Annotated in this window: 51 protein-coding genes (1 of these 51 running past the window's edge); 32 read left to right on the forward strand and 19 right to left on the reverse strand. The window is 49.5% G+C overall.

The features are described from left to right. Positions 1–248: hypothetical protein (locus ACPXV9_RS14195; RefSeq protein ID WP_423898357.1), on the reverse strand; the 248-nt coding region annotated here is incomplete at its 3' end. A 3-nt stretch (positions 249–251) separates the two neighbouring features. On the opposite strand from ACPXV9_RS14195, the gene ACPXV9_RS14200 reads away from it, so the two are divergent. The 12 genes from ACPXV9_RS14200 (at position 252) to ACPXV9_RS14255 (ending at position 16,046) form a co-directional block, all read left to right on the forward strand. Continuing rightward, positions 252–737: a cytochrome c-type biogenesis protein gene (locus tag ACPXV9_RS14200; protein WP_423898360.1), complete on the forward strand. Its 486-nt coding sequence runs from the start codon at positions 252–254 to the stop codon at positions 735–737. Between the two features lie 33 nt (positions 738–770). Continuing rightward, positions 771–2,051, forward strand: coding sequence for a c-type cytochrome biogenesis protein CcmI (gene ccmI, locus ACPXV9_RS14205; protein ID WP_423898362.1), 1,281 nt, complete (start codon positions 771–773; stop codon positions 2,049–2,051). 201 nt (positions 2,052–2,252) lie between these two features. Then, positions 2,253–5,762: a chromosome segregation protein SMC gene (gene smc / locus ACPXV9_RS14210; protein WP_423898364.1), complete on the forward strand. Its 3,510-nt coding sequence runs from the start codon at positions 2,253–2,255 to the stop codon at positions 5,760–5,762. A gap of 39 nt (positions 5,763–5,801) precedes the next feature. Continuing rightward, a complete protein-coding gene (zipA, locus tag ACPXV9_RS14215) occupies positions 5,802–6,812 on the forward strand; it encodes a cell division protein ZipA (protein WP_423898366.1) in 1,011 nt (336 codons plus the stop codon). A 21-nt stretch (positions 6,813–6,833) separates the two neighbouring features. Continuing rightward, positions 6,834–8,879: an NAD-dependent DNA ligase LigA gene (ligA, locus tag ACPXV9_RS14220; RefSeq protein WP_423898368.1), complete on the forward strand. Its 2,046-nt coding sequence runs from the start codon at positions 6,834–6,836 to the stop codon at positions 8,877–8,879. Between the two features lie 20 nt (positions 8,880–8,899). Then, positions 8,900–9,475, forward strand: coding sequence for a transglycosylase SLT domain-containing protein (locus ACPXV9_RS14225; protein ID WP_423898650.1), 576 nt, complete (start codon positions 8,900–8,902; stop codon positions 9,473–9,475). Between the two features lie 25 nt (positions 9,476–9,500). Then, positions 9,501–9,926, forward strand: a complete 426-nt coding sequence (locus ACPXV9_RS14230; protein ID WP_423898369.1) for a hypothetical protein — start codon at positions 9,501–9,503, stop codon at positions 9,924–9,926. A 42-nt stretch (positions 9,927–9,968) separates the two neighbouring features. Then, positions 9,969–10,799, forward strand: coding sequence for an HAD family hydrolase (locus ACPXV9_RS14235; protein ID WP_423898371.1), 831 nt, complete (start codon positions 9,969–9,971; stop codon positions 10,797–10,799). 257 nt (positions 10,800–11,056) lie between these two features. Continuing rightward, positions 11,057–12,103 carry an AraC family transcriptional regulator ligand-binding domain-containing protein gene (locus ACPXV9_RS14240; RefSeq protein ID WP_423898373.1) on the forward strand — a complete coding sequence of 349 codons (1,047 nt, stop codon included), beginning with the start codon at positions 11,057–11,059 and terminating at the stop codon, positions 12,101–12,103. A 157-nt stretch (positions 12,104–12,260) separates the two neighbouring features. Next, positions 12,261–14,045 carry an acyl-CoA dehydrogenase C-terminal domain-containing protein gene (locus ACPXV9_RS14245; RefSeq protein ID WP_423898376.1) on the forward strand — a complete coding sequence of 595 codons (1,785 nt, stop codon included), beginning with the start codon at positions 12,261–12,263 and terminating at the stop codon, positions 14,043–14,045. A gap of 15 nt (positions 14,046–14,060) precedes the next feature. Next, positions 14,061–14,384, forward strand: coding sequence for an SCP2 sterol-binding domain-containing protein (locus tag ACPXV9_RS14250; protein WP_423898378.1), 324 nt, complete (start codon positions 14,061–14,063; stop codon positions 14,382–14,384). Between the two features lie 45 nt (positions 14,385–14,429). Further along, complete coding sequence (locus tag ACPXV9_RS14255) at positions 14,430–16,046, forward strand: AMP-binding protein (RefSeq protein WP_423898380.1); 1,617 nt, start codon at positions 14,430–14,432, stop codon at positions 16,044–16,046. A 63-nt stretch (positions 16,047–16,109) separates the two neighbouring features. Here ACPXV9_RS14255 and ACPXV9_RS14260 read toward each other — a convergent pair whose 3' ends face one another. From ACPXV9_RS14260 to ACPXV9_RS14285, 6 genes are all read right to left on the reverse strand, one after another. Next, the gene (locus tag ACPXV9_RS14260; RefSeq protein ID WP_423898382.1) at positions 16,110–16,823 is read right to left on the reverse strand and encodes an NUDIX hydrolase; all 714 of its coding nucleotides are present in this window, start codon (positions 16,821–16,823) and stop codon (positions 16,110–16,112) included. 6 nt (positions 16,824–16,829) lie between these two features. Further along, positions 16,830–17,672: a mechanosensitive ion channel family protein gene (locus ACPXV9_RS14265; RefSeq protein ID WP_423898384.1), complete on the reverse strand. Its 843-nt coding sequence runs from the start codon at positions 17,670–17,672 to the stop codon at positions 16,830–16,832. Positions 17,673–17,696: 24 nt separating this feature from the next. Further along, positions 17,697–19,091, reverse strand: a complete 1,395-nt coding sequence (locus ACPXV9_RS14270; protein WP_423898386.1) for a vWA domain-containing protein — start codon at positions 19,089–19,091, stop codon at positions 17,697–17,699. Positions 19,092–19,102: 11 nt separating this feature from the next. Further along, a complete protein-coding gene (locus tag ACPXV9_RS14275) occupies positions 19,103–20,068 on the reverse strand; it encodes an AAA family ATPase (protein WP_423898388.1) in 966 nt (321 codons plus the stop codon). Positions 20,069–20,181: 113 nt separating this feature from the next. Then, positions 20,182–21,399 carry an NADH:flavin oxidoreductase/NADH oxidase family protein gene (locus ACPXV9_RS14280; protein WP_423898391.1) on the reverse strand — a complete coding sequence of 406 codons (1,218 nt, stop codon included), beginning with the start codon at positions 21,397–21,399 and terminating at the stop codon, positions 20,182–20,184. A 44-nt stretch (positions 21,400–21,443) separates the two neighbouring features. Further along, the gene (locus tag ACPXV9_RS14285; RefSeq protein ID WP_423898394.1) at positions 21,444–22,034 is read right to left on the reverse strand and encodes a TetR/AcrR family transcriptional regulator; all 591 of its coding nucleotides are present in this window, start codon (positions 22,032–22,034) and stop codon (positions 21,444–21,446) included. Between the two features lie 396 nt (positions 22,035–22,430). Here ACPXV9_RS14285 and ACPXV9_RS14290 point away from each other — a divergent pair, with 396 nt between their 5' ends. Next, positions 22,431–22,826 carry a hypothetical protein gene (locus ACPXV9_RS14290; RefSeq protein ID WP_423898397.1) on the forward strand — a complete coding sequence of 132 codons (396 nt, stop codon included), beginning with the start codon at positions 22,431–22,433 and terminating at the stop codon, positions 22,824–22,826. Positions 22,827–22,881: 55 nt separating this feature from the next. Here the strand turns inward: ACPXV9_RS14290 and ACPXV9_RS14295 are convergent, their stop codons facing one another. From ACPXV9_RS14295 to ACPXV9_RS14305, 3 genes are read right to left on the reverse strand one after another with little or no spacing between them, the layout of a single operon-like run. Beyond that, the gene (locus tag ACPXV9_RS14295) at positions 22,882–23,388 is read right to left on the reverse strand and encodes a DUF3806 domain-containing protein (protein ID WP_423898400.1); all 507 of its coding nucleotides are present in this window, start codon (positions 23,386–23,388) and stop codon (positions 22,882–22,884) included. An 18-nt stretch (positions 23,389–23,406) separates the two neighbouring features. Then, a complete protein-coding gene (locus tag ACPXV9_RS14300; RefSeq protein WP_423898402.1) occupies positions 23,407–25,764 on the reverse strand; it encodes an SUMF1/EgtB/PvdO family nonheme iron enzyme in 2,358 nt (785 codons plus the stop codon). A 12-nt stretch (positions 25,765–25,776) separates the two neighbouring features. Continuing rightward, positions 25,777–26,598: a PP2C family protein-serine/threonine phosphatase gene (locus tag ACPXV9_RS14305; protein WP_423898404.1), complete on the reverse strand. Its 822-nt coding sequence runs from the start codon at positions 26,596–26,598 to the stop codon at positions 25,777–25,779. Positions 26,599–26,864: 266 nt separating this feature from the next. On the opposite strand from ACPXV9_RS14305, the gene ACPXV9_RS14310 reads away from it, so the two are divergent. The 4 genes from ACPXV9_RS14310 to ACPXV9_RS14325 all read left to right on the forward strand — a co-directional run bounded on the left by ACPXV9_RS14310 (position 26,865) and on the right by ACPXV9_RS14325 (position 30,517). After that, positions 26,865–27,824 carry an FHA domain-containing protein gene (locus tag ACPXV9_RS14310; RefSeq protein WP_423898407.1) on the forward strand — a complete coding sequence of 320 codons (960 nt, stop codon included), beginning with the start codon at positions 26,865–26,867 and terminating at the stop codon, positions 27,822–27,824. A 93-nt stretch (positions 27,825–27,917) separates the two neighbouring features. Beyond that, entirely contained in the window at positions 27,918–29,189 is a 1,272-nt protein-coding gene (locus ACPXV9_RS14315; protein ID WP_423898409.1) for a DUF5610 domain-containing protein, read from the forward strand. Positions 29,190–29,238: 49 nt separating this feature from the next. Further along, entirely contained in the window at positions 29,239–29,475 is a 237-nt protein-coding gene (locus tag ACPXV9_RS14320; protein ID WP_423898412.1) for a glutaredoxin family protein, read from the forward strand. Positions 29,476–29,569: 94 nt separating this feature from the next. Next, complete coding sequence (locus tag ACPXV9_RS14325) at positions 29,570–30,517, forward strand: chemotaxis protein CheV (protein ID WP_423898415.1); 948 nt, start codon at positions 29,570–29,572, stop codon at positions 30,515–30,517. A 21-nt stretch (positions 30,518–30,538) separates the two neighbouring features. On the opposite strand, the gene ACPXV9_RS14330 is transcribed toward ACPXV9_RS14325, so the two are convergent. Continuing rightward, positions 30,539–31,123: a hypothetical protein gene (locus tag ACPXV9_RS14330; protein ID WP_423898417.1), complete on the reverse strand. Its 585-nt coding sequence runs from the start codon at positions 31,121–31,123 to the stop codon at positions 30,539–30,541. 90 nt (positions 31,124–31,213) lie between these two features. Next, positions 31,214–33,220, reverse strand: coding sequence for a transglycosylase SLT domain-containing protein (locus ACPXV9_RS14335; RefSeq protein WP_423898420.1), 2,007 nt, complete (start codon positions 33,218–33,220; stop codon positions 31,214–31,216). A 180-nt stretch (positions 33,221–33,400) separates the two neighbouring features. Here ACPXV9_RS14335 and ACPXV9_RS14340 point away from each other — a divergent pair, with 180 nt between their 5' ends. Next, the gene (locus ACPXV9_RS14340) at positions 33,401–35,293 is read left to right on the forward strand and encodes an ATP-binding cassette domain-containing protein (RefSeq protein WP_423898423.1); all 1,893 of its coding nucleotides are present in this window, start codon (positions 33,401–33,403) and stop codon (positions 35,291–35,293) included. Between the two features lie 20 nt (positions 35,294–35,313). Here the strand turns inward: ACPXV9_RS14340 and ACPXV9_RS14345 are convergent, their stop codons facing one another. Beyond that, positions 35,314–35,754, reverse strand: a complete 441-nt coding sequence (locus ACPXV9_RS14345) for a universal stress protein (RefSeq protein ID WP_423898426.1) — start codon at positions 35,752–35,754, stop codon at positions 35,314–35,316. Between the two features lie 135 nt (positions 35,755–35,889). On the opposite strand from ACPXV9_RS14345, the gene ACPXV9_RS14350 reads away from it, so the two are divergent. Beyond that, positions 35,890–36,411, forward strand: a complete 522-nt coding sequence (locus ACPXV9_RS14350; RefSeq protein ID WP_423898429.1) for a hypothetical protein — start codon at positions 35,890–35,892, stop codon at positions 36,409–36,411. Here the strand turns inward: ACPXV9_RS14350 and ACPXV9_RS14355 are convergent. After that, on the reverse strand, positions 36,408–37,271 hold the full coding sequence (locus tag ACPXV9_RS14355) for a hypothetical protein (protein WP_423898432.1): 864 nt from the start codon (positions 37,269–37,271) through the stop codon (positions 36,408–36,410). The two genes, ACPXV9_RS14350 and ACPXV9_RS14355, sit on opposite strands and share 4 nt — an antisense overlap. A gap of 372 nt (positions 37,272–37,643) precedes the next feature. Between ACPXV9_RS14355 and topA the strand changes: the two genes are divergently transcribed. From topA to ACPXV9_RS14370, 3 genes are all read left to right on the forward strand, one after another. Further along, positions 37,644–40,340 carry a type I DNA topoisomerase gene (topA, locus tag ACPXV9_RS14360; RefSeq protein WP_423898434.1) on the forward strand — a complete coding sequence of 899 codons (2,697 nt, stop codon included), beginning with the start codon at positions 37,644–37,646 and terminating at the stop codon, positions 40,338–40,340. A 3-nt stretch (positions 40,341–40,343) separates the two neighbouring features. After that, positions 40,344–40,847 (forward strand): DUF6586 family protein, encoded by a 504-nt coding sequence (locus ACPXV9_RS14365; RefSeq protein ID WP_423898435.1) that lies wholly within the window; start codon positions 40,344–40,346, stop codon positions 40,845–40,847. Between the two features lie 166 nt (positions 40,848–41,013). Continuing rightward, the gene (locus ACPXV9_RS14370) at positions 41,014–41,259 is read left to right on the forward strand and encodes a hypothetical protein (RefSeq protein WP_423898437.1); all 246 of its coding nucleotides are present in this window, start codon (positions 41,014–41,016) and stop codon (positions 41,257–41,259) included. Between the two features lie 49 nt (positions 41,260–41,308). Here ACPXV9_RS14370 and ACPXV9_RS14375 read toward each other — a convergent pair whose 3' ends face one another. The 3 genes from ACPXV9_RS14375 to ACPXV9_RS14385 form a co-directional block, all read right to left on the reverse strand. Continuing rightward, the gene (locus ACPXV9_RS14375; protein ID WP_423898440.1) at positions 41,309–41,731 is read right to left on the reverse strand and encodes a cell division inhibitor SulA; all 423 of its coding nucleotides are present in this window, start codon (positions 41,729–41,731) and stop codon (positions 41,309–41,311) included. Between the two features lie 13 nt (positions 41,732–41,744). Beyond that, positions 41,745–42,350, reverse strand: a complete 606-nt coding sequence (gene lexA / locus ACPXV9_RS14380; protein ID WP_423898442.1) for a transcriptional repressor LexA — start codon at positions 42,348–42,350, stop codon at positions 41,745–41,747. A 94-nt stretch (positions 42,351–42,444) separates the two neighbouring features. Beyond that, the gene (locus ACPXV9_RS14385) at positions 42,445–42,762 is read right to left on the reverse strand and encodes a DUF6763 family protein (RefSeq protein ID WP_423898445.1); all 318 of its coding nucleotides are present in this window, start codon (positions 42,760–42,762) and stop codon (positions 42,445–42,447) included. Between the two features lie 339 nt (positions 42,763–43,101). Between ACPXV9_RS14385 and ACPXV9_RS14390 the strand changes: the two genes are divergently transcribed. From ACPXV9_RS14390 to ACPXV9_RS14410, 5 genes are all read left to right on the forward strand, one after another. Continuing rightward, positions 43,102–43,743, forward strand: coding sequence for a TetR/AcrR family transcriptional regulator (locus ACPXV9_RS14390; RefSeq protein ID WP_423898447.1), 642 nt, complete (start codon positions 43,102–43,104; stop codon positions 43,741–43,743). Positions 43,744–43,777: 34 nt separating this feature from the next. Then, positions 43,778–44,806, forward strand: a complete 1,029-nt coding sequence (gene nagZ / locus ACPXV9_RS14395) for a beta-N-acetylhexosaminidase (RefSeq protein ID WP_423898450.1) — start codon at positions 43,778–43,780, stop codon at positions 44,804–44,806. A 58-nt stretch (positions 44,807–44,864) separates the two neighbouring features. Beyond that, complete coding sequence (locus tag ACPXV9_RS14400) at positions 44,865–45,956, forward strand: mechanosensitive ion channel family protein (protein ID WP_423898452.1); 1,092 nt, start codon at positions 44,865–44,867, stop codon at positions 45,954–45,956. A gap of 5 nt (positions 45,957–45,961) precedes the next feature. Then, on the forward strand, positions 45,962–46,711 hold the full coding sequence (locus ACPXV9_RS14405) for an S-methyl-5'-thioinosine phosphorylase (RefSeq protein WP_423898455.1): 750 nt from the start codon (positions 45,962–45,964) through the stop codon (positions 46,709–46,711). Positions 46,712–46,814: 103 nt separating this feature from the next. Next, entirely contained in the window at positions 46,815–47,027 is a 213-nt protein-coding gene (locus ACPXV9_RS14410; protein ID WP_423898458.1) for a cold-shock protein, read from the forward strand. An 83-nt stretch (positions 47,028–47,110) separates the two neighbouring features. On the opposite strand, the gene ACPXV9_RS14415 is transcribed toward ACPXV9_RS14410, so the two are convergent. After that, complete coding sequence (locus ACPXV9_RS14415) at positions 47,111–48,094, reverse strand: CsiV family protein (RefSeq protein ID WP_423898461.1); 984 nt, start codon at positions 48,092–48,094, stop codon at positions 47,111–47,113. 67 nt (positions 48,095–48,161) lie between these two features. Further along, entirely contained in the window at positions 48,162–51,635 is a 3,474-nt protein-coding gene (gene mfd / locus ACPXV9_RS14420; protein ID WP_423898463.1) for a transcription-repair coupling factor, read from the reverse strand. Between the two features lie 62 nt (positions 51,636–51,697). Here mfd and ACPXV9_RS14425 point away from each other — a divergent pair, with 62 nt between their 5' ends. The 5 genes from ACPXV9_RS14425 to ACPXV9_RS14445 form a co-directional block, all read left to right on the forward strand. After that, entirely contained in the window at positions 51,698–52,438 is a 741-nt protein-coding gene (locus tag ACPXV9_RS14425; protein ID WP_423898464.1) for a hypothetical protein, read from the forward strand. 172 nt (positions 52,439–52,610) lie between these two features. Then, positions 52,611–54,056: a glyceraldehyde-3-phosphate dehydrogenase gene (locus ACPXV9_RS14430; protein ID WP_423898466.1), complete on the forward strand. Its 1,446-nt coding sequence runs from the start codon at positions 52,611–52,613 to the stop codon at positions 54,054–54,056. Positions 54,057–54,517: 461 nt separating this feature from the next. Continuing rightward, positions 54,518–55,861 carry a Na(+)-translocating NADH-quinone reductase subunit A gene (locus tag ACPXV9_RS14435; RefSeq protein ID WP_423898468.1) on the forward strand — a complete coding sequence of 448 codons (1,344 nt, stop codon included), beginning with the start codon at positions 54,518–54,520 and terminating at the stop codon, positions 55,859–55,861. 3 nt (positions 55,862–55,864) lie between these two features. After that, on the forward strand, positions 55,865–57,058 hold the full coding sequence (locus ACPXV9_RS14440; protein WP_423898471.1) for an NADH:ubiquinone reductase (Na(+)-transporting) subunit B: 1,194 nt from the start codon (positions 55,865–55,867) through the stop codon (positions 57,056–57,058). Beyond that, a protein-coding gene (locus ACPXV9_RS14445; protein ID WP_423898474.1) for a Na(+)-translocating NADH-quinone reductase subunit C crosses the window boundary here: on the forward strand, positions 57,051–57,671 show its 5' portion. 141 nt of this gene lie beyond the right edge of the window; the window shows 621 of its 762 coding nt (coding positions 1–621); the start codon lies at positions 57,051–57,053; its stop codon lies off the right edge, out of view. Before ACPXV9_RS14440 ends, ACPXV9_RS14445 begins: the two co-directional genes overlap by 8 nt.

A 57,671-nucleotide genomic window follows, 5' to 3' on the forward strand; every position in this document is an offset into this window, starting at 1 on the left:
AATACCGGCCTGTCACGCCGGGGGTCGCGGGTTCGAGTCCCGTCCGGTCCGCCATCTATAAAAAAGTCGCCTAGTGCGGCTTTTTTTGTTTTTGTCTCTTTTGTTTGCCGGCAATCATCTATTTTTCTGATCTTTCTCGTTTTTTCGCAGGTATAAGTGGTGACAGGTTTGTTGGTAATGGCGTCTCTTTTAATAATGGCTCTGTTATACTCAGCCGCCGAAATATTCACCGCTGCACGGATAAACATATTGTGATTCGAATTCTGTCCGCTTTTTTTATGTTGTTTTTGATGGGGGCATCTGCTCAGGCCGTCATCGATGTCTATGAGTTTGAAGACGAGGTGGAGCGGCAGCGTTATTTGTCGTTTATTGATGAAATGCGTTGCCCAAAGTGTCAAAACCAGAATTTGGCGGGATCTGATTCCCCCATTGCACAGGATTTGCGCCGTGAACTTTATCGGATGCTCAAAGATGGCCGGTCTGATAAAGAGATAACCGATTTTATGGTTAATCGCTACGGTGATTACGTTCTCTATCGGCCCCAGTTGAAGAAAAATACCTATATGTTGTGGGGTTTGCCGGTGGTGTTGATGGCCGTTGGCTGGCTGGTGGCTTTTCTGGTTGTGCGTCAGCGCCGATCCAAAATACAGGCGGCTGGTGAAAAGCAGTCCGATAAAGATCAAGGGCGCCTTCAGGACCTTCTGGATGCGGCGGACAAGCGTCGTAATCAACAATAATTTCGTCTATTTAATTTTCTCGGGAAAGAATAAATGTCTCAGTTTTGGCCAATTGCCGCTGTTTTGATGTGTGTTGCTGCTTTTTTTGTTGTCTGGCCGGCTTTGGGGCGAGGCAGGGGGAGTGGCTCTGAGGAGCAGGGTGGGTTTCTGCTGGATCTCTTTAATGAAAATCGCGCTGAGCTTCAGTCACAGCTTGATTCCGGAGAGATCTCCCAAGCTGAATTTGATCAGTTAAATGCCGAGCTGCAACAAGGCTTGCTGCAGGATGCTGATAATCAGCAGGTCAGTGTCAGTTCGGGCAGTCGTTGGCCTTTACTGGTGTTTGCGGCTCTGGTCATGTTGGGTTCTGCAATTTTCTACTTGCAGCGTGGTTCCATGGCGGATGTCGCCATCCAGGGGATGCTGGAGCAGCGCTACGCTCAATCCATGAATGCCTTTCAGGGTGGCGATCCGATGGATCCGACTTTGACTGAGGAATTGATTCAGGCGCTGGCGGACAGGGTCGAGGGTTCGGGGGATCAATCTGAGAATCGCTATCTGCTGGCGCGGCTGGCGGCGGAATCCGGGCGCTACGGTGTGGCGGTTGAGCAATACACGGTGTTGCTGCAGACCACTCAGCAGAATGATCCTCGACTTATAGCCGAGTTGGCGCAGGTGGTGTTTCTGGCTTCCGGTAATCAGGTGACGCCGGAAGTGAGTATGTTGATCGCCAAGGCGCTGGAATTAAATGGCAATGAGACAACCGCTTTGGGGTTGGCGGGAGTAGAGGCCTATGAAAAGGGCCGATTTCAGCAGGCCATAGAGTTCTGGCAAAAGGCCATTGCCGGGATGCCTCACAATTCCCCGGTTATTGCTGGTATGGAGGCTGGAATAGAGCGCGCCAGGGCCAGATTGGCCGATGACGATTCTGTGGCGCAGGGGCAGTCTGCAGCAGATGTTGCTGCGGATACTGTGGAGTCCGATGCTTCTGATCTGTCGCGTGTGACGGTCACTGTTGATCTGGCTGAGGGCGTTGATATCGATCAGGGTGCGGTTGCTCTGGTTTATGCTCGGGAATGGGGTGGTCGCATGCCTTTGGCAATCAGTCGGTTTCCTGCATCCGAGTTGCCCCGTCGGGTAACGCTGGATGAGACCATGTCGATGATGCCCGGCATTAATATTGCCACGGTTGAAAAGCTGGAATTGGTGGCGCGTATTTCCAAAAGTGGCGGTGCCATGCCTCAGTCCGGTGACTGGCAAGTCTCGGTTGGCCCGATTGTGCTTTCCGAGGTGTCTGAACCTGTTTCCATGATCGTTGAAAAGCAGCTTCCATAAGGCGTTTTAAAACCTCCGATTTGCCGGTAGAATTCCCTCCTTGCGAGTTTTTTGCTCCGTCTTTTGCAGCCTCGATTACGAGGCGGAGAGGCGGCTGCAGGCACAGGGATGGAGCCGGCTCTGGTGAGTGATCTTCTGTCTTCTCTGTTTGAAAAAAACATAAAAAATCAAGATGTTATCTATTTTGAGTGAAGCATTTCTATGCGCCTAAAGTGTATTAAGTTGGCTGGTTTTAAATCGTTTGTTGATCCGACAACGGTTCATTTTCCCAGCAATTTGGGGGCAGTGGTTGGCCCCAATGGTTGTGGCAAATCCAATATCATTGACGCCGTGCGTTGGGTGATGGGTGAATCCTCGGCAAAAAACCTCCGTGGTGAGTCCATGACCGACGTCATTTTTAATGGCTCAGGAGGGCGTAAGCCCGTTGGTCAGGCCTCTATTGAGCTGGTTTTTGACAACAGTGATGGCACTTTGGTTGGCGAATATGCGGGCTTTTCCGAAATCTCTGTCAAGCGCAAGGTAACCAGAGACAGCCAGAACAGTTATTACCTCAATGGCACCAAGTGCCGCCGTCGTGACATCACCGATATATTTCTGGGTACCGGCCTTGGGCCGCGCAGTTACGCCATTATCGAACAGGGCATGATTTCGCGCCTGATCGAGGCCAAGCCTGAAGAATTGCGTGTATATATTGAAGAAGCCGCGGGTATTTCCAAGTACAAAGAGCGTCGCCGGGATACGGAAAACCGGATGCGTCGGACCCAGGAGAACCTGGAGCGACTGACAGATATCCGTGAAGAGCTGGAAAGACAGCTTTCACGTTTGCAACGCCAGGCCGCAGCCGCTGAAAAATACACAGAATTCAAGAAAGAAGAGCGCCTGCTCAAGGCTCAACTGCAGGCTTTACGCTTCAAGTTGCTCGATGACAAGGCCAATGGCCGCAAAGATGCCATTACCGAGCTTGAACTGCAGGTGGAGTCCTTCGTCAGTGATCAGCTGCATCACGACGCCAACATTGAAAAGTATCGCACTGAGCATACTGAACGCGGCGATAAAATGAATGATATCCAGGGGCGCTTTTACGCCGTTGGTTCTGACATCGCACGAATTGAGCAAAGCATTCAGCATACTCAGGAGCGCAGTCGCCAGTTACAGATAGATCTGGAACAGACTGAACGCGATTACAAAGAAGCGGAAGAGCATCTGCAACTCGATCGCGACAAGGCGGAAGCCTGGGAATCGGAGTTGCTGGAGATGGAGCCTGAACTGGAAATGATCCAGGAGGCGGAAGAGGATTCCGGCGAGGCGTTACAGTTTGCCGAAGATGCCATGCAAACCTGGCAACAGGCCTGGGATGACTTTAACCACTCTGCAGCCGAGCCTCGACAGAAGGCCGAAGTACAACAATCCAGAATCCAGCATCTGGAACAGGTTCAATCCCGATTACTGGATCGCATCAAAAAGCTGGAAGACGAAAAGTCCAATCTGGTTGCCGGCGAAGAAACCGAAGAAATCGATGAGCTTAATGAGCAGCTGGCCGAAGTGGACTTGGTTCTGGCTGAGAAAACCGAACAGATTGAGACGATTACCGGTGATATAGACACGCTCCGTGAAGGCGTTCAGGCGTCATCGGAGGCATTGGATAGTGCCCGAAGTGAATTGCAGGGGATGAAAGGTCGCAGGGCTTCCCTCGAGGCTCTGCAGCAGGCTGCTCTGGGTGAGCAGAGTGGGGCTGTTTCAGACTGGTTGGCAACCAGTGGCCTTGCGGATAAGCCGCGCCTGGCTCAATCTCTGGAAGTAGAATCCGGATGGGAACAGGCGGTTGAAACGGCTCTGGGTAATGCTTTACAGGCGGTTTGCACCGACGAGTTTGATGTGGCGGCCCAGTTATTGGGCGAACTGGAGCAGGGTGAAATAGCGTTGCTTGACAGTGCGGTGGCATCTGCCCCGTTAACTTCTGAAAAAGCTACTTTATTGCTGAGCAAAGTTCATTCAGATATTGCCTTGGATGCTCAGTTGGCGGGTGTTTATGCCGTCGAAAATCTCAGCGAGGCCTTATCTCTGCGTCCGCAACTGGATGCCGGCGAATCTGTGGTGACAAAAGATGGCATTTGGCTCGGTGCCAACTGGTTGCGCGTCGCCCGGGATACAGACGCCAGCTACGGTGTGATTGCCCGCAAGAGCGAACTGGAATCCCTGTTGGCTGATATTGAGACCGCTGAGTCGCGTATTGATGAGCTCAGTGAGGCACTGGCGTCCGATCAGGAGCGCATCAAGCAACTAGAAGAGCAGCGTGAAAGTCTTCGCCGCGACAATAACGATCAGAACCGCAAACACGCAGAGCTTCTTTCCCAGCTTAGCGCCAAGAAAGTCCGTGTTGAGCAGGTTCTGGTTCGTCGTGAGCGGGTTGAAGGTGAGATCGAGGAAGCCAAAGAACAGGGGCAGCAAGAAGCGGAAAATCTGGCAGAAGCCAGAGCCATTCTGCAGGAATCCATTGAAGCCATGGAAATGGATACCGAAAAGCGCGAAGAATTATTGACTCAGCGCGATGATATTCGTGCCAAACTCGATGATGCCCGCCAGCGCGCTCGCCATGACAAAGACCGTGGTCATCAGCTGGCCATGCGCCACCAGAGCGTGAAGACACAGCTGGAATCCATGCGCGCGGGACTGGTTCGACTCGAAGAGCAGATCGAGCGCTTGAGCAGCCGTCGTGAAACACTCAGAGACAGTCTTGAGGATCAACAGAATCCGGTAGAAGAGCACAAGCTTGAGTTGGAAGCCCTGCTTGAGAAACGCTTGAGTGTTGAGTCTGAGCTGGCCGAGGCCCGTCGTGAGGTTGAGCGAGTTGAGCATGATTTGCGCAAGGCAGAGCAGGAGCGCCATCGAATTGAGCAGGATGTGCAGAATGTTCGCAGTCGACTCGAGCAGGAACGTCTCGCCGCACAAACATTTGAAGTACAGCGCAAAAGTTTGCAGGAGCAGCTGGAAGAGGACAATTTCCATTTGCCGACACTGCTTGAGCAATTGCCCGAGGATGCCACTGAGCAGCCAATGGAAGAAGAGCTTGAGCGAATTGCCAATCGGATTACCCGACTGGGGCCCATCAACCTTGCGGCGATTGATGAATATAAAACAGAGTCTGAGCGCAAGAACTATCTGGATGCGCAAAACGATGATCTGATAGATGCTTTAACAACTCTGGAAAATGCCATCAAGAAAATTGACCGTGAGACCCGGACACGATTCAAAGAAACCTTCGATCAGGTCAATAGCGGTTTGCAGGAGTTGTTTCCGAAAGTATTTGGTGGCGGCCACGCCTATCTGGAGTTGACCGGTGAAGACCTGCTCGATACGGGTATTGCCATTATGGCCCGTCCTCCAGGCAAGCGTAACAGCACCATTCATCTGCTTTCTGGTGGTGAAAAAGCCCTCACGGCAATTGCGCTGGTATTCTCAATTTTCCGATTGAATCCAGCTCCCTTTTGTATGCTTGATGAGGTGGATGCACCGCTGGATGATGCCAATGTGGGTCGATATGCACGCATGGTTGAACAGATGTCGGAGCATGTGCAGTTTATTTACATTACCCACAACAAGATCGCGATGGAAATGGCCCATCAATTACTTGGGGTAACCATGCACGAGCCAGGTGTGTCGAGACTGGTGACCGTGGATGTTGAGGAAGCAGCCGAGCTGGCTGCCAGTTGATTGTAATCTGGAGCTGATAGGTTAGGGGTTCGAAAACCAATGGACTTTGGAATGCGTGAGTGGCTAACAGTAATCATTATTTTGCTGATTGTCGGGGTACTGCTCGACGGCTGGCGACGGGTTCGTCAATCACGGCAGGAATCCATCAAAATGTCCCTGAGCATGCACAAGGAAACAGAGCGCGAAGAACTGATGGAGTATGGCAGTGAGTTGCCAAATGGTGGCGCCAGAGTGGTGGGTGAAGAGCGGGGTGATGAAGAGGCTCGTCAATTGACTCAGTCTGTCAAAGACTCGTTTGCCCAGACACGTGCACCGTCTTTAAAAAATCAGATCCCTGAGCAGGTATCTCTCAACCTAGAAGAAGTACCAATGCTGATGGAAGCCGTTGAAGAGGCTTTTGCTGGTGATGTTTCGCAAGCCCGTGAAGTGGAGCGTAAAGAGCCGGTTTTGGATGCCCTGGAGCGAGAGCTGGGTACTGATGAAACCATTACCGTAGGGACTGGGAGTCACGATTCTGTCTCTGGAGATAACGAGGCGCCATTAGCTGGCGATGTTGCAGAAGCTCAACCTCCTGCAGTGGATGAGGCGCCAAAGCCGGTAGCTTCTCAAGAGGAAGGTGCAGCGCAGGCAGAAGAAGTGCTTATCATCAATGTGATGGCGATACCTGGAACCCGTTTCAATGGCGAAGCGCTTCTGGATTGTCTGCTCGAATGTGGCATGCGTTTTGGCGAAATGAAAATTTTTCATCGCCACGTTCACGAAGATGGCGAAGGTCCGGTAATGTTCAGCATGGTGAACATGGTGGTTCCCGGGACTTTTGACCTCAATGATATGGCCAACTTTGAAACGCCGGGCATCAGCCTGTTTTTGAGCTTGCCTTTGGGTAGCAGTGCCATGGACGCTTTTAATTGTATGGCTGATACAGCACAAATACTGGCTGCCCGCCTGGGTGGTGAGCTCAAGGATGAAAATCGCAGTGTGATGACAGCCCAGACTCTGGAGCACTGTCGAGAGCGTATTCGCGAGTTTGAACGCAAGAAATTAACCTGAGCAGGTGGTGTATAGTTTTTTATGTCCGTCAGTCATTCTACCCACCAGCGTATCGATGAGTTGCGCCAGCAACTCAACTATCACAACTATCGCTACTATGTTTTAGACGATCCCACCATGCCCGACAGTGAGTACGATCGCCTTTTTCAAGAATTAAAGCATCTGGAAGCGGATCACCCTGAGATGGTGACCGATGACTCTCCGACCCGGAGAGTCGGAGAGGCACCCCTGAGCGTCTTTTCCCAGGTGCGCCATGAAATACCGATGTTGTCGCTGGATAATGCGTTCAATGACGATGATCTGCAAAGCTTTAATCAGCGTCTGTTAGAGCGTCTCGGTGGAAACATTAAAACCTTAGACTATGCCTGCGAGCCAAAGCTAGATGGTATTGCTGTCAGTCTGCTTTATGTTGATGGGCTTCTGCAACGTGGTGCAACTCGAGGTGACGGTTCTACCGGTGAGGATATTACGCTTAATGTCCGGACTATTCCTTCCATTCCACTCAAATTGTTGGGTGAGGGTTATCCCCAGACTCTTGAAGTTCGAGGCGAAATCTATATGCCTAAAGCAGGCTTTGATGCTTTGAATAAAAGTGTTAAAGCCAAGGGTGACAAACCTTTTGTGAACCCGAGAAATGCGGCCGCGGGAAGTCTGCGACAACTCGATTCAAAAATCACCGCGTCCAGACCTCTTGAAATGTGCGCCTACAGTGTTGGCTGGGTTGAAGGTGGGGAATTACCGGGTGAGCACAGCAACGTACTGCACGCACTGCATCAGTGGGGTTTTAAGATCAATCCGGAGATGCGCGTTGCTAAAGGCATTGACGAGTGCATTGAGTATTACTCTCAAATCGGTGACAAGCGCGATCAACTGGATTATGAAATTGACGGCATTGTATTCAAAGTCGATGACCTGCAGTTACAGGAACGACTGGGTTTTGTCTCCAGAGCACCTCGTTGGGCGATTGCCTATAAATTTCCAGCACAGGAAGAAATGACCAAACTTGTGGATGTGGAATTTCAGGTGGGACGAACCGGTGCTGTGACTCCGGTAGCGCGCTTAAATCCGGTTTTTGTCGGCGGTGTTACCGTATCCAACGCGACCTTGCATAACCGCGACGAGATGGAGCGGCTGGGTGTTCGCATCAATGATACCGTGATTATTCGCAGAGCCGGGGATGTGATACCCCAGGTGGTTTCAGTCGTAAAATCAAAGCGCCCAGCCGACGCCCGTATCATTGAGTTTCCGGAGCATTGTCCGGTTTGTGAATCACCCGTTGAAGTGATTGCCGGTGAGGCTGTGGCCCGTTGCAGTGGAGGGTTGATTTGCGGTGCTCAAAGAAAAGAGGCCATCAAACATTTTGTTTCTCGTAAAGCCATGGATGTGGATGGTATCGGTGATAAATTGGTGGAGCAGTTGGTGGATGAAGGGCTTATTCACTCAGTGTCAGACCTTTACGATCTTTCCTTAGAGCAATTGTCCGAGCTTGAAAGAATGGGGCAGAAGTCGGCAGATAATTTGCTGCGCGGGCTTGAAGCATCGAAACATACTCAGTTGGATCGCTTCCTTTACTCTCTTGGCATACGCGAGGTGGGTGAGGCCACTGCCAGGAATTTGGCCAAGCACTTTGGCAGTATTGAGTTGCTGATGTCGGCTACAGTTGAAGACTTGCAGGAAGTAGCGGATGTCGGGCCGGTTGTGGCTCATTTTGTTCAGGAATTCTTCCAGCAATCTGAAAATCTGGATGTCATTGAGAACTTGAGGCAGAAAGGCGTTCACTGGGCGGATATTGAAGTCAGTGAAGCCGAAGAACCATTACAGAATCTGACATTTGTAATCACCGGCACCTTGGAAACCATGGGACGCAGTGAGGCCAAAGAAAAATTACAAGAGCTGGGAGCCAAGGTTGCTGGTAGCGTGTCAGCCAAAACTCATTGCCTGATTGCTGGCGAAAAGGCGGGCTCCAAAAGATCCAAAGCCGAAGAGTTGGGTATTCGTATTCTGGATGAACAAGGGTTGCAGCAATTACTGGCGGACCCAGCAAGTTTTGCCGGAGATATTCAGTGAGGGTCCTGCTGCTCGGTTTTATGACGTTGATACTGGCGGGGTGTGTGACCAGCCCTCCCACGCACGTCGACAATATTTGCCACATTTTTGATGAGAAAGATGGTTGGTATGATGACGCTAAAGACGCGCAGAAAAAATGGGGCTCTTCGATACCGGTGATGATGGCTATTATGCATCAGGAATCTCGTTTTCGACCTAAGGCCAAGCCACCCAGAACCAAAATTCTATGGGTTATCCCGGGCCCACGAAAAAGCGATGCATACGGCTTTTCCCAAGCGAAGGACAATACCTGGGACTGGTATATCGACAAGACGGGTAATTGGGGTGCGGACAGAGATAAGTTTGAAGACGCCATTGACTTTATTGGCTGGTACAACTCTTTGAGTGAAAGTAAGAGCCACATCAAACGCAACGATACCTATCATCTATACCTTGCCTACCATGAAGGTCATGGTGGCTTTAACCGTCGTACCTATAAAAATAAAGGCTGGCTTAAACAGGTGGCCAAAAAAGTATCCGCTAAAGCCAATACTTATCAGCGCCAGTTGAATGGTTGCCAAAAAAGGCTGGAAAGTACCGGGTGGTGGTTTTTTTAACTATTTTCTGAGCATTGGGGGAAGTATGGATCAGGAGTCTATTGTTTACGGTTGTATTAAAGATGCCACTTTACAGGGCAGTGATACCCTGCGCAGAAGTGCAAATCGTAATGCCATGATGTCTCTTCCTAAAGCTGATGAATGGCCATTTTTGTGTCAGGAAATGTTTTCTTTGCCCAGCAAGGAGGGGCGGGGTGAAAACTATCAGACTGACGTGATGCACTTTGGTGCGTCCTATAAAGCCGTTGAGTATGAATGGGATCAATGGATCAACAAGTTTGAAGAGCTACTAAGCCAAATGTATTGGGTGTCTGCCACGGTCCACCTTGAAACTGAGTTGTCCGGCACGCATACCTTTACCTGGGAATCCACCGCCAATAGCCATGAGCCCGGTTCAGGTGATATGCAAGTAAGGTGCGAATGGAGCCACGAAGGGGCGTTATCATTCTGAGTTTGATCATTTCGGTAATAGATTATTGTGACTATAGACCCCATGGAGCAGTTGGAAAATCGTGACTTTCGGGTCGCTTTTTTTGATGTCGATGGCACTCTGTTGGGGTTTAACGGCGAGTACACTCAGCGTTTAAAGAATGCCTTGTGGTGCGCCAGGGATAAAGGGTTGAAGACAGCCATTGCGTCGGGGCGGCCTATGTTCGCAACCGAATTTCTGATCGACGATCTAGGGCTTGTTGATGCAGGAGTATTTTACACCGGCGCTTTGGTTTACGATCCCTCTCGGGCGATTACACTGAGCCAGCACGCTCTTGGCAATGAGGAAATAGCCAGTTTGCTGGCGGTTGCCAAGTCTCATGGTATCTATACTGAAATATACACCCGAGATCACTTTTATATAGAGGGTCCTCACCCTATCGCCGCTAAACACAGTCATCATCTCAGATGCAATCCAATTGTAGGCTGTTTTGATGACATGCCTGATGACCCTGTTATCAAGTTATTACTGGCAGTAACTGAGCCTGACCAGCATCAACTATTACAGGCGCTTGAAGAGCAATTTCCACATCTTATTTTCGCCTATGCCCATCTTGCAGAAGAGCCTGACTGGTTGTTTGTTAGTGTGATTTCAGATCAAGCCTGTAAAAAACAGGCTTTTTTGCAGTTACTCAAGTATTATGACGCCCGCCCTGATCAGGTGCTGGCGTTTGGGGATGCGCAATCAGATATGCAATTTTTATCACTGGCCGGTACCGGGGTCGCCATGGGTAATGCTTCGGATCAGGTGAAGCAGGTGGCTGATTTGGTAACCCTGCCGGTGTGGGATGATGGAGTCGCACACGTTTTGGAAATGATCACGCAAGACGGGTAAACGGATAAAACAAATGGTCGTTTTAAAAAGCAGCTCTCGGACAGTTGTTCTAAGCTTGTTGGCGTGTCTGGCTTTTATTGGTGCAGCTATTTTTGCCTGGGGGGTTCCCGTATCAGACATAACCAGTATTTTATGGTTGTCATTGTTCTTGATGGCCTCACTGGTTGTGGCAGCAGCCTTGTTTATGCTGTTGTTGAAACTGGGACGTCGAATGACAAAGCGTTTTAAAGATTAAAGTGGTCGGTTAAACGAGACTTATGACTGTAAACGATAGTTTTATTTCCTCTGAATACGTTCGCTCTTTACTGTCTGCGGCAGAAGAGCAGGGGTGTGATGTCGATACCATGCTTCGAGAGCTGGATATCGATCGCGATGAAATTAACGATTCACGGCAGTTTTCCTCGGTAAAGTACGGCCAACTCTATCAGAAGGTAATGCTGGTCGTTCAGGATGAATGCTTCGGTATGATGAGCGGCGGCCGGGTTCAGCTGGGCTCGTTTCGGCTTATGTGCTTAAGCGTTATACACTGCGACGATCTGTATCAGGCTGCCATGCGTGCAGGCGAGTTCAGTGAAATCTGCCGCGGCTTTTTGACACGTCCAAAAATCGAGATTTTGGACAATGGCCTTGCGCGTACCCAGATGGTCCCAATCCGGCTGTTGTCGCAAGAAGATTTTGAAAAACTGATGGTTATCGATAACGCTGACAAGATACGGACTTCGTTGGCAGTATGGCACCGTTTCAATTGCTGGTTGACGGGGCAGGAAATACCCTTGGAGAGTATTTCTTTCAGTTTCTCCTGTCCTGATTCTTTTCGCGAGCTGGCCGAAACCTATCCTGCGGCCATTCGTTTCGATCAACCCTACAATGGCTTCGAATTTAAAAGTGAATACCTTGAATCGAAAATCGTTCAAAGCTCTAAGTCACTGGACGACTTTCTGCGTATGGCTCCCTACCATCTGGTCATTCGTGAATCGGCTAAGAGTACGTTATCCAACAAGGTGCGCACGATTCTCTCAAAGGACGTCAGTTATTCTATGCCTGGGGCCGAAGCCGTTGCCTCGCAGTTGAACCTATCCTTGACAACGCTGCGACGTCGCTTGCAGCAAGAGGATACTTCATTTCAAAAAATCAAGGACGAATGCCGACTTGAGGCTGCTATTCACTACTTAAATCTACCCGATTTGACCAATTCTAATATTGCGGAAAAGCTAGGATTTGATGAACCAAGTGCTTTTTTTCGCGCCTTCAAGAAATGGACAGGCTTAACACCCGGTGAATACCGCAAACAAATGGCCGAGTAGCCTTTGGGCTTTTGTGACCATGTTGTCTTTCTTGGTCATTCTCTAGTCGTATTTACCACTGTATCTAGTCAAATTTACCATTGAGGCAAATTGCGAAAACTTAGAACCTTACCAGCGTTGAAAAAACACCTAATTTCGTAATAGTGAGGTTATAAGAATGGCTGATTACAAAGTGCCAATGCGTGATATCCAATTCAACCTGTTTGAGCTGTTTGATTATGAACAGCACTGGCAGTCGGTTCCAAAATTTGCTGAAACTACTGCTGATCTTGCTAATGCGATCCTCGATGAGGGCGCCAAGTTTTTTGAAAATGTTGTAGCCCCCCTGAACCAAGTAGGTGATCAGGAAGGTTGTACTTGGGTAGACGGTGAAGTTAAAACACCTACTGGTTTTAAAGAAGCCTATCAGCAATACGTAGAGGCTGGTTGGCCTTCAATGACTCACGATGTTGAACACGGTGGTCAAGGTCTGCCACCTTCTCTGGGTCAGGTTTTAACCGAGATGTCTGGTACTGCCAACTGGTCTTGGGGCATGTACCCTGGTCTGTCCCACGGTGCCATGAATACCATTGCTGAGCATGGTACTGAGCAGCAGAAAGAAACCTACCTGACCAAGCTCATTAGCGGTGAGTGGACTGGTACCATGTGCTTGACTGAGCCTCACTGCGGTACTGATTTGGGTATGCTACGTACCAAAGCTGAGCCAAACGCTGATGGTTCCTACTCTGTTTCCGGTACTAAAATCTTTATTTCCGCCGGTGAGCACGACATGGTGGATAACATTGTTCATATCGTACTGGCCCGTCTTCCAGATGCGCCTTCTGGTACCAAAGGTATTTCCCTGTTTATTGTTCCAAAGATGAACGTAAACGAAGATGGGACCATCATTGATCGCAATGGTGTGAGCTGCGGTTCTATCGAGCACAAGATGGGTATCCACGGTAACTCTACTTGTGTAATGAACTTTGATAATGCCAAAGGTTTCTTGATTGGTCCTCCCAATCGTGGTCTGAACTGTATGTTCACCTTTATGAATACTGCTCGTCTGGGTACTGCGATGCAGGGTGTTGCTCACGCCGAAATGGGCTTTCAGAAGTCTTTGGATTACGCTCGTGATCGTTTGCAGATGCGTGCATTGAGTGGCGCCAAGAATCCTGAAGGTCCTGCTGATCCTATTATTGTGCACCCCGATGTACGTCGTATGTTGCTGACCCAGAAAGCGTTTGCTGAAGGTGGCCGTATGATGATAACCTACTGTGCCAAGTTGGTCGACCTGATTGAGTCTGGCGATGAAGAGCTTGCTAAAGAAGCCGATGGCAAATTGGCTTTCCTGACGCCTATTGCCAAGGCTTTCCTGACCGAGGTGGGCTTTGAGTCTGCTAACCATGGTCTGCAGTGTTTCGGTGGTCACGGCTTTATCTCCGAGTGGGGTGCTGAGCAGAATGTTCGCGATTGTCGTATTTCTATGTTGTATGAAGGTACAACCGGTATTCAGGCGTTGGATTTGCTGGGTCGTAAGGTTCTGATGACCCAAGGTGAAATCATGAAGCCTTTCACTAAAGAGATTCACAAGTTCTGTCAGGCCAATGAAAGCAATCCATTTGTTGCCAAATTGGCTGAAATGAACAAAAACTGGGGTGATCTGACCATGAAGATTGGTATGGCCGCCATGAATGACCCAGAAGAAGTGGGCGCGGCTTCCGTTGATTACCTGATGTACTCCGGTTATATGGCTTTGGCTTACTTCTGGGCTGCAGCTGCTCAGAAAGCTCAGGAAAAACTGGATGCGGGTGAAGGTGATGAGGCTTTCTACAAGGCCAAGCTGCAAACCGCTCAGTTCTACTATGCGCGTATTCTGCCACGTACTACATCACTGGCAGAAACCATGACTTCTGGTGCCGATAGCCTGATGTCTATGGACGCTGAAGCTTTTGCATTCTAAGTTCAGTTAGAACTCATGAATCATATAAAAGAGAGTTTTGAGAAAGCCAAAGGCCGCTTCGATCGAGAAGCGGCTAATGGCTTTTCAGCTATCTTTCAGCTCTTGATTTCCGATGGTGGTGACTATTATCAAGTTATCAGCAACGGGGAGTGCAAATACTTTCCGGGTCTCCATGATTCTGCGGATGTTACTTTGATTTTGAATCAGGCGACTCTGCTATCCGTATTGAATGGAGAACTCGATGGCGCTCAAGCTTTTGCATTTGGTCAAGTAAAGGTCGATGGCGACTTGAGATTGGCCAAAAAAATGTTGGAGCTTTTCCCTCACTGCTCCAATTAATAAGATTATTTTACCCAGACTCAATCGCAATAATACGGAATAGCAATGGATACTAATAATATGACAACAGCTCCTGAAGCTTTTCAGGCTGCGTTTAAAGCTTATTCGGATAAACCGGCATTTACCGCTTTGGGAAAAACCCTGACCTATGGTGAAATTGATCGCCTCAGTGCCCAATTTGCCAGCTACTTGCAAAATCATACTGGCTTGAAAGAGGGTGATGCAGTGGCGGTTCAGCTGCCGAACATCCTTCAGTATCCGGTTGTTATTTACGGTGTACTGCGTGCAGGTATGACACTGGTTAATACCAATCCTTTGTATACTACTCGTGAAGTCAAGCACCAACTTAATGACTCCGGAGCCAAGGCTCTGATTGTTTTGGCAAACATCGCTGAAACTGCGGCAGAAATTATTGATGAAACTCCAGTAGAGCAAGTGATTGTTACTGAAGTAGGGGATTTACATGGTTTCCCCAAGGGATTGATTATCAATGCCGTAGCCAAGCATGTTAAAAAATTGGTTCCAAAGTTTCACTTTAAGAATCAGATTTCATTTAAGTCTGCGCTTGCCAAGGGCTCTAAGCAAAATTTTACGCCGGTTGAGCGTACTGCCGAAGATGTAGCGGTTTTACAGTATACCGGTGGTACAACGGGAGTTGCCAAGGGTGCCATGTTGACCCATGGTAATTTGGTTGCAAATATGAATCAGGTAGCTGACCGTTTGGATGTACTTGAGGTCGGTAAAGAAATCTTGATTGCGCCATTACCCCTTTACCATATCTATGCATTTACAGCTCACTGCATGGCAATGGCTGTAAATGGTTGTCATAACATCCTGATTCCGAACCCTAGAGATTTGGACAGCATTGTTACTGCAATGAAACCATATCAAATCACCGGTTTTGTTGGCCTGAATACTCTTTTTAATGGGTTATGTCATCACGAGCCTTTTAAAGCCCTTGATTTTTCTAAGTTGAAGCTGACAAATTCTGGCGGTATGGCGCTGACCAGTGATGTGGCTGAACTTTGGAAGTCAGTGACCGGTTGTGAAGTCAGTGAAGGCTATGGAATGACTGAAACTTCGCCTGTTGTTACTTCTAATCCCCCCAATGCGATCAAGCTTGGCAGTGTTGGTATTCCGGTGAAGGATACCGAAATCAAGATTGTAGACGCTGAAGGCAATGAAGTTCCTACTGGAGAGTCAGGTGAGTTGCTGGTTCGCGGCCCTCAGGTTATGAAGGGTTATTGGAAGCGCCCGGAAGCTACCGCTGAGATTCTTTCAGAGGATGGCTGGCTTGATACTGGTGATATGGGTGTGATTACCGAAGATGGTTATTTGAAAATTGTCGACCGTAAGAAAGATATGATTATCGTCTCTGGTTTTAACGTCTATCCCAATGAGATCGAAGATGAAATCTGCAAGCATCCCGGTGTTTTGGAAGCTGCTGCAATTGGTGTTGAAGATGCCAAAACCGGCGAAGCTGTTAAATTGTTTTTGGTTAAATCAGATGAAAATTTGACCAAAGAGGAAGTGATCGAATTTGCTCGTAAGCAATTGACTGCTTATAAAGTGCCTAAGCAGATTCAATTTATGGAAGATCTGCCCAAATCGAATGTAGGAAAGATCCTTCGTCGTGAGCTTCGTGATGCAGAAAATGCATAACTGATCTGATCCTCTGCCATAAAAATAGCCCTGCAAATCCTGCGGGGCTTTTTTATGCCTGCATTATGTTTCGTCGATAAATTCCCATCCGCTTTTGCCCATAATGACACGCTGCTTTACACCATTATGGTCCATATCGCCTGAATCATAGCCACTATCGTTTTCGAGAAGTATTCCCGGTGTTTTTTCATGTAATACAAGATTGGGGAAGTATCTTGGCAGCTCTCTGGATGATGTCATTGTTTGTACATCATCAATATTTGAGCACTGAGCAAGTTCATAAAGCGTCAAAAAGGTGGGTGGAAGAATCTTGATTTCCTTGCGTCTCATCATTTGTATAGCATCGGAAGGGGTAACCCAGAGGTGGTCCACTATTTCACCTTCATCGACAACAATGCTTTGATCACGAGAGATCTCACTCCATAGGAACCAGGTTGAGAAACGCTTCTTTTCTATCAGTGGTGTAGTCCAATGTGAAAAGAATGAGAATTCTTCAGAGTTAAGGGTTAGACCGGCCTCTTCAGAACTCTCTCTTGCGGCAGCTACTCTTGCCGCTGCGATTTCATCATCGGGGTTACTTTTATAGTCAGCTGGATCAATGCGGCCACCCGGGAATACCCAGTTGCCGCCTGCAAATTGAATGGCTTTTGCCCTTAATAACAGTAAGACCTCAAATGATTCACTCGCCTCGCGCAAGAGAATAACGGTTGCCGCCGGTGCTGCTGGAGGTGCCTGATCAGAAGTTGTATTTTTTGCCGTTTTGAAAAAGTCACTCATGGATAGTTATTGTTGTTTGTTGTTGAGAATGGTGATTTCCCTCTGTGGGAAAGGGATATCAACGTTATTATCTTTTAATACTTTGTATATGGATTGATTGACCATATAAAGCTGTTGGTAGTATTGGTTGGTCGGAAGCCAGACTCGAATACCAAGGTTAATACTGCTGTCGCCAAAGCTCTCGATACCAACCTGCGGCTGTTTGTCCTGACAGAGTTTTTCATTTGAAGACAGTGTGTTACGAATAAGGCCAATGGATTTTTCCGGATCTTCACTGTAAGCAATGCCAATACTGAGCTCGGCCAAAGTGTTTTCAAATGAGTTGTGCAGAATTTCACCAACTATATGCTTGTTAGGGATAGTAATCTCTATGTCATCTTCATTGCTTAAGACTGTATAGGCCAGATGTACATCTTTTACCTGGCCAGTAACACCTTGAACGCTGATGGTGTCGCCGACAACAAATGGGCGAGTCAGAATGATATTAAATCCAGCGCCATAATTTGACAGAAGCCCCTGTACGGCCAAACCTGCACCCAGAGAAACTGCACCGACAGCTGCGAGGAAAGGCGTGACGCTTATACCCATTTTGCCGAGAGCAATAATCGCGGTCATGGCTATGATTAGTATCTTGACGGTTGCGGCCAAAAATTTACTCAGAGTTATATCCAGCTCTTTTTTGGTGCACAGCTTCTCGACAAGATTGCTGACTTTCTTGGCTACATAAAGGCCGATCAACAGAATAATGATGGCCCCGAGTATCTGGAAGCTGTAATTCACAAAAAACTCTATGATCATTTGATAAATGGCAGCGGCTTGTTCCAGTTCGTTTTCCAGATTTTGTTCCACGGGGCAATCCTTTCAATTAATTATTTAGCGATGATTCTTGAGAACGCTACCCAATATTCGGTTCAGGTCACGAAGAGAGTTACAGGTTTCTACGTGAGAGCAATAAGGGGCATATTCGCTCATTATAGAATCTCCCGTGTCCCAGCTGAATTTATTTTCAGGGTTCAACCACAGGACTCTCTGACTTTGCTGATAAACTTTCTGCCAAATGTCGGTTCTGCCGTCGATATTATTGTTTCTGGCATCTCCGAGCATGATGACTGTGGTGCGATTATCTATATCTTTGAGTGCGAGGTCTTCAAAGGTCGCCAGGGCAGACCCGTAATCTGTTGGCATATTAGCCCAATCTTGCATTACCTTGGCAAGGGCACTTTCCATATCCTGAGTCTCGAATAATTCGGTGACTTCACCCATGTCTGAAGAAAAAACAAACGATCTGACTCTGGGTAATACATCCTGGAGGCTGTATAAAAACAACAGCAGAAATCTCGCGACCCGGCTAACCGAGCCGCTGACATCACAAATTACCATTACCTTGGGTTTCTCAATGCGGGTAGATTTCCACTTTGTGTGAAATAAAAAACCATCGTAAGCGGCATTGGCAGCGATGGTACGACGCACATCCAGCAACCCTCGCTTGGTGATTTTTCTACGCCGGCTGTGCAGGCTGGCGAGCTTTTTGGCGGCTTTTTGTACCAGCTCGGTCATTAGTTTCAGGTTGTTGTGATCAATATTTGTCAGCTTGATCTTCTGCAAGTTATCTTCGCGAAGTTTTTGCGGTTCCCCCTGGCCAAAGAGCAAATACTGTTGCTCTACGAAATCTCGGACCTGACGCTGAAGATTACTTCGCCTCTCTTCAAGCAGGGCGGCAAGGTTTGGATTGTCCTCCCTGATTTCCGCCAGTTCAGCCAGTAGCTCCTGATCTCCCAGGGTCTGCATTATTCGATATGAAACCATGGGTATCTGGGTGAACAGGCTCATACTTTGTGCACCGGCCCCGGGTGCACTGCTGGCAATCATAACTTGTTGGGCTGCCGGATTATTGTCCATCAACTGTTGTGCCAGAGGGGATTGCAATGGTTGGGAAAGCTCTGCTGGAGTCTGATCGTTTGCAGTCTGTTGTGCAGGTGGGGAAGAGCTTTCGGGTGCAGAGCCTTGAGAATCGGGTTCAGTGTTCAAATTATCTGGATTGGATTCGTCTTCAGTAACACTGAGAAAATACTGATCAAACAGCTGTTCATAAATTAGGCGATGCTCCAGACGTTTGGTCAGCGTCATGCCCAGAGAGTGTCGTAGCACCTTTGGGTTTTCAATGCCTACAAGCTGAGCCGCCTTTAATGCATCCAGCGTTTCGGCCGAGGATATGGGCAGGCCAGCCTGACGTAATGCGTGAATAAAATCCCCTAATGCTTTTTGCATGGCGCACTCAATCAGTGAGTTTTATTGGCTGCTTTCAACAGATTGTTGATTTCGGGCTCGACGGCCTCAATGTCGTCTTGAAATTTAAGCAGAAGGTTCAGGGTATTTTTAACCCACTCCTGATCCAATTGCTCAACATTCAAGAGTAGCAGTGCTCTGGCCCAATCAATGGTTTCGCTGACGGCAGGTACTTTCTTCAATGCCATTTCTCTAAGCTCTGATATGAACTTGACCAGCTGTTGGCTTAACTCGGTGTTAAGTTCAGGAACCTGAGCGGAAATGATCTTTTGCTCAATGTTTTGTGAAGGAAAGGGGATGTAGAGATGCAAGCAGCGGCGTTTCAATGCATCTCCTAGCTCCCGGGTGTTATTGCTGGTCAAAAATACCAGAGGATTGGATTTCGCTTTTACGGTCCCAAGCTCAGGAATAGAGATTTGATAATCAGACAGTAATTCGAGTAAGAAAGCCTCAAATTCCTGGTCTGCTTTGTCGATTTCATCAATCAACAAAATGGCTCCGTCATCGGTTCTCAGAGCTTCAAGTAGTGGGCGAGGCTCCAGAAATTCTTCAGAGTAAAAAATATCGCCAAACTGATGCAGGCGTGCCACTGATTCATCCGGTCCTTTGGCGCCGCGCATGACATCGCCGAGCTGATCCTTTAAGAGCTGGGTGTAAAGCAATTGCTTGCCGTATTTCCACTCGTACAAGGCTTTGGCTTCATCGAGCCCTTCGTAGCATTGCATGCGAATAAGGGGGGCGGAGAGTAGCTCTGAGGTTTTCTTTGCCAGTTCTGTTTTGCCTACGCCCGGAGGTCCTTCAACCAGTATGGGTTTCTGTAAGTGGCAGGCCAGATAGACGGCGGTGGCAATACTGTCACTGCAGATATAACCCAGCTCTTCGAAATGTTGCTTGATGGTTTCCGGGGTGTTGATCTTATCTTGGTTGCGGATGATCACCGTAATCGCTTCCTTGGTCATGCAATTACAGCCATTGTATGAGGGGATTTGATGATATTAAAGCGCCGGATGGCTCGATCTACTTGACCAAATGGTGCCACCGGATCGATGACCCGGTGGCTCTCTCTGATTTGTCAGGCGCGTCTTTTTCGCCAGGCATGAGCGCCCAGATCTTTGAAATTGCGCAACACTGAATACCAGCTGCTTTGAGATGGTTTGGCTGGTTTGCCTTTGGCTATCCGCTCCATCTGATGCTCATACCAGATCAGGCCGACCATAGAAAACTTGTCGAGCACTTTGATGCCCGTGGTGGGTTCTTTTAACGTGATTTTATGCTGGCTGTCGCTGATCAATTTGTTTGGCAGTTGTGGGTCAATGGCCATGGGTCTTGCCATGCCAACCATATCGCAGGCTCCTGATTGGATTGCCTCGTTCATGGCTTTGGCGCTGCGAAAGCCACCGGTAACAACCAGAGGCGTATTCTTCAAAATGGCTTTGGCTTTTTCCGCGTAATCGATGAAATAGGCCTCTCTTTTCTGGGTCGATCCACTTCCCATCATATTGGGATTCTCATAGTTGCCGCCGGAGATTTCGATCAGATCAATGCCAAGGGATTCCAGTGTTTTAATGACCTCCAGTGATTCGCCCTCGCCAAAGCCGCCTTTTTGGAAGTCCGCAGAATTAAGTTTGATGGCTACTGGATAATCGAAGCCGACTTTGCTGCGAATGGCCTGATAGATTTCAATGACAAAGCGCATACGGTTTTCCAGACTGCCTCCCCACTCATCTTGACGTTGGTTGTGATGAGGGGATAGAAACTGACTGACCAGATAGCCGTGGGCGCCATGGATCTGTACGCCGGAAAATCCCACGTCCTTAGCCTGTTGCGCCGCATCGGCAAACCGCTGAATCAGTGCTGATATTTCCTCGCTTGACAGCTCTCTTGGGCAATTAAAGGCTTTATCCAGACCTTCACCCAGAGGTATGGCAGAAGGGGCTACGGGTTGTTTGCTCAGAAAACTGGGGATTTGCTTTCCCGGGTGGTTCAGTTGTGCCCAGAATTGCGTGCCATTGGCGCGTCCGGCCTGTGTCCATTGACGAAAGGCTTCAAGGTCCGAGCTGTCGTCCAATACGACGTTCTTCGGCTCTCCAAGAGCGTCTCGTTGGATCATGATGTTACCTGAGGTACAAATACCTATGCCGCCCTCAGCCCAGGCGCCATAGAGATTGAAGAGACTGGTTGAGGGGTTGTTGTTGCGGTCGGCCAGCTGTTCGCTCATGGCGGATTTAAACGTTCGGTTTTTTACTTCTGCGCCACAGGGCAGGGACAGAGTGTTGGAAAGAGTTGTCATTGGATGTGGCTCCTAAGTAGCAGCGGCATAAAGCCGGGTTATGATTATTGGGTAAACAAATCCAGCAATTGGCTTGTCTGATTTTGCAGGCAATCTTTGTCGCCCGTTAACTGGTACTGCAGAAGTTGTCCGTGCCAGCTGTTGTAGAGAAGAGCAGCGATACTATCGGCGGATAATGTTGAATTGAAACTGTTATCACGTTGGCCATCTTCTATGAGACCGGCAAGGTGTTGCTTGGCGAGCTCTGTTACTTCCAGCAATTGTGTGCGACAGAGTGAGCTGGATTGTGAAATTTCCGTTGTCAGTGCCGAAATCAGACAGGGGCTGGGGGCATCGCCGGTATTCAGGGTCAGCTCAAGGGCGCTGAAGAAAGACTCGATCTGTTGTCTGGCCGTGCCCTGTTCAGTGGTTGTTTGCAATAAAAGCTGTCTGTTGTCTTCGCCGTATTGGTTAATGGCTGCGGCCACAAACTCTTCTTTGCTGGGGAAGTAGTTATAAAAAGAGCCCTTTGGAACGCCTATTTCATCCACCAGTTGTTTGATGCTCATACCGTGATATCCGTGCATTTTCAGCAGTTGAATACCGGATGCCAGCATTCGTTCACGATTATTGTTCGGGGTTCTGGGGCGTGCCATAGCGTCAGTTCTTGGTCTCTCAGCAGTATTATGTAGCGTTGATTTAATAATATGACCGGTCGTCTTAAAATACAATCAAAGTATTGTTAAGTCGCTACCAGTCCGAACAGGTCTTTATTTACCCTGTGGTTACAAGCACAATACGGCTTATGGCCGGACGTTGTTTGGTCTTTGTTTATGTCGTTGAGGTTTTAGCGCTTGATACATTCTTTCAATAATCAGTCATTGATGCTCACCCCGAAGGAGTTCCAGTGCTACAAGATCGCGCAAGTTTATAGACGTAAAGTCATATTGTTGGACCTTATCAGTATCCATCGTATTTTCTGGCCAGGTGTTGTGTCGCGCATCTCATGGTCAACACAGAGCTGGCGGTTGCTGCTTCAGGGGCTAATTTTTTTGCTGCTGTGGCCCGGTATTATTCTCTGGGGGCTGGCAGAATATTTGTTGTTGCTATTGAAGTCGCCAGGTATGTTATTGAGTACCTATCGGGCACCAGAGGGGGTGCGTTCTCCCGGTGAAAAGTCTCTGGTGGGCATGCACAATGCCTTCCAGGATATTCTGGAAATGCCCAACTCGGTTTATATTCGTTGTGTAGACAGCTGGTTACCGGTGTTGTTTGGTTCTGTGCAACCGGGCAAGACGCTCAGGGAATACGTTGCTATCGAGAGATTGAAACAGCAGAAGGTGTACGACAGTCAGTTTGAACTGGCTGGTCAGTTGCGCTGTGAGATAGCGGTTGCCCGAGAAAATCTGTCGCGAGATCTTGGGCATTATCTGGTGAAATCGAGTTGACGGGTAAAGTTGAGCTGATGGTAAAAGGCCGCTGAATATTTCTGTTTCCCTGAAATTAGTTCACTTCGTAGGGTAGCTTTTGTAAATGAGGTTTTATTGCCTCATAGGCTTTTTTATATACCTCCTGAACATCCGGTACGATCCCTACTTCTATCCGGCGAGATAGCATAGTGATAGGGAACAGACATTCGGAGTGTTCTTCCGTCTCAGTACAAAGTGCACGGCTGCGGCCCAGATTGTCCTCATAAATCTTCCATACAAGCCCAAAATCTTCAGTCATCACATTCCCCAGTACAGCGCCGAGTGCTTGTAGTTGCTCGGTGTTGTTGCGGTTGATGGCGCCTTTGTGAATCAGGCGTTGCAGAGTCTTTAAATCCTGTTTGGTGTGAGTAAGGCCGGAGCCAAAGTGTTCACGGGAAAGCTCTTCAATCTGCCCGGTCTGCTTGGAGTGATATCGCTTGTCGCGCCAGTCAAAGTCGTAAATTTCAGGGTTGGCCTGGCTGCTGGCGGCAATCAGTACACTGGCCAGGCCGGCTGCTAGGAGCTTAAATATTTGCATCATTGGGTAATCCGCTATTGCTCAGTAGAGATCAACCGCCACGCGGAAACCTAGGTGGTTTTCTTTGGTGGAAGCAGGTTGCCGGCCTCGACTGTAATTCTTGATGGCACTTGAATTGGATCGAATTGAGCCACCACGGACGCTGCGAATTGAGCAGTTTTTTTGCTCAACGGCACTGCCGTCTTTGGGGGCTCCAAGATAGTGGTCTTGATAACAATCCTGTACCCACTCGGCGACATTGCCAGCGGTATCATAGAGCTTGAAGTTGTTTGCCCTGAAGGAGCCAACGGGTGCGGTCTTGATGCTCAGAAGATTTGAGTAGGGGCTGTCACAGCCTCTGCGGCAATTGGCTCGTCCCTGGGCAGACTTGTTACCCCACCAGTAGGCGTTTTGACTGCCGCCTCTGGCAGCATATTCCCATTCGGCTTCTGTGAGTAGCCGGTATTTCTTACCGGTACTTTTTCTCAGCCAGTCTGTGTAGGCAATGGCATCATGCCAGGAGACATTAGTGACCGGACGACTGCCTTTGCCCCATCGGTTTTTGGGAAATTGGCGGCCAGTCGAGTTAGTAAATTTCTGATAATCGGCGTAGGTGATTTCGTACTGGCTGGCTGCAAAGGCCTGTCGAATGCGAACTTTCCGCACCGGTGCGGTGTTGCCATTGGTTCTGTCACCCATATTGAAACTGCCAGGAGGGATGATAACCATGGCGGGGCCTTTGCCACCGCTTTTCAATTGGTTATAAAAAACGGCACCGGCGACGGGTGCTTTTGTGAGTGCCAGTGTCAGCTCCCGATTCTGGTCGGTAATGTCTATGGTGCGATCCAGAGTATGGTAGCCGCTGGCGCTGACACGAATTTGGTAGCTGCCAGGTTTAAGCTTAATGCCCGGTTGATAAACATCCTTGATGTTCATGATGCGAACTCTGGCAGAACTCGGTTTGGTGTTTACCGTTAAGGCAAAGTCTGTTGGTTTGGGTGGCTTTGATTGTTTGGGTTTGATTTCTTCAGCCGCAGCTTCTTCTGGTTGCTGTTCAGGAATGGTGACAGGCAGTTTGACTGCAGCAACTGTGGCTGGGGCTGGAGCTCCCTCAGCGGCGGAGGGGGTTGGCTGAGCGATTTTAGTGGTGATTATTGGCTGCTGCCGAGGCAATGGTTGTTGGTTTTTGGGCCAGATGCGCTCGATCAACTTGTTGATGTGTGTGCTGGTGGCATGGGTAGCGGTTTGTAAGGCCGGTGGCAGCAGTGAATATACCTTATTATCAGGCTGGTACAGCCAATGGCTGCCGCCGAGCCACAGGGTCAGCAATAACAAAATTGCCAGCAGGGGTAGCTTTTTGTTACTCCCTGGAGTGCGTGTTACCACTACGGCTTCATTGAGTCGAGTGGCCACCACCGTTGTGTAATTCTCCTGTTGACCACTGTCACTCTGGCTTTTTTTGAAGCCTTTGCCCGGGAGTTTCAGCAATCGCATCAAATTAGAGCTAAGGGCCGCGTAGGTTGTTAGCAACAGGGCCTTAAGCAGCACAAAAATTTGCACCGTTGAGGAGTCTGTCGAGGTCGTATAGCTGGTCGGGTGGCCAGATAATTGATTTTGAGTGTTGTCCAGCGAGTCAATGATTTCCTTGCCGCATTGGAAGCGGTCTTCTGGTTCCTTGGCCAGCATTTTATTCAGTAAGGGCTGAAACAGGACGTACTGTGACGGCAGCTTGGGTATGGGGGCTGTCAAATGCTTGATGGCAATTGCAACGGCCTCATCAGCCTTGTAGGGCACCGCACCTGTGAGCATCTCATATAAAACAACGCCCAAACTGTAGAGATCGGAGCGGCCGTCAATGGGTTTGCCTCTGGCCTGTTCCGGGCTCATATAATGGGGTGTGCCCACAACGGTGCCGGCATTGGTCATTTGTGATCCGCTACTGACTGTTTTGGCGACGCCAAAGTCAGACAGGATGGCGGTGTTGTCGTCGTTGAATAGGATGTTTTCAGGTTTGATGTCGCGGTGCACATAGCCTTTTCGATGCGCGTGATCCAGAGCACCCGCAATTTCCCGGGTGATGCGCAGGGCTTCTTTCAGACTGATGCCGGTGGCCATCTTGTCGTGGATGGTGCCGCCGGGTAAATAGTCCATGGCAATATAATTCAGATTGTCATGGCGGCCGATGTCATAGATACGGACAATGTTAGGGTGTGTCAGTTGACCGACAATGTTGGCTTCGCGCTGAAAGCGTTCACTGAAGACCGGATCTGAATTCAAGGCCGGGGACATGACCTTGAGGGCTACTTCGCGTCCCACACTTAACTGCACTGCGAGGTAGACCGTGGACATGCCGCCCTGGTCGATTTTTCTGATGATCTGGTAGCCGGGAATTTTCTGCATCGATCTGATTACCTATAGCCACCAAGCAAGTGCGGCAATCAGTCCGAAGGCGGCCAGTAGCGCGAGGATTATCCAGGGGGATTGCATCAAAGTGGTTCTTGGGATGTTGTGCTGTTGGGGGGAAGCAATCAGTTGTACCGTGACGTTGTCCTTGCCTCCATGATCAAGCGCCGCCGCAATCAGTTTATCTCCAGCATCTTCGATCGAAGACGCATGACAAAGGGCTTCCGCAATTTCCTGATTGCTCAATTCATCGGTCAGACCATCACTGCACAACAGAATCCATTGATTGGGTCTCCATTTATTATTCAGCGTATCCACCTGAATATTGGGATTGTCAAAGGAGCCAATGCATTGCGTGATGACGTTTTTTTCCGGGTGGGTTTCCATTTCTTCGGCGGCAATGGAACCGGATTCCAGCAGCATCTGCACATAAGAGTGATCGGTAGTCAGTTGATCAAGTTGTCCGCCTTCGGCGGTAATGCTCCATACATAGGCGCGGCTGTCACCCACCCAGGCTATGTCGTAATCGGTTCCAGAGTTGTGAAGTGCGACCACTGTTGATCCCATACCTTCACCACCTTGACCGGACTCGATAGCCTGCATCACGTTGGTGTGAGCCATCAGTATGGCTTGTTCAAGGGTATTGCCCTGCTCAACCTGTTCGGAAATGGTGTCACGGGTGATGGCGCTGGCGACTTCGCCGGCTTCGTGGCCTCCCATGCCATCGGCAACCAGCCATAGATTCAGGTCTGGCGTACTAAGATAACAGTCTTCGTTGTTGGGGCGTTGCAGACCTTTGTCGGTGATGGAATATGATTGTAGGGGCGGCATCGCTCCAATCCGTGGTGTTGAGGGCTTGGGAATATTAAATTGAATCTGTCATCGCTTCTGTGAACTGTGGCGCGTTTTTAGTCATTATTGTCGCCGCCGTTGCTGTTATTTCCGATGTTGGCAAACAAAGCGAATATTTTCATCTAAGCTATTGATAAACTAAGCAGATTCATTGCATTATCAGCGTTAAATTTTATACCAATCTTAGCCTTATTTTGAGGCTGGATACCACTTATTTTTTCCTTTTGCTAGCGTGGGACGACTCAATGCTTAAGCTTCGCTTTAATAATAAAAACAATGATGCTGTTTGGCTGGTTGAGCCCAAGGTTAGCCTTGGTGCGAGTTCGGACTGTGATATGCAGTTGGCTGGTAGCAAGGTGGCGGATCATCACGCGGATATTCTGGTTGAGGGTGAAGCGATTCGATTGCAGTTGCTGGTAGAGGGTGGTGATACCTTTCTGAACGGGAAGCGCATCAACAAAGATCAGCTGTATGACCTCTCTCTTGGTGATGAAATCACAGTGGGCGAAGAGGTCATGACGCTGGTCGACCCCAAGCAGGAGCCCCGACGCAAGCTGGCTGATCCGGATGAAAAAACAGGGTGGGCTTTAAAATCCAACAGTGCTGCATTGTCCAATCGAGTTTACCCGTTGACCAGTTCCATGGTGGTTGGTCGCTCTAGTGAGTGCGATATCTCTTTGGGGGCAGCTCATCTATCCAGACGCCATGCGAGCTTGCAGGTTAAAGATGGTTTGCTTTACGTCAAGGATCTCGGGTCTTCAAATGGCACCTACCTGAATGGTAAAAAAATCTCTGAGGCCCGGGTTAAGCGTGGCGACGAGCTCTGTTTTGATACCTTGAGCTTTGGTGTTATTGGCCCATCTGATGAGCTGGACAAAACCACTGTGCGAAGTGTCGTAAGCAATCCTGTAAAACCCGGCGCGTCAGCTGGGTCCAAGCCGGCTCAGACATCAGTGAGTGCACCTACTAGTGCCCCCAGGGCACCGGGTTCTACCACCGTTGCCCATAAGTCCGCCGTCAGTAAAATTCCCAACAGTCGTGAGGCAATCAAGAAACGGCTTGAGCAGCAACAGGTGTCAATTCGCAATCAGGTTGAGGCCGATGCTGTGGAGGCGCAGGAGTCTGCGGGTAAGAAGGCGTTACTGGGGCTGGTCTTGGTAACCATCGTTGTTGCGGGTTTCTGGTTTTTAAAACAGTCTGCATAAGTCAGCTGATGACAAGCTTCTTATAACTTTTTGATCTTATAGATTTTTCTGTTTCTGTCGATACCTCTGTATGGCCCCAAGGGGAGAGGTATCATGTCTACAGTAGTTGGCGCAGCCGCGCCGTCCCAAAATCCGATAATCGATTTGGCGCCCCAGTCGCGACAGACCAAAGACTTGCAGGACAGTGAAGTTTCCAGTCATGCGCGATCGGTTGATCGGGCGTCTGACAAGGCTGCAACAGCAGCGGCTGAAGTTCCGGTACTTGACCGGCGCGAGCAAAAACCGCCATCGACCGTTTATGTTAGCGCGTATGAATCACGCGAAACTTTCTATACCTATTCCGCTAATGGCTTGGCTCCTGTGGCCCAATCATCGGGTGCCGATGTGGCGGCGGGGAATATTCTGGATTTTATTGGTAATCAGTTGGCCAGAGATGTTGCTGACGGGGCTTCTGAGGAAGCACTCGAGAGCCGGATTGAGGCGGGCTTATCCGGTTTTCTGAAAGGTTTTGAGCAGGCTCGCGACGAAATCGAGGGCGCCGGGCTGCTGAGTCAGAGCGTCGAATCCGATATTCAGGAGACCTACGAAAAGGTATTGGCCGGAGTTGAAGATCTGAAGGCCCAATATTTGGGTGGTGAAGCTGCAATACCGGCGAGCAAATCGAGTTCTGGTTTACAGGATAATTCTCAGGTTTCGCGCCCCTTGGGTGAGGCTCCGAGGTCGATTGCAGAGAGTTATTATGCGCAACAATCGGTTGCCCAGAGCAACTCTCTTGAGTTTACGGTGACAACACTTGATGGTGATAAGGTCACCATTACTACCAGTGGTTTGCAGGCCATGCTGCAAGAAGGCTTTAAATATTCTGGGGCTCAAGGGCAGGGTGCTTTCTATGGTGCCAGCCAGTATCAGGAATACAATTTTTCCTTTGAGATTGACGGAAATCTCGATAAAGGTGAAATGGCAGCATTGACGGATTTGCTTTCTCAGGTAAACGATCTGGCAGACACCTTTTTTACCGGGGATTTGGAAGATGCCTTTAATCAGGCCTTATCTCTGGGATATGACAGCAGTGAAATCAGCGGGTTTGCATTAAATCTGAGCCAAACCACCGTTCAGCGCAGTGCCGTGGCCTATCAGAATGTGGCGGATTCCCGAGGGGGCTTGTCCGAGCGCCTTGCTCCGCTTGGGGGGATGGTCAGGGGATTGTTGGAGGCGACAGAAACAGCCCGTGCGTTTCAGTACCCGCAGCAGTTGATAACGTCAATTGCCGAACAGATTGATTCGGCTAAGGCGCAACAGGGGCGTTTCCCTGACTTTTTGCAGCAATTGATGGAAACATTGCCCGGCATTAATGAGGCACGTTGAAATTAACCCGGGGCCTGTTTAGGATGCCTGTCTTTTGATGGAGCGTCCTATGGACCTGATTCTCTACACCACACTGGGCTGTCATCTGTGTGATCGGGCCAAGGATGTTATCTGGCCGGTTTTGCAGCAATACCCTTATCGTTTGAAAGAAGTAGATATAGCCGATGATGAGGGCTTGGTTGAGCGCTATGGTGTGCGTATTCCTGTGGTCTCTCGTGAAGATCTTGCCGAAGATCTGGGCTGGCCTTTTGATGCTGAAAAATTAGAATGGTATTTGTCTAAATGATTTGTGGTTCAGGCCGATGATATGCCAGTAAGTCTTTGTATTTTAGCTACAATTAAGAAAAGTCCGAAGTTGACCTTAAAAGGTGGGAGAACCAATGTCCAAACTTCTTGATTCCGTTGATCAGCGAACACAGCTTGTCGGTGAAAACCGGTTGGAGTTGTTAATGTTCAAGCTGGCGGGACGGCAGATGTTCGCTCTGAACGTCTTTAAAATTCAGGAAGTGGTTCAGGTACCTAATCTTACCGCTTTGCCTCACAGTCACCCGGTTATTTGTGGGGTGACGCATCTTCGTGGCCAAACCATTTCAGTTATCGATTTAAGTGCCGCAATTGGTGGGCCGCCGTTGAGAGACCGTGAAAACAGTAATTTGATTGTTACTGAGTACAACCGCAGTGTGCAGGCTTTTCTGGTGGGTCCAGTCGATCGGATTGTTAATCTCAATTGGGATCTTATTTTACCGCCGCCGAAAGGAACTGGGCGCAGTCATTTCCTGACAGCGATCACCCAGCTGGATGAACAGATCGTTGAGATTCTTGATGTTGAGCGGGTACTTGCTGATATTGTGCCCTACGAGACATCGATTTCAGAGGATATTCTGGATCGCGAGCTGGTAGAAGAGGCGCAGCGGCGGCAGTTAAAAGTTTTGTTGGTGGATGATTCCAATACGGCCATGTCTCAGGTTAAGTCGGCATTGGCTAATATTGGCATTGAACTGGTGTATCAGCAGGATGGTTTAAAGGGATTGAATTACCTCAAAGGCTTGGTTGCCGATGGTGTTGATGTCTACAAAGAACTGTTTATGGTTATTACCGATGCTGAAATGCCAGAGATGGATGGCTATCGCCTGACTCATGAAATACGCCAGGACCCCAATCTTAAGGACCTCCATATTTTGCTGCATACGTCTCTGTCGGGTAATTTTAACGAGGCTATGGTTAAAAAGGTTGGGTGTGATGGATTCCTGTCCAAGTTTCAGCCCGATGAGCTTGCGTCAAAAGTACAGAGTTATCTGCGCGAGGTGGTCGAGGCGGAAAAATCCTAGTTTTCGCTTGGTTTAAATCATTTAGAATAATTCGATTTCATCGTCTGTATCATCAAGAACAAGAGAATCGCTCTCTTCAAAGTGATGATTGTATATTTCTAGAGCTTCTTTCACTGAGGCGCCGCGCATTATGTGCTCGAACATAATGCGCTCGGCTTCCATGGAATAGCTGCTCTTTACCTCTTCCTGAATGCCTCTCCAGGCTTCCGGTTCCTGAATTTTTTCCGGGTGCGACATTAAATCAGTGGTTTGCTCAAGGCTCAGGGCGACATGGTCCAGCCGCTGGCTGATGCGGTCATAGAACTGGAAGGCGGTAATGGCTTCGCTGATTTTGGTTTGCATTTCCGCCGCGGTATTGGAAATTTCATTCTTGAAATCCTGCCATTGCGCGGGGTTGTCCAGATTTTGAGCCCGATTACTGACTTCGCTGGAGTGAGATGCCAACTCAGTAAACGAACTGGTCAGCTGGTCCATGGAGCGGTTACTTTCCGTGAGAGAGCTTTTGATCTGGCAGACGGCCAGATACAGCATGGTGATGGTTTCCTGCACATGGCTCCAGTCTTCTCTGTCGGTACTGTTATTGGCAGGCAAGTTATCCGTTGGCACAAAAGCTCCTATTGACTTGATTGGCACGCCTGTTTTGATTTTGCCGTAATTGCCCTTCAGCAAGAGGCGCTGGCGTTGGTAGTTTGTTCATTATAGTGGCTGATTGGCTTCCGTGGGGCTCAACAAGCTGGGGGTTGTGCCCATGCGATAGCCGTAGATGACTGAATAGGCCAGTATGTTTTGTACATAGCGCCGGGTCTCCCGGTAGGGTATGGCCTCGATCCAGATGTCATAAGGCAGTTGTTCGGCGCTGGCTTTTAACCATTGTTTTACTCTGTGGGGCCCTGCGTTATAGGCCGCGGCCGCTAAAATGCGATTGCCCTTAAATTGTTGCAGCAGGCTGTTGATGTAGTGGCTGCCGAGTACGATGTTTTTTTCTGGCGTCAGTAGATCAAACTTGCGGTAGCGGATGCCCGCTCGTTTGGCGGTCATTTTGGCCGTGCTGGGTAATAACTGCATCAGTCCCATGGCTCCGGCTGGAGAGCGGGCATCTGCGGCGAATGCGCTTTCCTGGCGAGCAATGGCAAACAGCAACAGTGGCGATACATTCAACTGTCTGGCCGATTGCTGAACCTGTTTGTTATAGGCCAGGGGGAAGCGCATCTGTAAGTCATCCCAGTATTTGGCGCTCGCCAGAGAAATAATGGTGTTGTGATGCCACCCCCACTGGTGTGCCAATTTGGCGGCTGCCACATGCTCTTCGGTGGACAGTTGTTGGGTCATATGCAGCCATTCGCGTCTTGCATTGAGCTCATCACCAACAGCCAATAGTTCTCTGGCTCGCAGGCTCGCGCCGCGGTTGGCAATGGCTGCAACTCTGGATTTATCCATTAAGGCCGGGACATCCCCCAGGTGGTACTGTCGTCCCAGACGGTCGGCGGCAAGAAAGCCGTAGTAGCCGCGCTGCAAGGCCAATTTTGTGTAGAGCTGTTTGGGTGTGACTTCTTGTTTGGTCTGACCCAGTTGTTCAAGGGCTCGGGCCTGCCAGTATTGCCAGCGTTCCTGTTGCTGGCTTTCAGCTGGCAGTTTGTCAATATAAGACAGGGTTTTGACCCAGTCCTTTTCTTTAAGGAATTCGCGCAGCAGGCCTTCGATCAGGCGATCGCTGGTGATATCCGACATACCTGCCAGCAAGTCCTCGGCTTTGTCCTGATGACCCTGTCGCACCAGTCGAGAAGCCAGATATTGCTGCAACTCGAATCGCTGTTGATCTTCAAACAGCTGCTGGGCGTCGTAACGTTTCCACTGGCGTAAAGCATTGGGGCTGTCGCGTCTGGCATAACGCTTGATTCCGTGAAGGATAACGCTTTGCATCTTGGCCGATTGCTCCAGAAAGCGTTGTTGTTTGTGCAATCGGGAAGGGTAGTGATGTACTTCGATATACAGTTTGGCGTAGTTTTGGTTGGTGGCATCGAAGCGTTTGGCGACATACTGAGCCAGTTGGACTTTGCCAGCGGCCATCGCTTTGTCAAAGCGTTGCCAGGCAATATCCTGATTGAAATGTTCGCTGTTGAGCCACAGCTTGAAGACGTTATCGCATTCGTCCGGTTGCGAGCGGCCCACATTCCACAGTTCAGTTACTTCAGATAACGCGGTTTTATCCCCGGTTCTGGCTCTGGCTTCAAGTGCATGGCAGCGCAGTTCGGTTGAGTTGGCGGAGGTAACATAATAGCTTCGATAGTCCTGCCAGCGTTTCTGACTGGCCAGCACAGTCAGCCACTGTCTCTGCAGACGATTGCCAAGCAGGGTGTCTCTGTTCTTGGTTAAAAACTGGTCTACCTCCTGATGGGGAAGACGGTGGAGGCGCCTTTGTAATTCCGCGTAGTCGAGGTACGGTGTCAGAGGGTAATCAAGCAGCTGCTGGCGGTGTTTTTGATAGCTTTTAAAGTGCCTCTTTTGCAGCGCATCACGGGCAGCAAGGTAGTGCTCGCGCTGCTGTTGCAGCATTGGTTGGGCAAAAGTTTCCGCTGGTTTGGCGCTATCAGCCAAGCCCGTCACGGGCAGAGCGGCAAACAGGACGGGGTAAAGCCGGCGTCGCCAAGTATTTAATAAGCTGATAGTCAGCGTTATTTGCCTGAATATGAGTTTATTGATCATGATTCCCCAATTCACACTATCAATAAAACGGTACGACTAATGAAAGCATAGTCGATTGTGTTATTGTCACCAGTGTTTTTCATGATTTTTCAATGTTTTATGCGGATATTGTAAAGCAATTCCTATAGTCATTGGTGGCAATCTAGTAGAATAACGCTGTTTTTTCATGGGGACAGCTCAATGGCGCTTTTAGAGTTAAAACAAGCCTGTTTGCATTATGGTACTCAGATCTTGCTTGATGAGGTGGACTTGTCCGTCGACAAGGGGCAGAGAGTTTGTTTGATTGGTCGCAACGGTGCTGGCAAATCTTCCCTGATGAAAGTAATTGATGGCCTGGTTCAGCTTGATGATGGCTCCCTTTGGACCCAGCCAACCTTGAAGATTGCTCGCCTTGAGCAGGATCTTCCCGACCCGGATCAGGTGTCGGTTTACGATGCTGTGGCTTCCGGCCTAAAGGATGTTGGCAGGCTGTTAATGCAGTACCACAGCCTGATTCATTCAGAACAACAGGATATGGACAAGTTGGCTCGGGTTCAGCAGCAGATCGAAGCCTGTGATGGCTGGATGTTGCAACAACGGGTTGAAGCCATTTTGACTCGCCTTGATCTGCCAGCAGAGAAAACGCTCGCTGAGCTCTCAGGTGGTTGGCGTCGTCGTGTGGCTCTGGCTCGGGCCCTGGTATCTGAGCCCGATGTATTGTTACTTGATGAGCCAACCAACCATCTCGATATTCAGGCCATTGAGTGGCTTGAAGAGCAGGTTTTAGCCTTTAACGGTGCCGTGGTATTTATTACTCATGATCGTCAACTGTTGCAAAATCTGGCAACGGATATTGTTGAGCTCGACAGGGGCTCCATTCGTCAATGGCACGGTGATTACCGCAGTTTTCTTGAATTTCGTGAGCAGCAACTGGCAGAAGAAGAACGCCATAATGCTCTGTTCGATAAGCGTCTGGCCGAAGAGGAAAAATGGATCAGACAGGGCATCAAGGCGAGAAGAACCCGCAACGAGGGCCGGGTCAGGGCTTTAAAGGCCATGCGGGTTGAGCGTTCTGAGCGTCGCGAGCGAGTGGGCAAGGTCAAGCTGGAAGCTGGCAGCTCGGGCCTGTCCGGCAAGTTGGTGGCAGAATTGGTGGGTGTGTCCCATGCCTGGGAAGGCCGACCGGTTATTGCAGACCTCACTACCACCATCCTGCGAGGGGACCGCATTGGGTTGATCGGCCCCAATGGCGCCGGAAAGAGTACCCTGCTGAAAATCATTCTTGGTCAGCTGCAGCCACAGTCTGGGACGGTACGCACCGGAACCAGTCTCAATATTGCCTATTTTGATCAACTGCGAGAGCAACTTGATCTGGATAAGAATGCGGTTGAGAACGTTGCGGAGGGCCGAGATAGTATTGAGGTCAACGGTAAGACCCGACACATCATCAGTTACCTGAGTGATTTTCTGTTTACCGGGGCCAGAGCGAGAACACCGCTTAAGGCACTGTCTGGCGGTGAGCGCAATCGGGTACTGCTGGCCAAGTTATTCAGTAAAGACAGTAATCTGCTGGTGTTGGATGAGCCGACCAACGATCTCGATGTAGAAACTCTGGAGTTGTTGGAGGATGTTCTCGCCAATTATACCGGTACCATTCTGCTGGTAAGTCACGATCGTTCGTTTCTCGACAATGTGGTTACCAGTACTCTGGCCTTTGAGGGCGAAGGGGTAGTAAAAGAGTACGTAGGTGGCTATGCAGACTGGATTCGGCAGGGAGGGCAGTGGCTTGAGTCTCGGGCGCAGCCATCTTTGCCTGAGGTAACCCCCCAACCAGCCAAGGCCGAAATCGCCGATACGCGGCCAGCTCAGGCTCCGGCTAAGAAGCTCAGTTATAAACTGCAAAGAGAGCTGGATGCTCTGCCCGGTGAAATTGAAGTGCTTGAAGGGGAAATTGAAACCCTGGAACAGCAGACTGCTGCCCCGGGGTTCTATAACGGTGATCATCAGCAGGTCGCTGAGGTTCTGAAACAGCTGGGCGAGATGCAAACTCTGCTGGAGCAGAAATACAGCCGCTGGGATGAGTTAGACAGTTAGTCCGCTGGGTTGCTTGAATGTCAGGATTTCAATGCGACCCGGACGGCAAGTACATCGCACTTGGCGCCATGAATCACGCCATTTGCGGTGGAACCCAGTAGCAGCGCCAGACCTTTGCGCCCATGGCTGCCCACAATAATCAGATCAGCGCCAATTTGTTCGGCCAGTTGGTGCATTTCATCCACTGGCTGGCCAATGATGACGTGCTGGCCTGCCACTTCTGCCGCGAGTACTTTGGCAATTGAAGACAGGGTTTCTTTGGCCTGTATTTCCAGTTGCATCTGAATCTCGGTGAGATCCACAGGTATATCACCACCATAGGCAAAGGTCAGGGGCTCAATGATGTGTGCCAGTGTCAGTTTGGCATTGCAATCTTTAGTCAGTGCCGTAGCCCTTTCCAAAACTTCTTCGGAATCATCCGTCAGGTCAAGGCCGACCAATATGTGGGTATAATGGTTCATTGATTTTTCCTCTAGGCGATCTTCCTTTGGTATTCATCATAGAATACTGATTGCTGTGGCGTTAGATTTATATCAAACGGAGGAGCTTATTCCATAGCTCCTTCAACTTTTTTATTTTTTATCAAGGAGTGTTCGGTGGGTTGGCTCCCAATCATTATTTGCCTTGCTGCATTGGCCCTTATACTTGGCCCGATCATGTTAATGCAGCCGACTCCGGCGCAACGGCGTGAAACCCGTCTGCGAAACGCGGCGCTGAAAAGGGGATTGCGGGTACATTATCAACCGATTCCCAAAGGCAGTGATCACAACAGTGGATCGCGTAAACAGGCAGTAACCTACTGTTTACCCTGGCATGAACAGGATGATATTCGCAATGTCTGGGTGTTGATCAAGAAATCATTCGTCCATGATTTGCACGTTTTTGGTGATTGGGATTGGCTACAATCGCCCTCACATATGCCGGAAGGGTTTGTCACTGAGCTTGAGCAGGGGGTTAATTGCCTGCCAGGCAATGTTTACGCGCTTTGTAGTGGTCCACAAGGGTTGTGCTGCTTTTGGAATGAACTCGGCAGCGAGAATGATGTGGAGGCTATTGCAGACTGGCTGGAGCAAACTGCGGCCAGTATTTCTTGTGCTTCTGGTAGAAATGGGATTTAGGTAGCGCTGTTATCGGTAGTGGGAGCCGAATCATCGCGGCTCTCGCTCTGATCAGCCGGTTGCGTTTCAGGCAGTACTTCTTCTGCCTCGCTATGAGGCTCTTCATCGTCCAGTTTGTTGTCTATGTGAAATGAGGTGGTGCCATCTCCGCCAGGGTTGTATTGGGTTTCCGGCATTAATTCCACAGACACAATTTTACGACGACCGGACATCATCTCTGACAATTCCTTGATGATCTTATGCCTTTGTGGGTTGCTGTGAGCGGAGTTTGCCAAAACCTGTTGTGCCTTCTTGTAGAAGGCATGGGCACTCAAAACGTCGTTGCGGTTGATGGCTTTGTGTCCTTGGCCAATGTAGGTGATGGCCTCAATGGTGAGATTTGACCAAGCCAGCTCTTCAATAAACGCGTTCATTTCCTCGAGGGATATTTTGCCGGTGCCCTGTTGTTTGCGGATGATGCGGGCGGCCTCCTGCAGGTATCTTTGTGATTGAGCAATCTGCTTGTCACTCTCCATCATTCGGTCGTAATTTTTATCTTTCGTTTCGTCTGACAATATATCGTGTCGGGCGATGGCGGTCTGATAATTGGCCTGTAAAAAAAGGGCCTGCTCGTTGCCATCTTTAACACTGGCCAGCATTTCAATGATTTCTTCGTTGATAAGACGGGGAATGGCTCGGGTTTCTACCAGTTGATCAACAGCCACAACCAGTTCTTCCAGTTCATTTGAGCGTAGCTTTACTTGATTGAGCTTTTGCCGCACCAGCTTCTGCCGTTTTTCTTTTTCATTGATATAGCTGACCACGGCCAATGAACCAATGGCCAGAACGATAAACAATATTAAGAACGCCAGCGCTGACATAAGATTCTATAAAAGAAATAAACAGGAAATTTGCATAAGCTTATATTACAGATTGTCGGCGGATTTTATTCAAACTTTATTGGCCGGTTCCGTAGGCATGGGGATAATAGGGTTGAATCGGGGCTTATTTTGTAAAAATATGGTGTTAAACCAGTGTTCAACAGCCTGTTTGTTTTGATTGAATGAAAATTGGACTTTTAAAGAAAATGCACTTAAATCCTGAAGCATGGCTTGACCCAGCTATTTACAGGAATTATATATGACGCCCTTTGTGGCTCTGTGAGCCAATTATCCGGCCATGATGATCAATAATTGATCAATGTGCTATCTATTTGACGTCTGAACTGAGTCGTAACAGAGATTAATACTACTATGGGAAAATCCTTGGTTATTGTCGAGTCGCCCGCCAAAGCGAAGACAATTAACAAATATTTGGGCGCCGACTACGTTGTGAAGTCCAGCATTGGTCACATTCGTGATCTTCCTACCAGTGGTTCAGCCAAAAAGCCTGTTGATCCGAAAGAACGCGCCCGACAGGCGGCGATCACTCGCAAGATGTCCCCTGAACAGAAAGTAGAGCACAAGCGCAAGAAGGCCAAAGAGCAGCTTATTAACCGCATGGGCATCAATCCGGATAAAAACTGGGAGGCTCACTATGAGATTTTGCCCGGTAAGGAAAAAGTCGTTGATGAATTACGGGCACTGGCGGCACAGGCCGATCACATCTATCTGGCAACGGATTTGGATAGAGAGGGAGAGGCCATTGCCTGGCATTTGCAGCAGGCCATTGGTGGCGAAGAGTCCCGTTATCGACGCGTTGTATTTAATGAAATTACCAAAACCGCGATTCAGGAGGCGTTTGAAAGCCCGGGCCCCATTGATGTCAATCGGGTCAATGCTCAACAGGCGCGACGTTTTCTCGATCGCGTAGTCGGGTACATGGTATCGCCATTGTTGTGGGAAAAAGTGGCACGAGGCCTGTCCGCAGGGCGGGTTCAATCGGTAGCCGTTAAGCTCGTGGTTGAGCGCGAGCGGGAAATCAGAGCGTTTATCCCCGAAGAGTACTGGGATGTGTTTGCTGACTTGACCACATCCGCCGATGACAAGATTCGGTTTGAGGTTAAAAAGCAGGCTGGCAGCGCCTTCAAGCCATTGAACGAAGAACAGGCTATGGCTGCCGTCAGTGCGTTGCAGCAGGCTGCCTATCAGGTTTCTTCCAGAGAAGATAAGCCCACCCAGTCCAAGCCGGGTGCCCCCTACATAACGTCCACCCTGCAACAGGCTGCGAGTACCCGTCTGGGGTTCAGCGTCAAGAAAACCATGATGATGGCTCAGCGTCTCTATGAGGCGGGTTACATCACCTATATGCGAACCGACTCTACTAATCTGAGTAAAGAGGCCGTGGAATCCTGTCGCGATTACATTCTGGACAATTACGGTAAAGCTTATCTGCCTAAGGCACCTAACTCCTACTCAAGTAAGGAAGGGGCTCAGGAGGCTCACGAAGCCATTCGTCCATCCAGCGTCACGGTCAAACCGACCCAGTTAACGGGTATGGAACGTGATGCTGAGAGACTTTATACACTGATTTGGCAGCAATTCGTTGCCTGCCAGATGACTCCGGCAGAATTTACCAGCACCTCTCTGGTGGTGAGTGCCGGTGAATATGAGCTGCGCACACGTGGCCGGGTAATTCGTTTCGATGGTTTTATGAAGGTTCAGCCTCCGCAGTCCAAAAAAGACGAGGATGTGGTTTTGCCTGAACTAGCGGTGGGTGAAACCCTGAACCTACAAAAACTCGATCCCAATCAACACTTTACCAAGCCGCCCGCGCGTTATACCGAAGCCAGTCTGGTGAAAGAGTTGGAAAAGCGTGGAATTGGTCGCCCGTCCACCTACGCGTCAATCATTTCCACCATTCAGGATCGCGGTTATGCCCATGTGGATAAGCGTCGTTTCTATGCCGATAAGATGGGTGACATTGTCACTGAGCGCCTCAATGAGAACTTTACGGATCTGATGGATTACAGTTTTACAGCCAACATGGAAGAGAATCTTGACCGTGTGGCTGAGGGTGATATTGAGTGGCACGCCTTGCTCAACGATTTCTATGCCGAATTCTCAAATACGCTGTTAAAGGCTCAAAATGATGACGGTGGTATGCGCCCCAACGCACCCACAGAAACCGATATTGCGTGTCCAACTTGTGGGCGTAATATGCAAATTCGTACGGGAACCACGGGTGTGTTTCTGGGGTGCTCAGGTTATGCCTTACCACCCAAGGAACGCTGTAAGACCACGCTCAATCTTGTTTCGGGTGATGAAGCGGTTAACGTCGATGAAGATGATGAGGCTGAATCCAAGCAGCTGCGGCAAAAACATCGTTGTAAATTATGCAATACAGCGATGGACAGCTACTTACTGGATGAGAAGCGCAAATTACACATCTGCGGTAATAACCCGGATTGTTCCGGCTTTGAGGTGGAGCAGGGCAGTTTCAAACTCAAGGGTTATGAAGGTCCGGTTATCGAGTGCGATAAATGCGGCAGTGATATGCAGCTTAAGACAGGTCGCTTTGGTAAATACTTCGGATGTACTTCTGAAGCCTGCAAAAATACACGCAAACTATTGAAAAATGGCGAGGCAGCGCCTCCTAAAATGGACCCGGTGCCTATGCCGGAATTGCAGTGCCTTAAAGTTGATGATCACTATATCTTGCGTGATGGTGCTTCGGGGCTATTCTTGGCCGCCAGTCAGTTTCCAAAGAACCGCGAGACTCGGGCACCTCTGGTTTCTGAATTGTTGCCTCATAAGGATGAGATAGATCCTAAGTACAGTTTCCTATTCAACGCTCCCGAAACCGATGATATGGGGAATCCCACACTGGTTCGATATAGCCGTAAAACCAAAGAGCAGTATGTGCAGTCGGAAATAGACGGCAAAGCCAGTGGTTGGAAGGCTTTCTACCAAGGTGGGAAGTGGCTGGCTTCTGGAACGGCTGACAAGAAGAAAAAAGCACCTGCCAAGAAGAAAGCGCCGGCAAAAAAAGCTGCAGCCAAGAAGGCCTGATGGATGCTGAGCCCCTATCAACCCAAGGTTCAGCAGAAACTGGCACATGCCAATTTACTGCTTGAAAGTTGCAGGCAGTGTGGCGATCAATTGCCTGAGCGCCAAAAAAGGGAAGCCTTCTTAACGGCAGCTGTGATGCAGACGGGCGTAGCCTTGGTTCTGTATATCAAAGAATTGGCCAGCCGGCATGCACTGTCCGGTGTCAGCCGTATCCATACTCTGGATCAGCTGGTTCATGAACTGCAACAGCTTGGTGTCAATGATCCTGCTGTTTCTGAGTTGCAGCGGTTGTCAACGGACGGTTGGCTGTCAGACTTGCTGATTCTCCAGCATCAGGCGTTGTACCCGGATGTGAATGATGCGGGCGCAGCAGTCGCGGTCGATGCAGGCCTAATTGCCAGCTCTGCCATCCAGACTACCGAGCTGAATGATGGTTTGGTTTTTAATCTGATTTCAGAATTGACCCGGTTGATTGAGCGCCAGCGCCACGCCAATCTGGAGTATTAATTGCTCTCTATGTCTTGCTCTTTTATGGCCACTTTTTTTAACCATAGAGTTGCCCTTGGCAGGGTGTTACAATCTTTATAGATGTTTTAAGCACCGGTTTTCAGGTTCTGGCGTAGGTGTCAGAAGTTGAGAGTATTTCACTGTCGGTGTGTTTTTTGGAGTTTTTATGCCTTCACCGTTGTACGAAATTGTTGAACTCACCGATGGTACTGTTGCTTTAAGGCCTGCTGATGGTGAAGGTGAGGCATTGGTCAGTATCAAATTGTCCGACTCCGCGTCTGAGTATCTGGGCGAAGATAAACTTGAAGTCATCAAGGCCATGATCGAGGCAGGCTTCGAAGCTGCCGCTGAAATCACAGAGCGTGAATACACAACTGCTGGTACCGAACAGCAATCTTCAACCTTGCACTAGGGCTCTGCCCATTCCTGATCAGGCGCTCTGAATACCGTTACAGTAGTTCTCAGCGGTAATGAATCATTAAACCCCGTGTTTTACCCTGATTGGCTGCGTGCTTCAGGTGAGCCATTTCATCTTCCGTCAGGCTTCCCGGTGTCGCTATAACGCATTCACTGGTGCCTGCTTTCAGCGCTTCCCAAATCAGCCAACGGTTGTCACTCCCATCCTCGGTGTAGAGGATACGCAGTTTGCTGGTGTCGACTCCATAACTGTTAAGAATGGATCGGTCTATTTTATGCGGTGAAATCCAGGTTACCCAACGACTGCTGTTCTGACTCAGATGGGACACCATGGGCAATATCAGCACAGCCTGATCCGGGCTGTGCTTTGTCAGTATCAACTCTGTTACAGAGTAATCGCTGACAGGGTTTACCGGATTAATCTGATTCTGGCGATTATGAGAGCTGGTGAGTGCTGGAGCTGCCATGGTCAATATCTCCTCAGTGATCTCTTCTCAGTACGCCAACGCTCAGCCCTTCAATGGCAAAGCTGGCATCACGCAGATCTACTTTGATGACATCAAACTCTTCATTTTCAGGGTGAAGTTCTACAATCGGGCTGCCTTTATCCTGATTAAAGCGTTTTACCGTGACCTCATCATCAACTCTGGCAACCACAATCTCACCATTTCGGGCTTGTTCGGTCTTGTGGACAGCCAGCAGATCGCCGTCAAGGATGCCAATGTTTTTCATGCTGCTGCCGGTGACCCGAAGAAAATAGTCAGCAGATGGGTGAAAGAAGTCTGAGGGGAGAGAGCAATAGTCTTCAATGTTTTCTGTCGCAAGCACGGGGTTACCGGCGGCTACACGACCTACAATGGGGATCCCAGTGACTTCTTCGGGGAGGCGGATGCCTCGTGAGGCACCTGCCACCATTTCGATTGCGCCTTTGCGTGCGAGTGCTTTCAGGTGTTCCTCAGCCGCATTGGCTGAACGGAAGCCTAACTCCTTGGCGATTTCTGCTCTGGTAGGAGGATATCCGGTGTCATCGATGTAGCGTTTGATGAGATCCAGAATTTCCTGTTGACGCGCAGTCAGTTTAATCATTGCTCACACTCCGGTGTATTTATATACAGTACATGTGATTATATACAGTATATTGGGGTGCGCAAGCTCTGTACTTCAATTTTTATTGATCTGTTCAGAAGTCGTCGTAGCCAGTGTACAGATCCGGTTCTATCTGGTGCACCGGATTGGTCCAGGGCTCAGGGCTGTCCAGATAATCGTGAAGATGGTCCTCATTGGCGAGCTCAAAGGCTGCATCAGCACTTTTGGGAGGAGGGGCTGTGCTTGGGTGCATCTGCTTCCAGAGTTCACGGTCCAGCTCACCAACTTCGCCATCTACGTACTGTATTTCGATGGTGCCGTTGTCTGTGTCCATGGCAACGACTTCAAAATACTGATCTTCCATTGGGTCGTAGTACCAATTTCCTATAAGGGGAGGCTGGCTGCTGCCCATGATAATTGCCCTCGCATGTCGTTGATTTGTTGTTATGACGTCACTGGCAACATACCATTTTTGAAAACTGTGTAAAAATCAGTCAGGACGGTTTTATTTTGTGCTCTCTTCAGGCGGTTTTTCACTGGCTACTGTAACAGCCTATTTTTACAAGGCTTTTTAATTGAATATATTTGAGCGAATTCTGTTGTGCTCTATGGGCTTCTTTTTAAAGAAAAAATTGTTCTAAAACCAATCGAAATCTGGGTGTGTTTGGTAGACATTTTTTGATTTCTTGACACTAAAAAAATCTAAACGTATGTTCTAAACGATGTTTTATTACAGCTGTAAATACTGAAGATGTCCCAACCTGATACTATCGAGAGAATTCTCGACGCTGCTGCCGCTCTGTTTGCTGAGCGCGGTTATTCCGAAACCTCCCTGAGAACCATTACTACTACTGCGAACGTCAATCTGGCGGCAGTGAACTACCACTTTGGTTCCAAAAAAGCCCTGATCCAGGCTGTGTTTTCACGTTATCTCGCGCCGTTTTGTGAGTGCCTGAATTCCAATTTGGATGCACGGGAAAAAGCCAGTGATCAAGCCATCCATGTGGATGAGGCCATTCAAATATTGTTCTCCAGCTTGTTTCAATCCACTGAAGCCATTGGTGGTGGGCTAGAGCCGTTTATGCGTCTTTTAGGACTGGCGTATGCTCAGTCGCAGGAACATTTACGCCATTTTATTATTGAAGAGTACGGCGATACCTATCGCCGCTTTATGGAAATTCTTCAGGCCGATATGCCGGACGTTGATCCGGTGGCTTTTTACTGGCGGCTTTATTTTATGTTGGGGGCGACTGTTTTTACCCTGTCGAGTTACAATCCCATCAACAATATTTCCAAAGCGGATTTCGGTGAGGAGCGCAGTATCAAAGAGGTGGTTTCGCTGTTGGAGCCCTCGATCAGTACGCTGCTGCGTGCCGATGATGCCGAGCGTTAAAACCAGCGTTTAATTCATCAATTTAGAGAGAATCATGTTGTCCGGTCCATTGATTGTAGATTTGGAAGGTTTAAGCCTGTCCGCCGATGAAATTAGCTTGTTGCAGAAACCTTGTGTCGGAGGTGTGATTCTCTTTTCCCGAAACATTGGTAAGTATAATGAGTTGATCGCCTTGATTACTCAGATAAGACAGGTTCGCAGTGATCTGTTGATCTGTGTTGATCAGGAAGGTGGTCGAGTGCAGCGCTGCCGCGAGGGCTTTACCCGCATTCCTCCGATGCAGGTATTCGATGCTCATTATCAGTCGAATCCCATTGAGGCGCTCAAACGTGCCCGTGACTGTGGCTGGCTGTTGGCGGCTGAAGTGATTGCCGCTGGTATGGATTTCAGTTTTACCCCGGTGCTGGACGTCGATGATGAATTTTGCAGTGTGATTGGTGATAGAGCGTTTTCAGCCAACCCTGAAACCGTTCTTGAACTGAGCTCGGCTTTTATCGTCGGCGCCCACGAGGCCGGCATGAAAGTAACGGGCAAGCATTTTCCAGGTCATGGCTCGGTTAAGGGTGACAGTCATTTGGAGCTGCCAGTTGATGATCGCGCTATGGATCAAATTCATCAGAAGGATTTACGGACATTTGCAGAGCAGATGCAGGGTGAGGCGAGATTGGATGCGATCATGCCGGCTCATATCCTGTTCCCTCAGATAGATTCGCAGCAGCCTGTAGGTTTTTCCAGTTTGTGGTTGCAGTCGATCCTGCGTGAACAATTGGGGTTTGAAGGCGTTATTTTCAGTGACGATCTGACTATGGAGGGTGCTGCGGTGGCAGGTGATTATCCGGCAAGAGCGCGGTTGGCGCTGGAGGCTGGCTGCGATGTAATTCTGGTTTGCAATAATCGCAAGGGTGCTCTAGAAGTATTGAATTTGCTCGAGCAGTCCCCGGAGTTGTGTGCACTGCCCAGAGTTAATTTGCAGGTGATGCGCCCGAATAAAACCTGGAATAAAGATGAACTTCAGGCCTCTGAGCGTTGGCGGGAAACCAGAGATTGGTTGCTGACGCAATAAATGCGACAAAAAATTAACTCCAGCAGAAAAACCTCAAGAGCAAACAGGAGCAGGCACGATGCAGGACTGGATTGAAGACGTTATGGGGCAGGGCGATTACTGGTACGTTCACATTTTTCTGGTGGTGTTTGTCACCCTGGTGGCTGCTTATATCTGTCGCAAGTTGCTTGACCGGTTGATGGTCAAAGCCCATAGCACTCACAACCTCTGGGATGATGCACTGGTCGGTGCTGCGCAACAGCCGTTGCGGTATTTTATCTGGCTGATTGGTTTGTCCATTGCCGCGCAGTTGACCATGAAACAGGCGGACAGTGATCTGTTGCAGTTTATCGATCCGGTGAGAAAAATTGGGGTGGTTATTTTACTGGCGTGGTTGCTGGTAAGGGTGATTCGTCGGGTCGAGAATAATCTTATGGACCCGGAGTTTACTCAAAAGCCCATGGATGAAACGACGGTGTCGGCCATGGGCAAGTTGCTCCGGGTCTCGGTCATCATCACTGCGGCTCTGGTTATCATGCAGTCGTTGGGATACAGCATCTCCGGGGTGTTGGCCTTTGGCGGTATTGGTGGTATTGCCGTGGGTTTTGCTGCCAAGGATTTACTGGCGAACTTTTTTGGTGGCCTGATGATCTATCTCGATCGGCCTTTCAGTGTTGGTGACTGGATTCGATCTCCGGATCAGGAGATTGAGGGAACAGTGGAAGATATCGGTTGGCGCCTTACCCGTATCCGCACCTTTGATAAGCGGCCGCTCTATATACCCAATTCTTCCTTTACTCATATCTCGGTAGAAAATCCATCCCGCATGACCAATCGCAGGATCTATGAAACCATTGGCATTCGTTACGATGATGCCGACAAGATGGCAGATATCATTGCTGAGGTAAAAACATTCCTGCGTAATCATGAGGCCATTGATACCAATCAGACTCTGATTGTGAATTTCAATAAATTTGCCGCTTCCTCTCTGGATTTCTTTGTGTATACATTCACAAAGACAACCGACTGGGTGACCTATCACGAAATCAAGCAGGAGGTGTTGTTGGGTATCCTGGCTATCATTGAGCAGCAGGGTGCCGAGTGTGCTTTCCCAACTTCGACATTGCATGTGCCCGAAGACGTTTCTGTCGTGAGTGGAGGCGTTGGTTAGATATTATGGCAAAACGAATTGCGCTGATTGGTGGATCCGGATTGAGTCACGGTCTCAGCGGCTTTGATGTGGCTGAGGAGCGACCAGTTGATACAGTCTATGGCCAAACATCTGCACCGCTGCAGTTTGGCCAATTGGCCGGCTCGGAGATGGTTTTTTTGCCTCGCCATGGTGGTTCACATTCGCTGGCCCCTCACAAAATCAATTATCGGGCAAATGTCAGTGCGTTGCAGCAGTCGGGAGTGGAGCGCATCGTGGCCGTCAATGCTGTCGGTGGAATCACCAAAGACATGGGGCCTGGCGTGATTGCCATTCCGCACCAGTTGATTGACTACACCTGGGGAAGGCAGAGCACTTTTTTTGATGGCGAGCACAACCCATTGCAGCACGTGGATTTTTCCGATCCCTACACAGCAGAATTACGGCAGCTGTTGTTGGCTGCTGGCAGCAATGCAGGAATTCAGTGCGTTGATTACGGTGTTTATGGTTGTACTCAGGGGCCGAGACTTGAAACAGCCGCCGAAATAGAGCGAATGCGTCGCGATGGTTGCGATCTGGTGGGTATGACAGCCATGCCGGAAGCGGCATTGGCGCGTGAGATGGGTATCGAATACGCCGCGGTTTGTCTGGTTGTAAATTGGGGGGCAGGCTTGCAGGACGAGCCCATTACGATGGCACAAATACAACACTGTCTTGATCAAGGGTTGGGACAAGTAGGGCAGTTATTGCATAGCTTTTTGTCACTTGTTGACTAGTTTTTCTTTACATGTATTTTTTTTTGTCTTAAAAATGTCTCTCTGCAATCGGCCGCACCGATTGTCATAACCATATTAATTAGAATAACGAGGTTGCAAGGAAATGTCTGATCGTCAGGTTGGTACCGTGAAATGGTTTAATAATGCCCGAGGCTATGGCTTTATTACCCGTGAAGAGAACCCGGATGATATTTTTGTTCACTACAGAAATATCGAAGGCGAAGGGTATCGCTCACTTAATGAGGGTCAGTCAGTTGAGTTTGATTTGCAGCAGGGTGAAAAGGGATTGCAGGCTGAGAAAGTTGTCTGCCTTTAAGCCCGGTTAGATTGAAATAAAAAACGCGAGCATTGCTCGCGTTTTTTATTGTTGCCGGTATGGCTAGTGCTGCAGTTGCGGGCTTATGAGTTAATGGCCGGCTGCTGTTCCATAATCGTGTCGTCCTCTGCTTCGGTTTCAGGCAGTTCGTAGGGGACGATATAGATCACCATGCCAATCACTGGGTGATCAACATAGTGGATTTCCTTGCTGCGCATCCGGCGCTTCTGTTTCATGGTGATCACCCGGCGGGTGATGTAGGGTTGCTCCAGAATTTTTTCATACTCACTGGCGGTGACTTCAATCCTGTCCCAGGGGGACTCGGATTGGTCGAGAAAATCTAATTCACCGGTTTCAGGGGTCAGGCTGGGTAGTGGTGGCAGTGGTGGGTAGTCATTGGATTCCTGACCATAATTGTTTTCAAATTCTGTAAACCATAAGTTGGTCTTCAGATGCAGGTAGCGAGCGACACTGAGATTGATGCTGCCTTCAAGTTCAAAGTGTTCTCCATATTGCCTGCCCCCTTGGATTAACAGTGATGGTGCCTCGTCAGCTCCCCATACCTGCTGGCGCCAGGCTTGATGATAGAGGATGCGATGTTTGGGGGAGCGCTCCAGATCTCGGACATTGTTACCCAGTAATCTCTCTGCCTCGGGCAGGCTGAAATAAGGTTCAGTGGCCAGTAACAGAGTCGGGTCGGGGTGTTCACTGGTTTGCACTGGTATGGCTTGTGATGAGGGTCGATTCGGCACAGTTTCCTGAGTTGTCAAAATCGGATTCAGGCTGGAAAGTTTTTTCCAGTTGGGCGGGTAGGCCAGAGCTATGTTGGTTGGCCAGGTTTCTTCTGCCGCAGTTTGGTTGGGTTGGGTGAACAGCAGTATTTCTACCTGAAACCAGCGGCCTTCATTGCCATGCCTCTGAGCTTCGGCTTCAGGGCTTTCCGCTTGTGGTGAAGGGGTTTGTGCCAGACTGATCCCAGTGCTGCAGATTGTCAGACAAACAGCACGTAACAAGACCGTTGGTGCCTTGGTCAATCTTCTCAGCCCTTGGGTGGTAAATGGTTTCAATGGGTGGTCCTTTTTGGGAATCTTTTTTTCTGTACGCAGCTGTAGTCTTGAGGCCGTCAGGTTGTGTTCAGGAGGCCTGCTTCAGCCTCGCCAGCAATGATTCGACATTATTAATGCGGGATTCCGGGTTGTCCATGTCCAAATCAAATTTCAGAGCACTGGCCCCTTCCAGTCGATAGTGTTGCGGTTGGGTCTGTACCATTTTGACAATGGTGAGAGGGTCGACTTCCGTCACGCTGCCAAATTCAATCTTGCCTCCTTTCTGACCTGCTTCCAGTTTCTTGATCCCCATCTGATGGGCTTTGAGTTTGATGCTGGCAACCTTGAACAGGTTCTTGCAGGGCTCCGGCAGCAGTCCAAAGCGGTCGATCATCTCTACCTGCAACTCTTTCAGGGCGGTGTCGCTGTCTGCTGCAGAGATACGCTTGTACATCATCAGTCGAGCGTGAACATCTGGCAGGAAGTCGTCGGGTATCAGTGCCGGCAAGCGCAAGTTGATGTCGATGCCCGTATCGATGGCGGCATCGGCGTTAGGTGTCTTGCCTTCTTTGAGTGCTTTCACGGCACGATCAAGCATGTCCATATACAGGGTAAAACCGACCGCTTGCATTTGTCCGCTCTGCTCATCGCCGAGTAGCTCGCCGGCGCCCCGAATTTCCATGTCGTGAGTGGCCAGAGTGAAGCCTGCACCCAGATCAGTGGTTTGGGCAATCGCGTCCAGGCGCTTGATGGCGTCTTTGGTCATGGCTTTTTTATGAGGCGTTAGCAGGTAGGCATAGGCCTGATGATGAGAGCGACCTACCCGGCCCCGCAGCTGGTGCAACTGTGCCAGGCCAAATTTATCGGCGCGATCAATCACAATGGTGTTGGCGTTGGGGACATCAATACCGGTTTCGATGATGGTGGTACACACCAGTACATTAAAGCGTTTGTGGTAGAAGTCGGACATGACTTCTTCCAGTTGGCGTTCACGCATCTGGCCGTGGCCAATACCCACGCGGGCTTCAGGGATCAATTCTTCCAGTTCGCGGGCGGTTCTTTCGATACTGCTGACTTCATTGTGCAGGTAGTACACCTGTCCGCCGCGGAGAATTTCCCGCAATATGGCCTCTTTAATCATGTTGTTGTCCGACTGGCGGACAAAGGTTTTAACCGACAGTCGTTTCGCTGGTGGTGTGGCAATGATCGACAGATCGCGAATGCCGGACATGGCCATATTCAATGTGCGTGGTATGGGGGTCGCTGTCAGAGTCAGAATATCCACTTCCGAGCGCAGGCTCTTGAGGCGTTCTTTCTGGCGCACACCAAAACGGTGTTCTTCATCAATAATCAGCAAGCCAAGGTTCTGATAATTGAGATCGCTTTGCAGTAGTTTGTGGGTGCCGATCAGAATGTCTACCTTGCCGTTACTGAGGCGGTTTTGAATTTCGCGAACTTGCTTGTCGGTTTTAAAACGGGAAATGACTTCAATGGCTACCGGCCAGTCGGCAAAACGATCGCGGAAATTCTCATAGTGTTGCTGGGCCAACAGGGTAGTCGGGACCAGCATGGCGACCTGCTTGCCGCTGTAGGCGGCAATAAATGCTGCGCGCATGGCAACTTCAGTCTTACCAAAACCAACGTCGCCGCACACCAGGCGATCCATGGGTTGCGATGAATACATGTCTTTACAGACAGCCTCGATGGCATTTTGCTGGTCGATGGTCTCTTCAAACGGAAACCCATCGGCAAAGCGACGATAAGCTTCCATTTGATGATCGAAGGCATGGCCTTTGCGGGCTGCACGGCGGGCATAGATGTCCAGTAATTCTGCCGCGGTATCGCGCACTTGTTCCGCCGCTTTCTTTTTGGCTTTCTGCCATTGCTCGCTACCGAGTTTATGGAGTGGTGCGTGCTCCGGGTCGGCACCGGAATAGCGGCTGATCAGCTCAAGACTGGATACCGGGACATAGAGTTTGGCGCCATTGGCGTATTCCAGAGTTAAAAACTCATTGGTTTCGCCGTCATGGGTGATGGTTTCAAGCCCGAGGTAGCGGCCGACACCGTGATCAATGTGCACAACCGGGGCGCCGATGCTGAGCTCGGTGAGGTTGCGAACAACGTTCTCAGCCTGTTCGCCCTGTTTTTGGCGGCGCCGACGCTGTCGCACTCTGGTACCAAACAGCTCGTTTTCAGTGAGCAGGGTGAGCTTAGTGTCAATCAGGCTGAACCCGGCTTCCAGGGTTGACAGGATGATGTGGCAGGGCTCATCGGAGGTTTCCAGCTCTTGCCAGTCGTTGAGTTCTCTAGGATTGATTTTGATGCGCTGTAGCAGCTCCAGCAAGGCTTCACGACGACCTGGGGATTCAACACAGAACAGGGTTTTGTGGTCGGTGTCCGTCAGGTACTGCTGCAGCTTGTGCAGCGGACTTTCCAGTTTGGCGTCAATGGCGACGTTGGGAGGCAGGGTGACCGGCAGGTTGTGTTTGCCCTGACTTTCAATCAGCGGCTCATTGGAGAGCTGAACTCTAGGGTAGTTGTTGAGCTGTTGAAACACATGGTCGGTCGGCAGGAACATCTCAGCCGGTTTTAGAATGGGGCGCTGCACATCACCACACAGGCTGTCGTAACGCTCGGTGACTTCATGCCAGAAGTGATCCGCTGCCTCGCTGATCTTCTGGTGCAGAAAAAACTGGCTGTTGTCTGGCAGGTAATCAAACAGCGTGCTGCATTGGGCATAGAACAGGGGCAGGTAGTATTCAATGCCTGCCGGGCTGATGCCAGCGCTGATATCCTGATATACCGGGCAGTTCTTGTGGTCGACATCGAAGCGATCGTGCCAGTTGTCGCGAAAACGAGCGATCCCGGCCTTGTCCAGTGGGTATTCCTTGGCGGGCAGCAGTTCTATTTTGTCGAGGCGCTCAGTGGTTCTCTGGGTTTCGGGGTCAAAACTTCTCAGCGATTCGATTTCGTCGTCAAACAGATCGATGCGAAAGGGAATGTCGCTGCCCATGGGAAATATGTCAACCAGAGAGCCTCTTACTGCAAATTCGCCATGTTCGTAGACGGTATCTACGCAGTGGTAGCCTGAATTCTCAAGCTGTGCGCGCATGATATTGATGACAAACTCCTGCCCGGGTTTCAATATCAGGCTGTTACCGGCTAAAAAGGAAGACGGTGGCAGGCGGTGCATTAAGGTGTTGACTGGTACTACCAGTACGGCCCGCTTTAATTGCGGTAGTTGGTAGAGGGTCAGCAGGCGTTCGGAAATGATGTCCTGATGTGGTGAGAAGTGATCATAGGGGAGTGTTTCCCAGTCCGGCAGGTTTACCACCGGGATATCACTCTCCTGGCCGAAGAAAAAAGCCAGTGCGGATTCAGTGTTTCTGGCGCTTTGCGTGTCCGGTGTCAGGACTACGGTCAATCCCTGATGTTGTCGGGCCGATTCATAAATGGCCAGTGACAGGGCATCTCCTGACAGTTTTCCCCATTGCTGCTTGTCGCCAGCTTGGCCTTGAGTAATATGGTCGGGAAGTAACAGGTTGTTGGTGCTGAAAGGCATACGGGAAATCGTCAAGGTGTCGGAGTATTAAAAAGGCGCTTATTGTAACGGTGAAAGAGATTATGCGGAAAGGATTTGTCCTATTCTACGGGTTGAAATTACTGCCGGATTATTCGCTTGGCATTCAGACTCTGCTTTTAAGTCTGATGTTGGTTTTGTTGACGGGCTGCAGTGCCCAGGGCGGCAGCTTTGATCTGAAGGGGCTGGCAAAATCTGATATTGACCTGGTTGCTGATGCCCATCGTCGTGCCAGCGAGGTCATGGTCATGGGGCTGCTGGAAAAGTTCTACAAGCGTAACCCCCGTGAATTGCGTAAACACAAGGGGGTGACTCTGGCGCAGCGTCAGGAGCAGTTTAAGAAACGCCAATACGATCAGGCTTCCATGGCCAATTTGAATGGAGTTAGGGGGATTGATCTGATTCGATTGGCCTTCTCCGACAGTTATCGAGGAGACCGGGTATTTGCCCTGATGCTGGGTACGCAGGATATGATCGATGAATCCTACGGTGGCAAACATGAATTTTTTATCCTTGATGACCTCGACCAGCAAAAACTGTATCACTCAGCTCGCAATCTTGAAGTGGTGGCCTGGCTGTTGAGATCCAGCAAGGATTCAACCGGTAAACCACTGATTCTTGCCAACAGTTATGACCCGGATAATTTGAATCTGAGCTTCGAGCGCCTGTATGGCCGCCTGATTGGCAATCAGGACATGCTGGCCATCATCATTTCCGGCGATACCCAAAGAGCTATTAACAAGGTGGCTCACTCTGTTGTCAGTATGACCCTGATGCCGCTGTAATCTGTTTGTCATAATTTTGCTGAATGTTGACCATTTTTTGATCTTGCGGCTTGCGTGCCACAGGGCTTGTAAGGATAATGGCGCCCGCATCGCATCGGGCCGATATATTTGAGCTATTGTTGATGCTGAAACGAATAAAACTGACTTCAACTGAAGGTACAAGACTGTGAGTATGAGTAGACCTAAGCCAGACGATTACTTCAAGGACTGGAAAGAGCGTGAAGCGCTTGCTGAGAGCATGATCCCGATGATCGGCACTCTGAACCGTGAGAACAACGTAAGCGTCTATGTCTATGGTAAGCCCCTGGTTAACCGTTCTGTAATTGACATCATGAAAGCTCACCGTTTTGTTCGTCAGGTTGAGTCCAATGAATTGTCCGAATTTGAAACCTTCCCCATCGTTGAGGCCCTGACGAAGCTGGATCTTGGTCACGCCCATATTGATGTTGGCCAGTTGGCTGTGCGTTTTATGGAAGAGGGCAATGGCGCTGACGTGTTGGATTTTGTCAAAGCCAACGTTGAAGGCGCTATCGATAGCACCGATAAGCCTCTGGCTGAACCTCAGGATGTGGTTTTGTATGGCTTTGGCCGTATCGGTCGTCTGGTGGCTCGTTTGCTGATTGAGAAAGCCGGTTCCGGTGATGTCCTGCGCCTGCGCGCCATTGTGGTTCGTAAAGGCAAGGCTGAGAGTGATCTGGTTAAGCGTGCCAGCCTGTTGCGCCGTGACTCCATTCACGGTTCTTTCAAGGGTACCATCCGCGTTGATGAAGAGAATGACACTCTGGTTCTCAATGGCAACGAAGTGAAGATCATCTATGCCAACTCTCCAAGCGAGGTGGATTACACCGCTCACGGTATTCACAACGCCATTGTTGTTGATAATACTGGTGTTTGGCGCGATGAAGCTGGTCTTAGCCAGCATTTGGAGTGTCCAGGTGCCGCCAAAGTAATCCTGACTGCTCCAGGTAAAGGCGACATCAAAAACGTTGTTTACGGTATCAACAACAACGTTATCACCCCCGATGACAAGATTTTGTCTGCCGCATCCTGTACCACCAATGCCATTACTCCGGTTCTGAAGGCGTTGATGGATGAATATGGTGTTGAGCACGGTCACGTTGAGACCGTTCACGCTTACACCAACGATCAAAACCTGATCGACAACTACCACAAGGGTGATCGTCGTGGTCGTGGCGCTGCCATGAATATGGTTATTACCGAGACTGGTGCGGCTAAGGCTGTTGCCAAAGCTCTGCCAGAATTGAAAGGTAAGCTCACAGGTAACGCCATCCGCGTTCCAACGCCAAACGTATCCATGGCGATTCTGAACCTGAATCTGGGCAAGGAAACCACCACTGAAGAGCTGAATGAGTACATGCGTGAGACCGCGCTGCACTCACCGCTGCGTCAGCAGATCGATTTCACCAATTCGCCAGAGGTTGTATCCACAGATTTCGTAGGCTCTCGCCACGCCTGTGTATTTGATAGCCGTGCCACGATTGTCGATGGTAATAATGCGGTTCTGTACTGCTGGTACGACAACGAGTTTGGTTACAGTTGTCAGGTTGTTCGCTGTCTGGAAGATATGTGTGGCGTGAGCTACAAGATGTTTCCGTAAGCACTGCTTACAGCGATAAGTATGAAAAGGCCGCTTACCTCAGGGTGGGCGGCCTTTTTTTGTGGGTGTGCGTTTTTTGTTCTGGTTGTGTGACTGCTACCTAGTCTTTGGTCTAAGAGATTGAGTTAATTGACATTTTTGCAACAAAAAGTGATGCAAATGTGCCATTGCCACTGGTCAGACGGGTCGGTCATCTCTATAATCTGCGGCGCTATATTCTGGGCTTGGCGAAGGTGGGCGTGCCTGATTGCCGCAGATCCCGGAAGGCAAATGCAAATTCAAGGTATTCGACTAAACTGAGGTTACTCAAGCCCGACGATTATGGCCATTCGATGCCGTTCGGGGACCAATCGAGCTTTTTATTGCATTTGCTCAATAACAAGAATTGAGATCGCGTCGCAGCTGTTATCAGGGTTGTGGCGCGTTTCCATGCTTTTAAACAAGTGATTAGGCAGAGACGTATGACAAAGATCCGTCGGGGGTTGGATTTACCCATATCCGGTGCTCCCGAGCAGACCATCGTTGATGGGCCTGAGATCCGTTCTGTTGCTGTTATTGGTGCTGATTACCACGGTATGAAGCCCACTATGGCAGTGCAGGTCGGAGATAAGGTGAAGCTCGGGCAGCTTTTGTTCACTGACAAGAAGACCGAAGGCGTTCGTTACACCGCGCCTGCAGCTGGTACCGTTGCCGCGATTAATCGTGGTGCGCGCCGTGTGTTGCAGTCCGTTGTGATTGACGTGGAAGGAGATGAGGCTGAGAGCTTTGCTCAATATGATGCCGATGCTCTGGCTTCTTTAAGTGATGAGCAGGTTCGTGAGAATCTGGTGAACTCAGGTTTGTGGACTGCATTGCGCACACGTCCATACAGCAAGGTTCCCGCCATTGATTCCAAACCTAACTCCATTTTTGTAACAGCCATGGATACCAATCCGCTGTCTGCAAATCCGGAACAAATTATCGCTGAAAAACGCGATGACTTTGTTAATGGCCTGACCCTGTTGTCCCGTTTGACAGAAGGCACTGTCTACGTCTGTAAGGCTCAGGGTGCTGAAGTCTTTACTGGCAATAACAGCCGCGTCAGCTCTCAGGAGTTTTCTGGTGTTCACCCAGCCGGTAATGCCGGTACTCATATCCACACTCTGGATCCAGTGAGTGCTACCAAGACGGTCTGGACTGTTGGTTATCAGGATGTGATTGCTGTTGGTCAACTGTTTACTACCGGCCAGCTAAACAGCCAGCGCGTTGTGGCTCTGGCGGGACCTCAGGTAGAAAAGCCGCGTCTGGTTCGCACTCGTTTGGGTGCCAGTCTGGAAGAATTGACGGCAGGCCAACTGAAGGCCGGCGAGAATCGTGTCATTTCCGGTTCTGTGTTTGGTGGCCGTACCGCCGCAGGCGCTTTTGCCTTCTTGGGTCGTTACCATAATCAGATTTCTGTTCTGGCCGAGGGCCGCAGTCGTGACATGCTGCACTATCTGCGTGCCGGTTTTGATCGTTTCTCTACTTTGGGCATCTACATTTCCAGTCTGATGCCGGGTAAGAAGTACGACTTCGATACCACCACCAACGGCAGTGAGCGCGCCATGGTGCCCGTAGGTAACTACGAGCGCGTGATGCCGCTGGATATTTTGCCAACCCAATTACTGCGTGCGCTGATTGTCGGTGATACCGATACGGCTCAAAAGCTGGGTTGTCTGGAGCTGGATGAAGAGGATTTGGCCTTGTGTACCTTCGTTTGTGCAGGTAAGTACGAGTACGGTCCCATCTTGAGAAATAACCTGACTCGCATTGAGAAGGAGGGTTAAGCCATGGGTTTGCGTAAAATCCTCGACGATATGGAGCCGCATTTTCACAAAGGCGGCAAGTACGAGAGCTGGTATGCTCTGTACGAAGCAGTGGATACGGTTTTCTACCGTCCATCCGATGTAACCAAAACTACCTCCCACGTTCGTGACGGTATTGATCTCAAGCGTATGATGATCACCGTTTGGATGTGTACTTTCCCTGCCATGTTCTATGGCATGTACAACGTAGGTATGCAGGCGAACACCATTATGGTGGATTTGGGTCTGACTCAAATCGGTAACTGGCGCGATCTGTTTATTGGCAGCTTCGATCCTGCCAGTACCTTTGACAATATCTGGCACGGAGCTTTGTACTTCCTGCCGATCTACGCGGTGACCTTTGTTGTCGGTGGCTTCTGGGAAGTATTGTTTGCCATGAAGCGTGGTCACGAAGTCAATGAAGGCTTCTTTGTGACTTCCGTACTGTTCGCCTTGATCTGTCCACCGGATTTACCTCTTTGGCAGGCCGCTCTCGGTATCAGCTTTGGTGTTGTAATCGGTAAGGAAGTCTTTGGCGGAACCGGTAAAAACTTCTTGAACCCGGCATTGACTGGTCGTGCGTTCCTGTATTTTGCCTACCCAGCCTCTATGTCTGGTGATGGTGTTTGGACTGCCGTTGACGGTTACACCGGTGCAACCGCTTTGTCCATCGCTGCTTCTGACGGTATGAACGCTTTGCAAAGCCAAATTACCTGGTTTGATGCCTTCTTCGGTAACATTCAGGGTTCTATTGGCGAAGTGTCCACGTTGGCAATTTTGCTGGGTGGTGTAGTTCTGGTCACTATGAAGATCGCTTCTTTGCGCATCATTCTGGGTGTGATGTTGGGTATGTTCCTGACTTCTACGCTGTTCAACCTTGTGGGCAATCCTGAGACTAACCCGATGATGGCCATGCCGTGGTATTGGCATTTCGTTATTGGTGGTTTTGCTTTCGGTATGATCTTTATGGCGACAGACCCTGTGTCTTCCTCCATGACCAATGCCGGTAAGTGGTGGTTTGGCGGTCTGGTTGGTTTTATGACCGTGCTTATCCGCGTGGTAAACCCGGCATTCCCAGAAGGCATCATGCTTGCGATTCTGTTCGCGAACCTGTTCGCCCCATTGATTGACCACTTTGTTGTTCAGTCCAACATCAAGCGGAGGTTGGCACGTGGCTAATAACGATACTATTGGAAAAACAGTCACAGTGACTTTGGCACTGTGTATTGTCTGTTCGATTGTGGTTTCTTCTGCGGCAGTGTTACTGCGCGATATGCAGGAAGCCAACAAGGCGCGCGACTTTAAACGCAATATTCTTCAGGCTGCTGGCTTGTACCAGGATGGTGTGACGATCGAAGAGCAGTTTGAGTCGGTGACTACCAAGGCTGTTGATTTCTCAACCGGTAAATTTACCGATGCGATCGACGTAACGTCCTACGATCAGGCTAAGGCTGCTAAAGATCCTGCCTTGTCCACCAAGCTTTCTGGTGATGTCGATATCGCCAAGATTGGTAGCCAGGAAAATATTGGTCTGGTCTACATGGTTGAAAAAGACGGCGCTCTGGACAAGATCATTCTGCCCATCAAAGGCTATGGTCTCTGGTCAACGCTCTATGGCTTTATGGCTCTTGAAGCTGACGCCAATACCGTTGCCGGCCTGGGTTTTTACCAGCACGCTGAAACTCCGGGACTGGGTGGTGAAGTTGATAATCCTAACTGGAAAGCCCTGTGGGTTGGCAAAAAGGTTTATGCCGACAGCGATGTTGCTATTTCTGTAATCAAAGGTAAGGCA

This window comes from Candidatus Pelagadaptatus aseana (assembly GCF_040362265.1).
Lineage (GTDB): Bacteria > Pseudomonadota > Gammaproteobacteria > Pseudomonadales > Cellvibrionaceae > Pelagadaptatus > Pelagadaptatus aseana.

Excerpts from the sequence above, each read along its gene's own strand:
- ACPXV9_RS14325 (WP_423898415.1), top strand. The coding sequence starts at position 29,570 with ATGTCCAAACTTCTTGATTCCGTTGATCAGCGAACACAGCTTGTCGGT.
- ACPXV9_RS14230 (WP_423898369.1), top strand. The coding sequence starts at position 9,501 with ATGGATCAGGAGTCTATTGTTTACGGTTGTATTAAAGATGCCACTTTA.
- ACPXV9_RS14400 (WP_423898452.1), top strand. The coding sequence starts at position 44,865 with ATGCAGGACTGGATTGAAGACGTTATGGGGCAGGGCGATTACTGGTAC.
- ligA (WP_423898368.1), top strand. The coding sequence starts at position 6,834 with ATGTCCGTCAGTCATTCTACCCACCAGCGTATCGATGAGTTGCGCCAG.
- ccmI (WP_423898362.1), top strand. The coding sequence starts at position 771 with ATGTCTCAGTTTTGGCCAATTGCCGCTGTTTTGATGTGTGTTGCTGCT.
- ACPXV9_RS14260 (WP_423898382.1), bottom strand. The coding sequence starts at position 16,823 with ATGAGTGACTTTTTCAAAACGGCAAAAAATACAACTTCTGATCAGGCA.
- ACPXV9_RS14440 (WP_423898471.1), top strand. The coding sequence starts at position 55,865 with ATGGGTTTGCGTAAAATCCTCGACGATATGGAGCCGCATTTTCACAAA.
- ACPXV9_RS14335 (WP_423898420.1), bottom strand. The coding sequence starts at position 33,220 with ATGATCAATAAACTCATATTCAGGCAAATAACGCTGACTATCAGCTTA.
- topA (WP_423898434.1), top strand. The coding sequence starts at position 37,644 with ATGGGAAAATCCTTGGTTATTGTCGAGTCGCCCGCCAAAGCGAAGACA.
- nagZ (WP_423898450.1), top strand. The coding sequence starts at position 43,778 with ATGTTGTCCGGTCCATTGATTGTAGATTTGGAAGGTTTAAGCCTGTCC.
- ACPXV9_RS14255 (WP_423898380.1), top strand. The coding sequence starts at position 14,430 with ATGGATACTAATAATATGACAACAGCTCCTGAAGCTTTTCAGGCTGCG.
- ACPXV9_RS14385 (WP_423898445.1), bottom strand. The coding sequence starts at position 42,762 with ATGGGCAGCAGCCAGCCTCCCCTTATAGGAAATTGGTACTACGACCCA.
- ACPXV9_RS14285 (WP_423898394.1), bottom strand. The coding sequence starts at position 22,034 with ATGGCACGCCCCAGAACCCCGAACAATAATCGTGAACGAATGCTGGCA.
- ACPXV9_RS14370 (WP_423898437.1), top strand. The coding sequence starts at position 41,014 with ATGCCTTCACCGTTGTACGAAATTGTTGAACTCACCGATGGTACTGTT.
- ACPXV9_RS14310 (WP_423898407.1), top strand. The coding sequence starts at position 26,865 with ATGCTTAAGCTTCGCTTTAATAATAAAAACAATGATGCTGTTTGGCTG.
- mfd (WP_423898463.1), bottom strand. The coding sequence starts at position 51,635 with ATGCCTTTCAGCACCAACAACCTGTTACTTCCCGACCATATTACTCAA.
- ACPXV9_RS14240 (WP_423898373.1), top strand. The coding sequence starts at position 11,057 with ATGACTGTAAACGATAGTTTTATTTCCTCTGAATACGTTCGCTCTTTA.
- smc (WP_423898364.1), top strand. The coding sequence starts at position 2,253 with ATGCGCCTAAAGTGTATTAAGTTGGCTGGTTTTAAATCGTTTGTTGAT.
- ACPXV9_RS14300 (WP_423898402.1), bottom strand. The coding sequence starts at position 25,764 with ATGCAGAAAATTCCCGGCTACCAGATCATCAGAAAAATCGACCAGGGC.
- ACPXV9_RS14410 (WP_423898458.1), top strand. The coding sequence starts at position 46,815 with ATGTCTGATCGTCAGGTTGGTACCGTGAAATGGTTTAATAATGCCCGA.
- ACPXV9_RS14295 (WP_423898400.1), bottom strand. The coding sequence starts at position 23,388 with ATGATGCAAATATTTAAGCTCCTAGCAGCCGGCCTGGCCAGTGTACTG.
- ACPXV9_RS14365 (WP_423898435.1), top strand. The coding sequence starts at position 40,344 with ATGCTGAGCCCCTATCAACCCAAGGTTCAGCAGAAACTGGCACATGCC.
- ACPXV9_RS14435 (WP_423898468.1), top strand. The coding sequence starts at position 54,518 with ATGACAAAGATCCGTCGGGGGTTGGATTTACCCATATCCGGTGCTCCC.
- ACPXV9_RS14270 (WP_423898386.1), bottom strand. The coding sequence starts at position 19,091 with ATGCAAAAAGCATTAGGGGATTTTATTCACGCATTACGTCAGGCTGGC.
- lexA (WP_423898442.1), bottom strand. The coding sequence starts at position 42,350 with ATGATTAAACTGACTGCGCGTCAACAGGAAATTCTGGATCTCATCAAA.
- ACPXV9_RS14345 (WP_423898426.1), bottom strand. The coding sequence starts at position 35,754 with ATGAACCATTATACCCACATATTGGTCGGCCTTGACCTGACGGATGAT.
- ACPXV9_RS14235 (WP_423898371.1), top strand. The coding sequence starts at position 9,969 with ATGGAGCAGTTGGAAAATCGTGACTTTCGGGTCGCTTTTTTTGATGTC.
- ACPXV9_RS14375 (WP_423898440.1), bottom strand. The coding sequence starts at position 41,731 with ATGGCAGCTCCAGCACTCACCAGCTCTCATAATCGCCAGAATCAGATT.
- ACPXV9_RS14405 (WP_423898455.1), top strand. The coding sequence starts at position 45,962 with ATGGCAAAACGAATTGCGCTGATTGGTGGATCCGGATTGAGTCACGGT.
- zipA (WP_423898366.1), top strand. The coding sequence starts at position 5,802 with ATGGACTTTGGAATGCGTGAGTGGCTAACAGTAATCATTATTTTGCTG.
- ACPXV9_RS14320 (WP_423898412.1), top strand. The coding sequence starts at position 29,239 with ATGGACCTGATTCTCTACACCACACTGGGCTGTCATCTGTGTGATCGG.
- ACPXV9_RS14305 (WP_423898404.1), bottom strand. The coding sequence starts at position 26,598 with ATGCCGCCCCTACAATCATATTCCATCACCGACAAAGGTCTGCAACGC.
- ACPXV9_RS14390 (WP_423898447.1), top strand. The coding sequence starts at position 43,102 with ATGTCCCAACCTGATACTATCGAGAGAATTCTCGACGCTGCTGCCGCT.
- ACPXV9_RS14245 (WP_423898376.1), top strand. The coding sequence starts at position 12,261 with ATGGCTGATTACAAAGTGCCAATGCGTGATATCCAATTCAACCTGTTT.
- ACPXV9_RS14315 (WP_423898409.1), top strand. The coding sequence starts at position 27,918 with ATGTCTACAGTAGTTGGCGCAGCCGCGCCGTCCCAAAATCCGATAATC.
- ACPXV9_RS14340 (WP_423898423.1), top strand. The coding sequence starts at position 33,401 with ATGGCGCTTTTAGAGTTAAAACAAGCCTGTTTGCATTATGGTACTCAG.
- ACPXV9_RS14430 (WP_423898466.1), top strand. The coding sequence starts at position 52,611 with ATGAGTAGACCTAAGCCAGACGATTACTTCAAGGACTGGAAAGAGCGT.
- ACPXV9_RS14225 (WP_423898650.1), top strand. The coding sequence starts at position 8,900 with ATGACGTTGATACTGGCGGGGTGTGTGACCAGCCCTCCCACGCACGTC.
- ACPXV9_RS14425 (WP_423898464.1), top strand. The coding sequence starts at position 51,698 with ATGCGGAAAGGATTTGTCCTATTCTACGGGTTGAAATTACTGCCGGAT.
- ACPXV9_RS14250 (WP_423898378.1), top strand. The coding sequence starts at position 14,061 with ATGAATCATATAAAAGAGAGTTTTGAGAAAGCCAAAGGCCGCTTCGAT.
- ACPXV9_RS14355 (WP_423898432.1), bottom strand. The coding sequence starts at position 37,271 with ATGTCAGCGCTGGCGTTCTTAATATTGTTTATCGTTCTGGCCATTGGT.
- ACPXV9_RS14275 (WP_423898388.1), bottom strand. The coding sequence starts at position 20,068 with ATGACCAAGGAAGCGATTACGGTGATCATCCGCAACCAAGATAAGATC.
- ACPXV9_RS14280 (WP_423898391.1), bottom strand. The coding sequence starts at position 21,399 with ATGACAACTCTTTCCAACACTCTGTCCCTGCCCTGTGGCGCAGAAGTA.